Annotated in this window: 43 protein-coding genes (1 of these 43 running past the window's edge); 28 read left to right on the top strand and 15 right to left on the bottom strand. The window is 56.0% G+C overall.

The features are described from left to right. The first annotated feature begins 322 nt into the window (after window positions 1-322). Window positions 323-1,702: a dicarboxylate/amino acid:cation symporter gene (locus tag SV7mr_RS10215; protein WP_145271653.1), complete on the top strand. Its 1,380-nt coding sequence runs from the start codon at window positions 323-325 to the stop codon at window positions 1,700-1,702. Between the two features lie 83 nt (window positions 1,703-1,785). Here the strand turns inward: SV7mr_RS10215 and SV7mr_RS10210 are convergent, their stop codons facing one another. Both SV7mr_RS10210 and SV7mr_RS10205 read right to left on the bottom strand, forming a co-directional pair. Next, the gene (locus SV7mr_RS10210) at window positions 1,786-2,394 is read right to left on the bottom strand and encodes a trimeric intracellular cation channel family protein (protein WP_145271651.1); all 609 of its coding nucleotides are present in this window, start codon (window positions 2,392-2,394) and stop codon (window positions 1,786-1,788) included. A 229-nt stretch (window positions 2,395-2,623) separates the two neighbouring features. Further along, window positions 2,624-3,100 (bottom strand): DUF1579 family protein, encoded by a 477-nt coding sequence (locus SV7mr_RS10205; RefSeq protein ID WP_145271648.1) that lies wholly within the window; start codon window positions 3,098-3,100, stop codon window positions 2,624-2,626. A 618-nt stretch (window positions 3,101-3,718) separates the two neighbouring features. On the opposite strand from SV7mr_RS10205, the gene SV7mr_RS25280 reads away from it, so the two are divergent. Then, the gene (locus SV7mr_RS25280) at window positions 3,719-3,958 is read left to right on the top strand and encodes a FeoA family protein (RefSeq protein WP_419188357.1); all 240 of its coding nucleotides are present in this window, start codon (window positions 3,719-3,721) and stop codon (window positions 3,956-3,958) included. Window positions 3,959-4,021: 63 nt separating this feature from the next. Continuing rightward, complete coding sequence (gene feoB / locus SV7mr_RS10195) at window positions 4,022-6,166, top strand: ferrous iron transporter B (RefSeq protein ID WP_419188356.1); 2,145 nt, start codon at window positions 4,022-4,024, stop codon at window positions 6,164-6,166. Window positions 6,167-6,258: 92 nt separating this feature from the next. Here feoB and SV7mr_RS10190 read toward each other — a convergent pair whose 3' ends face one another. The 3 genes from SV7mr_RS10190 to SV7mr_RS10180 all read right to left on the bottom strand — a co-directional run bounded on the left by SV7mr_RS10190 (window position 6,259) and on the right by SV7mr_RS10180 (window position 9,213). Further along, window positions 6,259-6,513, bottom strand: coding sequence for a hypothetical protein (locus SV7mr_RS10190; RefSeq protein ID WP_145271642.1), 255 nt, complete (start codon window positions 6,511-6,513; stop codon window positions 6,259-6,261). A 319-nt stretch (window positions 6,514-6,832) separates the two neighbouring features. Next, complete coding sequence (locus SV7mr_RS10185; protein WP_419188355.1) at window positions 6,833-7,861, bottom strand: endonuclease/exonuclease/phosphatase family protein; 1,029 nt, start codon at window positions 7,859-7,861, stop codon at window positions 6,833-6,835. Window positions 7,862-8,250: 389 nt separating this feature from the next. After that, on the bottom strand, window positions 8,251-9,213 hold the full coding sequence (locus SV7mr_RS10180) for a hypothetical protein (protein WP_419188354.1): 963 nt from the start codon (window positions 9,211-9,213) through the stop codon (window positions 8,251-8,253). 679 nt (window positions 9,214-9,892) lie between these two features. On the opposite strand from SV7mr_RS10180, the gene SV7mr_RS10175 reads away from it, so the two are divergent. Beyond that, window positions 9,893-10,279, top strand: a complete 387-nt coding sequence (locus SV7mr_RS10175) for a hypothetical protein (RefSeq protein ID WP_145271636.1) — start codon at window positions 9,893-9,895, stop codon at window positions 10,277-10,279. A 133-nt stretch (window positions 10,280-10,412) separates the two neighbouring features. Here the strand turns inward: SV7mr_RS10175 and SV7mr_RS10170 are convergent, their stop codons facing one another. Further along, window positions 10,413-10,592: a DUF6800 family protein gene (locus SV7mr_RS10170; protein ID WP_145271634.1), complete on the bottom strand. Its 180-nt coding sequence runs from the start codon at window positions 10,590-10,592 to the stop codon at window positions 10,413-10,415. Between the two features lie 200 nt (window positions 10,593-10,792). After that, window positions 10,793-12,124, bottom strand: a complete 1,332-nt coding sequence (locus SV7mr_RS10165) for an aminotransferase class I/II-fold pyridoxal phosphate-dependent enzyme (protein WP_145271632.1) — start codon at window positions 12,122-12,124, stop codon at window positions 10,793-10,795. Window positions 12,125-12,665: 541 nt separating this feature from the next. On the opposite strand from SV7mr_RS10165, the gene SV7mr_RS10160 reads away from it, so the two are divergent. The 3 genes from SV7mr_RS10160 (at window position 12,666) to SV7mr_RS10150 (ending at window position 15,544) form a co-directional block, all read left to right on the top strand. Next, a complete protein-coding gene (locus SV7mr_RS10160; protein ID WP_145271630.1) occupies window positions 12,666-13,421 on the top strand; it encodes a (Fe-S)-binding protein in 756 nt (251 codons plus the stop codon). Between the two features lie 90 nt (window positions 13,422-13,511). Further along, window positions 13,512-14,897, top strand: coding sequence for a lactate utilization protein B (locus SV7mr_RS10155; protein WP_145271628.1), 1,386 nt, complete (start codon window positions 13,512-13,514; stop codon window positions 14,895-14,897). A 20-nt stretch (window positions 14,898-14,917) separates the two neighbouring features. Then, complete coding sequence (locus SV7mr_RS10150; RefSeq protein ID WP_145271626.1) at window positions 14,918-15,544, top strand: LutC/YkgG family protein; 627 nt, start codon at window positions 14,918-14,920, stop codon at window positions 15,542-15,544. A 135-nt stretch (window positions 15,545-15,679) separates the two neighbouring features. Here the strand turns inward: SV7mr_RS10150 and SV7mr_RS10145 are convergent, their stop codons facing one another. Further along, complete coding sequence (locus SV7mr_RS10145) at window positions 15,680-16,114, bottom strand: hypothetical protein (protein ID WP_419188353.1); 435 nt, start codon at window positions 16,112-16,114, stop codon at window positions 15,680-15,682. Between the two features lie 80 nt (window positions 16,115-16,194). Next, window positions 16,195-16,374 (bottom strand): hypothetical protein, encoded by a 180-nt coding sequence (locus tag SV7mr_RS10140; RefSeq protein WP_145271622.1) that lies wholly within the window; start codon window positions 16,372-16,374, stop codon window positions 16,195-16,197. A gap of 294 nt (window positions 16,375-16,668) precedes the next feature. On the opposite strand from SV7mr_RS10140, the gene SV7mr_RS10135 reads away from it, so the two are divergent. Further along, window positions 16,669-18,183 (top strand): sulfatase family protein, encoded by a 1,515-nt coding sequence (locus tag SV7mr_RS10135; protein WP_145271620.1) that lies wholly within the window; start codon window positions 16,669-16,671, stop codon window positions 18,181-18,183. A gap of 489 nt (window positions 18,184-18,672) precedes the next feature. Here SV7mr_RS10135 and SV7mr_RS10130 read toward each other — a convergent pair whose 3' ends face one another. From SV7mr_RS10130 to SV7mr_RS10115, 4 genes are all read right to left on the bottom strand, one after another. Continuing rightward, window positions 18,673-19,542, bottom strand: a complete 870-nt coding sequence (locus tag SV7mr_RS10130) for an Rpn family recombination-promoting nuclease/putative transposase (RefSeq protein WP_145271618.1) — start codon at window positions 19,540-19,542, stop codon at window positions 18,673-18,675. A 464-nt stretch (window positions 19,543-20,006) separates the two neighbouring features. Then, on the bottom strand, window positions 20,007-21,167 hold the full coding sequence (locus SV7mr_RS25275; protein WP_419188352.1) for a hypothetical protein: 1,161 nt from the start codon (window positions 21,165-21,167) through the stop codon (window positions 20,007-20,009). A gap of 95 nt (window positions 21,168-21,262) precedes the next feature. Then, window positions 21,263-24,799: an efflux RND transporter permease subunit gene (locus SV7mr_RS10120; RefSeq protein WP_145271616.1), complete on the bottom strand. Its 3,537-nt coding sequence runs from the start codon at window positions 24,797-24,799 to the stop codon at window positions 21,263-21,265. After that, complete coding sequence (locus tag SV7mr_RS10115; protein WP_145271614.1) at window positions 24,799-26,985, bottom strand: heavy metal-binding domain-containing protein; 2,187 nt, start codon at window positions 26,983-26,985, stop codon at window positions 24,799-24,801. The genes SV7mr_RS10120 and SV7mr_RS10115 overlap by 1 nt, the downstream gene beginning before the upstream one ends. Window positions 26,986-28,037: 1,052 nt before the next feature. Between SV7mr_RS10115 and SV7mr_RS10110 the strand changes: the two genes are divergently transcribed. The 5 genes from SV7mr_RS10110 (at window position 28,038) to SV7mr_RS10090 (ending at window position 35,749) form a co-directional block, all read left to right on the top strand. Further along, window positions 28,038-29,462, top strand: coding sequence for a TolC family protein (locus SV7mr_RS10110; RefSeq protein ID WP_419188351.1), 1,425 nt, complete (start codon window positions 28,038-28,040; stop codon window positions 29,460-29,462). Between the two features lie 47 nt (window positions 29,463-29,509). Next, the gene (locus SV7mr_RS10105; protein WP_145271610.1) at window positions 29,510-29,989 is read left to right on the top strand and encodes a hypothetical protein; all 480 of its coding nucleotides are present in this window, start codon (window positions 29,510-29,512) and stop codon (window positions 29,987-29,989) included. A 164-nt stretch (window positions 29,990-30,153) separates the two neighbouring features. Beyond that, a complete protein-coding gene (locus SV7mr_RS10100) occupies window positions 30,154-31,611 on the top strand; it encodes an efflux RND transporter periplasmic adaptor subunit (protein ID WP_145271608.1) in 1,458 nt (485 codons plus the stop codon). Window positions 31,612-31,622: 11 nt separating this feature from the next. Further along, the gene (locus tag SV7mr_RS10095) at window positions 31,623-35,102 is read left to right on the top strand and encodes an efflux RND transporter permease subunit (protein WP_145271606.1); all 3,480 of its coding nucleotides are present in this window, start codon (window positions 31,623-31,625) and stop codon (window positions 35,100-35,102) included. A 65-nt stretch (window positions 35,103-35,167) separates the two neighbouring features. Beyond that, window positions 35,168-35,749, top strand: coding sequence for a hypothetical protein (locus SV7mr_RS10090; RefSeq protein ID WP_419188350.1), 582 nt, complete (start codon window positions 35,168-35,170; stop codon window positions 35,747-35,749). Between the two features lie 119 nt (window positions 35,750-35,868). Here the strand turns inward: SV7mr_RS10090 and cysN are convergent, their stop codons facing one another. Both cysN and cysD read right to left on the bottom strand, forming a co-directional pair. After that, window positions 35,869-37,809 carry a sulfate adenylyltransferase subunit CysN gene (gene cysN / locus SV7mr_RS10085; protein ID WP_145271604.1) on the bottom strand — a complete coding sequence of 647 codons (1,941 nt, stop codon included), beginning with the start codon at window positions 37,807-37,809 and terminating at the stop codon, window positions 35,869-35,871. Between the two features lie 160 nt (window positions 37,810-37,969). Next, the gene (gene cysD / locus SV7mr_RS10080) at window positions 37,970-38,881 is read right to left on the bottom strand and encodes a sulfate adenylyltransferase subunit CysD (RefSeq protein WP_145271602.1); all 912 of its coding nucleotides are present in this window, start codon (window positions 38,879-38,881) and stop codon (window positions 37,970-37,972) included. 556 nt (window positions 38,882-39,437) lie between these two features. On the opposite strand from cysD, the gene SV7mr_RS10075 reads away from it, so the two are divergent. From SV7mr_RS10075 to SV7mr_RS10000, 15 genes are all read left to right on the top strand, one after another. Next, window positions 39,438-40,766 (top strand): adenylosuccinate synthase, encoded by a 1,329-nt coding sequence (locus tag SV7mr_RS10075; RefSeq protein WP_419188349.1) that lies wholly within the window; start codon window positions 39,438-39,440, stop codon window positions 40,764-40,766. Window positions 40,767-40,804: 38 nt separating this feature from the next. Next, the gene (locus tag SV7mr_RS10070; RefSeq protein ID WP_145271600.1) at window positions 40,805-41,569 is read left to right on the top strand and encodes an isoprenyl transferase; all 765 of its coding nucleotides are present in this window, start codon (window positions 40,805-40,807) and stop codon (window positions 41,567-41,569) included. Window positions 41,570-41,681: 112 nt separating this feature from the next. Next, entirely contained in the window at window positions 41,682-42,653 is a 972-nt protein-coding gene (locus SV7mr_RS10065) for a phosphatidate cytidylyltransferase (protein ID WP_145271598.1), read from the top strand. A gap of 518 nt (window positions 42,654-43,171) precedes the next feature. Continuing rightward, window positions 43,172-44,314 (top strand): PhoH family protein, encoded by a 1,143-nt coding sequence (locus SV7mr_RS10060; RefSeq protein WP_145271596.1) that lies wholly within the window; start codon window positions 43,172-43,174, stop codon window positions 44,312-44,314. Between the two features lie 30 nt (window positions 44,315-44,344). Further along, window positions 44,345-46,735 carry an HD family phosphohydrolase gene (locus SV7mr_RS10055; protein ID WP_145271594.1) on the top strand — a complete coding sequence of 797 codons (2,391 nt, stop codon included), beginning with the start codon at window positions 44,345-44,347 and terminating at the stop codon, window positions 46,733-46,735. Next, window positions 46,704-47,300 carry an rRNA maturation RNase YbeY gene (ybeY, locus tag SV7mr_RS10050; protein ID WP_419188348.1) on the top strand — a complete coding sequence of 199 codons (597 nt, stop codon included), beginning with the start codon at window positions 46,704-46,706 and terminating at the stop codon, window positions 47,298-47,300. Before SV7mr_RS10055 ends, ybeY begins: the two co-directional genes overlap by 32 nt. Then, window positions 47,297-48,622, top strand: a complete 1,326-nt coding sequence (locus tag SV7mr_RS10045) for a hemolysin family protein (RefSeq protein WP_419188347.1) — start codon at window positions 47,297-47,299, stop codon at window positions 48,620-48,622. The genes ybeY and SV7mr_RS10045 overlap by 4 nt, the downstream gene beginning before the upstream one ends. Window positions 48,623-49,232: 610 nt before the next feature. Continuing rightward, on the top strand, window positions 49,233-51,095 hold the full coding sequence (locus SV7mr_RS10035; RefSeq protein WP_145271590.1) for a 2-oxoacid:acceptor oxidoreductase subunit alpha: 1,863 nt from the start codon (window positions 49,233-49,235) through the stop codon (window positions 51,093-51,095). A 58-nt stretch (window positions 51,096-51,153) separates the two neighbouring features. Further along, window positions 51,154-52,164 (top strand): 2-oxoacid:ferredoxin oxidoreductase subunit beta, encoded by a 1,011-nt coding sequence (locus tag SV7mr_RS10030; protein WP_145271588.1) that lies wholly within the window; start codon window positions 51,154-51,156, stop codon window positions 52,162-52,164. Window positions 52,165-52,371: 207 nt separating this feature from the next. Beyond that, entirely contained in the window at window positions 52,372-53,313 is a 942-nt protein-coding gene (cysK, locus tag SV7mr_RS10025) for a cysteine synthase A (RefSeq protein ID WP_145271586.1), read from the top strand. Between the two features lie 483 nt (window positions 53,314-53,796). Continuing rightward, the gene (locus SV7mr_RS10020) at window positions 53,797-54,276 is read left to right on the top strand and encodes a CBS domain-containing protein (protein WP_145271584.1); all 480 of its coding nucleotides are present in this window, start codon (window positions 53,797-53,799) and stop codon (window positions 54,274-54,276) included. Between the two features lie 118 nt (window positions 54,277-54,394). Beyond that, the gene (locus SV7mr_RS10015) at window positions 54,395-54,652 is read left to right on the top strand and encodes a DUF4404 family protein (RefSeq protein ID WP_145271582.1); all 258 of its coding nucleotides are present in this window, start codon (window positions 54,395-54,397) and stop codon (window positions 54,650-54,652) included. A gap of 188 nt (window positions 54,653-54,840) precedes the next feature. Next, window positions 54,841-55,314, top strand: a complete 474-nt coding sequence (locus SV7mr_RS10010; RefSeq protein WP_419188346.1) for a hypothetical protein — start codon at window positions 54,841-54,843, stop codon at window positions 55,312-55,314. A gap of 246 nt (window positions 55,315-55,560) precedes the next feature. Next, entirely contained in the window at window positions 55,561-57,081 is a 1,521-nt protein-coding gene (locus SV7mr_RS10005) for a sulfatase family protein (RefSeq protein ID WP_419188345.1), read from the top strand. A gap of 287 nt (window positions 57,082-57,368) precedes the next feature. Next, a protein-coding gene (locus SV7mr_RS10000) for a XylR family transcriptional regulator (RefSeq protein ID WP_145271578.1) crosses the window boundary here: on the top strand, window positions 57,369-57,671 show its 5' end (the start). The gene runs 909 nt beyond the window's last position; only the first 303 of its 1,212 coding nucleotides appear in the window; its start codon is at window positions 57,369-57,371; its stop codon lies beyond the right edge, outside the window.

Here is a 57,671-nt window from a genome sequence, read left to right as displayed (position 1 = left end):
TCAATACGAACGACCCTTTCGAGCCATTCAACGTTCAGTCTGCGGGAATCGAGGCGCGGCGAAATCTCTTGCATAGAAACTCACCCGCTTAATCAAATGTTCTCGCCGTCGCATCATCATACCTCGAACCCTGATTCAGTGGTTCCAATGGCGGCGCAAAACATGCTAAGATGAGACGAACGATTTTGGCTGAGCCAAGTCGTGAGGATCATTCGTCTCTCCGCTGAGCCGCGCTCTGCTTGCAAGGGGAACGACGACTGAGACAATCCCTACGGGCACACAACCAATCAGCAGAGCGTCATCACATGGAAGGAAGGAACGCATGAACGCAGCTCCAAATCAAGCAGCAAGCGGTAGTTCAGGTGGCGACAATCACGCAAAATGGCTGACCCCGGCGATCTTTGGCTCGATCGTTCTGGCGTTTCTCTGCGCCTTTTTGGCCCCTGATTTTGCCGCTAGCCTGCATCTTGGCGGTGAATTGTTTTTGCGAATGCTGAAGATGCTTGTGGTGCCACTGGTGTTCACTTCGGTGATGTGTGGCGTGCTTGGCATGGGAGACGTCCGCAAGCTGGGACGCCCCGGTGCAGCTGCGGTGGGCTACTACTTGATGACGACAGTGATCGCAGTCATTCTGGGCTTGTTGGTTGTAAACGTTTTTCAGCCTGGCAAAATGACGCTGACCGCTGATCAAGAAGAAAAGTTGGTCAGTGCAGCCGAAAAGAACTCTCGTGGCAAGATTGGCAAGTACCTCTCTGAAGAAACGGGACTGAGTGCCTCGGAAGTTCAACGCGTGTTGGCGCCGCTTCCTGAAGGCCAACCAGAATCACCACCGTCGGTCACGATGATCGTGGAGAACTTGGTGCTCATGTTAGTCAGCGACAACTTATTGGCAGCCGCTGCCGATCAACAGTTGCTGCCGATGATTGTCTTTGCCATTGCCTTTGCAGCGATGCTGACCACGATGCGCGAAGACGTCAGCAGTTTGACCAACTTGGTGACCCAGTCCAATGCGGCGCTGATGAAATTTGTCATGCTGCTGATGTACCTCGCTCCCATCGGGATCTTCTGTTTGGTTGCCTCCAGGTTTGGAGAAGCGATGTCCAATGGGAGTGAAGCCTTTTGGGCCGAGCTGCGGCAGATCGGTGGTTACTTCATGACGATCATTGCCGGCCTAGGCATTCACGCATTAGTCGTCTTGCCACTGATTTATTACATCGTGCTGCGCAAGAATCCGTTCCGTTACTTGCTGGCGATGGCCAAAGCACTGCTCACAGCGTTCTCCACTGCCAGCTCATCGGCCACGCTGCCGATCACTCTGGAGTGCGCCGAAGAAGCGGGCGTTTCTAAACGTTCGACTGAATTCGTCGTCCCGCTGGGCGCCACCATCAACATGGACGGCACGGCGTTGTATGAAGCCGGTGCCGCACTGTTCATCGCTCAGGTCAGCGGTGCTGATCTATCCCTGTTCCAGCAGCTGATCATTGCGGTCACGGCAACGCTGGCTGCGATCGGAGCAGCAGGCATTCCCGAAGCAGGCTTGATCACGATGCTGATTGTCCTGAACGCAGTTGGACTGCCACTGGAATACATGGGCTTGATCTTATCGGTCGACTGGTTGCTGGATCGCTTCCGAACAACCGTCAATGTGTTCGGCGACAGCGTGGGAGCTGCGGTGGTCGAAAAAGCGATGCCAGCATCCTAGCGGCCCAGCGAAGCGTCTCATCCTAGCAGCCCAGCGAAGCACGGCACCCTGGCTCAAGCAGGCCAGGGGCAATAACAAGCGGGCTATTCCTGAAATTCGCGATGCGGCAGTCGCCAATCGTACCTTAACGCTGCGATGCGAAAGACAACGATGAAGGCTGTCGCAATCACGACCGCATAACGCTGCAACCCTGGCATGGCTTGAAGCAGCAAATACAGCCACGCACCGCTAAAGGCACAGGTCGCAAACATTGGCGCCGGGCGAAACAAACTCGGCACTCGATTGCAAATGATGTCGCCGATCACACCGCCAAAGGTTCCCGTGATCACGCCGAACAAGGCGGCAATGAAATAGCTGGTTTCGGCTGCTAATGCTGATTCAACGCCGGCGATCGTAAACAGCCCCAACCCCAACGCATCGGGAATGCGCAGCCAAGGTTCGGTCTTATGTGTGATGCGCGGAAACATCGATCCAGCGACCGCAATCGCAAACACCACGATCGGATAGTTGTAATGGTGGATCCAAAACAGCGGGGTGCGATCAAGACATAAGTCGCGGATCGTGCCACCACCAAACGAGACCACTAAGGCCAAGCTATAGGCGCCGACAAGGTCCATCTGGTGGCGGTGCGCTAACAGCACACCATACACGGCGCTGGCGATCACAGCGGCAAGTTCAAGTCCCTGGAACATCTGGCAACTTCAAACCATCTGATTGAAAAACACGGCCGATGCGGCTTCGCATTGACAACATGCGGCGGATTGATAAATGATCATCCCCAAAGCGACAAGCCGACCTTAACAAGTTTGAAGCCCTGGCAGCATCAGCGGGGCAGGGGATCGCACAACGAGCAGCGATCGGCGGAAAGCGGCGTCTTGACCGTCACCCCAGTGAATCAATCGCGGCGAAAAAAACGGCGAATCAACCGACGCTCTTTGCGACGCGACGATAGACCGTTTCAACCGCTTTGGCTTCTTCACCCTGTGGAGAAACGTTGTACGCAATCACCGTCAATTCCTGGGACGACACGAGCGAATACACCGTGCGCCATCCCCATTGCGGCAGCCCTGATCCCACATCGTAATGACCAAGCACGTCCATCCCTTGGGCTGTGGGATCGCCCTGGGAGCTCATCAAGGCATAATTCATGTGGAAGCTATCGAACCAGCACACTTGATACTGCTTGCTGACCGTATTGAAGGTCATAAGCTCTTCTCCATGTCGCGGCTTGGCCTGGATTTCCGATTCATAACTGTGACGAAGGAAACGCTCGTTTAGCAAGGCATCGAACTGGCCATGGATCGCCGATTCGTCCGCCAGCTTGCCTGGCTCCAGCCACGTCCGACAAGTTCCCTGCCAGGGACCGCACAACGCACGTAAAAACTCTTCGGGAACCATCGACTTCTCACGACCAAAAGGTTGGGAACAATCGAAACAGGAACGACGGCAAGCAAGTCTTCTGCGGCACGCGCAGCGGAGGCTCGATCACCCCTGCATTGTATCACTCACCTGGACCGGCAATCACCATCATCCGCTCAGTGTCCGAGCATTTCGCGATCGCCGGGCGAACGTTTCCCCCTAGCGTCAAACTGGCAGCAATCCGCCCAGCCTGTGAAACGCGGCGACGACGGCCAAAGAGAAGCGAGCAACAACCGGACGGGTCCATACGCGACACTGTTCCATACGCGACACTGTTCCATACACCTGACTGGCCCCAGCAAGCGCCCCTCTGCCGGTTTGGAACCCGACACTGCTCGCCGGGCAGATGCTCCACTGCTTGACAGAATCTGCACCAGCGACCATTCTATTTGAGACTGATTCTCAACTTGTCAGTCCGACACAATGCGCGACGGGGGCTGGTCAAAACAGCCGGTCTTTTGCAGTGTTTTCTGCCATCGCTGCATCATTGAGTTGCCCCAATCACCTCGCTTCGAACCGAAAACGCTCGTGTCAGTAGACGATCAGCAGCCAGATCCCTCACTGGGCCATTCACCGGACCACTCCTCAGGTCGCCCGATGACCTCTTTTCGGCCCGGGACGATGCAATGCCTGGAACTTCATGCCGAGGGCTTGGATGCCGTTCGCTTGAAACGTCTGGGGATCTGCCAAGGTCGTTTGCTGGAACTCATTGGGCCCGGAGATCCGATGATCTTGCGTATCGGCACGTCGCAAATCGGCCTCTCACGGCGACTCGCATCGTTGGTGCTTGTGCAGCCAGTCGAACCAAACCGCCAAGACGCTGCCAGCCAAGACTAAGCCAGCCAAGACGCTGCCCACTGATCCGATTGCCCCGCTGATCCCACGAACTTGAGTGCCCCTGTGACCACAGTAGACGACGTCCCGGCGACTGAACCGTCAACCGGCAACGAGCAGCAATCCAAGACGGTCCTGCTGGTTGGTAACCCGAACGTTGGCAAGACGTCGTTATTTAATGCCTTGGCGGGCCTGAGAGCCAAGACCGCCAACTACCCCGGCGTCACCGTGGACCTGCGTGTCGCAGCGATTCAGGTTCGTTCGGTCGATAGCGATCCGCATTGCCAAGCCAGCGCGGACCTTGATTTGGTTGACCTGCCTGGCTTGTACAGCATGCAACCGGCCAGCCCGGAAGAAGAAGTGGCGGCCAAGTGTTTGCGCGGCGAGTTCCAAGGCCGCATGGATCATTCGCCGGACGCGGTGGTGGTGGTCGTCGACGCGACGAATCTCTCGCGAACCTTGGTGGTCGCCAGCGAAATTCTAGAACTGAACCTGCCGACGATTGTTGCCGTCAATTTGATCGATGCGGCGCAAGCGGCGGGCACTGAAATCAACATTCAGGAACTTAGCAACCAGCTTGGCTGTCCGGTTGTCCCAGTGAGCGCCCGCAAGGGCAACGGCTTGGACACATTGCGTGAGACGATCTACGACACCGTCAAACCGGACGAGGTCGCACTGCCGATCGCTCGTGCGTCCTGTGTCGCGGGCTGCACCGGTTGTCCGTTCGCGGCCCGATTCGACTGGGCCGATCAGGTCGCTGGATGCTCGACGGAGAGTCGCAAAACGGTCTCACGAGACCTGACCTGGATTGACAAAACACTGACCTCGCCGCTGCTCGGTCTCGCCGCTTTGCTGACGGTCATGCTGAGCGTGTTTTTCATGATCTTCTGGGTCGCGAACTACCCGATGCAGTGGATTGAGATGGCCTTTGGATACATTAGCGAGACGGTGGCGGCGCTGATTCCCAGCGGCCCAGTGGCCCTTTGGCTGTGGTTCCCCTTGGCAACATTGCTTTCACTGGCGGTGTTTGCGGGCGCCTATCGGCTAAATGAAATGAAGTGGACACGCTGGTCAACCGGGACCGCCGTTGCTGTGTCCCTTTTGATCGGAATGCTCCCGCAGGCTGACTTTCACTCATTGGCGGTCGATGGCGTCATCGCAGGAATTGCTGGCGTGGTTGTTTTCTTGCCCCAGATCTGCATCCTGTTTTTCTTCATCACCTTGCTGGAAGATTCAGGTTACATGGCCCGTGGTGCGTTCGTCATGGAACGCCTGATGCGCAGAGTTGGCTTGCCCGGCAAGGCCTTTGTGCCAATGTTGTCAGCTCATGCCTGTGCGATTCCCGGAATCATGTCCACGCGCACGATTGAAAGTTGGCGAGACCGGTTGGTGACGATTCTGGTGCTGCCGCTGCTGACCTGTTCGGCTCGCTTACCCGTTTACGTCATGGTTGCAGCGTTATTATTTGGTGACAGCCCCGGCAAAGCGGCAATCATGTTCGCCGGTGCGTACTTACTGGGGCTAATCGCGGCCTTTGGCACAGCGTTCTTGCTAAAGAAAACCGTTGTCCCCGGAGAAGCGGCGCCACTGGTCATGGAACTTCCCAGTTACCGGCTTCCCAGTTTGCGCAACGCCTTGTTAACGATGCTGGATCGCGGCACGATTTTTCTGCGTCAAGCCGGAACAACGATCCTGTTGATCTCGGTGGTGCTGTGGGCGTTGGCAACGTATCCCAAGATTCCAGAGGCACAGTTGCCGGTAGACGAACGCCAGCAAGCTCAAGCAGCGCTAGAGTATTCGGCTGTCGGGCGGATTGGCCAGACGATCGAACCGGTGTTTGAGCCGCTTGGATTTGATTGGAAAATCGACATCGGCATCATGACTTCGTTCGCCGCTCGAGAGGTCCTGGTCTCCTCGCTCTCGATCGTCTATGGACTGGGAGAGGACGCGGCCGAAGACACTGACTTGCTGGTGGAGACATTGGCTCGACAGACCAAGCCCGATGGATCGCCGGTCTTCACCACTGCCACGGGATTAAGCTTACTGGTGTTCTTTGTCTTGGCCATGCAGTGCTTGCCAACACAGGCTGTCACAAAACGAGAAACTGGCAGCTTGAAATGGGCCATCGTCCAATTCTGTTACATGACAGGACTGGCTTATGTCGCCGCCCTGATGACCTACCAGACGCTGGCAGCGTTGGGGTTCGCTTAGTCGTTGGCGGCGCGCCACTTCAGCGAGGCGTGGAGCTTAAAGACAAGTCTGCCAGCTGTCCTTGCTGGCGACTTTCGAACGTTCAGCGTCCGCTACGACGCTTTGAAGCGTTTGGGTAGTGAGAACGTGTAGATCACTGTGATTGCACCCGTGCTCAAGACCATCCACGGAAACCATTCCGGTGGCTCAAAGGTGATCGTACTTTGCCCGTCAACGGTCGACGGATCGAGAAACTCTCGTGCCGTTGACCCTCGACTGGTGTAAATATCAGCGCTCTCGATGACCAAGGTTTCAATCCCAATGATCATCGCCATCACGCCGGCTGCGATAAAAATGGCTCGCCACATTGTTCCGTACCTGGGAGGTTGCGTTTTGTGAATTCCATCAATCCACTACGGTAAATGGGTTCATCGGCCTGCAGTTTAGCTCTTGATTAGCAGACAGTCCGTAGCCGGCATAGCCGCTAGCGTTGGGATAACCCGCATCTGATGGACAATGGACAGCGCAGCAACGATCCGGGCAATGTGTTGAGCCAATTCCCCCACGGCAATCACGGTCATGCACGTCTCTGCTAGCCAGCACCAATTCAGCGGGGTGCTGTTTTGATTGACATTGCAGGGCCACCCAAAGAGAAGCTTGGTGGCGGGGCAGCATGCCTGAAAGGAATCAGCGTGAAGCATCCGACGAGGCGGGAAGCGTTGCCACTCGTCCACCGCTGGCACCGCCGCCGAGTCCAGATTCCCAGACACTGAACTCTGCCCAAACCGGCAAGTGATCGGAAACTTCCAAGGCTTGTTCCAACTTCATGCCGTGACGGTCCTGAATCGAATAGACACCAGAGCTCCCCGTGAACTCGTTGACGGTGGCTTGATCAAAGAGCAGGTTGTCATAGCTCTTTGTCAGCCGAGTGTTGGTCGGCTGGTTGGCGATCACCGTTTGCAAGCCTGGAACTTGCCCAAGCGGCAGCATCTCGCTGGCGGCAGCATTGAAGTCGCCAAGCAGAATCACATCGTCTTCGGCAAACCGAGTGTTTTTCATGATCGAGTACACCTGCGCTAGGGCGGCCAACTCCTGCGGCACCTCATCGGGATCGGTATGGATATTGACCAACCAAAACGAAAACGCTTTCTCCGGCTGATCGGTCCGAGCCAAGAACTGCACAAAGAAGGGTTCGCGGTGCAGCACATCACTTGGATCGAGCACCGTGCCGACCGAATCCGGGTTGTACAACACACGATTGGCATCGAAGACATAGGCGTACTGTTCCTTGCTGACGGTGCGGCCCAAACGAGGACCAATCACAAACTTGTAATTGCCTCCCTCTGCATTGACCTGCTTGACCAGACGCGGAATGATCTCGGGATCTTTGGAACGAATCTCTTGAATCGCCACGACATCAAACTGACGAATGATCTCGGAAAGGGTTGCCACCACTTCAGGCTTCCCCATCTTGGACGTTCCCAAAACCTGAATGTTAAAACTGGCGATCCGTAGCGTTTCACCTGCAGCACCGCCCGCTGACGCACTGGCCGTTCTGGGACTGGTGGAATCGGGCCCCGAACCTCCAAACAGCATCCGCACGATCGAACCGGCGATCGGTAGATCTGGCTTGAGCCATCCACCCAGCCCGCCACCGCCTAATAAAAAGGCGGCAATGAGAATTGCAAACGCGTACTTGGTTGGCTTAAAAAACACTGCGAGCCTCCTTGCTCGTCGCGACATGACTCGCTGTACACCGATCCTTCGGTGCGTCTATGGGCGGCTGTTCGCCACTGAGATAGGCCTGCTAAATGGGCATGCGGAGCGCCCGACGTCAAAGAAATAGCGGTACCGAATTCACTCGGTGATCGCAAGATGAGTTCGCCAGTGGCCGGCTAGATGCAGGTGATGCGACCGGGACACCAGGGACCGGGACGACAGGGACCGGGACGACAGGGACCGGCTCCTGACGCTAGGGGTGGCGACAATCAAACGAGAGAGACATTGTCTGCCATGATTGCACCACTCGATAGAAGGCTGCAGCAGAGCGAACGCGCCGGCAAAAAAGCTAATTTGGCAACGAGTGAAACTGAGGAAACGACTGCCTAGCGGTATTCACCGTGGCAATCATCGCAGGACGTCGTGATCACTCCCACTCCATCGCCAACTGTTTTGTAGTCATTGGCGTCTAAGCCACGACGGACGGTCAAGGCTCCATTGGTCATCTGCACGCAGTACGCTTTGTAGTCTTCGTCGTCCGCGTCATCCATGCCTTCCTGATGCAAGATGTAACCGATGATGGCTAACAACTCGGCAGGACGACGAACCTCGTTGGGCTCTGCTTTGACGGCGGCTTCGCTGTTGGAAGCCGTTTTGAGCTGATCTTTGAGCTCTTCCATGTACTCCATCAGTGGGCTGCGATCGAGAATCGCCGACCAGTCGTTGCCTTCCTCAGTGCGGCGTTCACCGAGTCCAGAGCCGGACATCAGGCTTTGCAAGTCCTCTTTTCGTGCGTTGGCTTCGTTGAACACCTGAGACGTTCCACTATTGCAGCGGAAGGCGGTTCGGGCCAGCAAATCGCGTGCAGCAGCAGCATCTTTTTTGAACCGCACTTCACCTTTGTATTCAGAGATGACCGCAAACAAACTGGCCATCACCATCAGGTCCAAACGAGCATCCTGGTAGCCACCACTTTTAAACGGGCCGGGCAGCGTCACAACGGAGTCGTAATGCAGCTTGCGCTTCTTGACTTCATCTTCGATCGATCCGGCCGTGATCATGTTGTCCCACGTCCCGTCCACCTTGGGAGCACCTCCAGTTGCTCCGCCACCTGTGGCAGCCGGCGCAGCGGCGGCGGCTGTCTGCTGACGCAACGTATCAATCGTCGGTCGTTGACCACGGATCGCACTGGAAACCGAGTCAAAGAAAATCGCTTTGGTGGTCGACTGATTGAAGGCGGGCTTTGCGGCGCGTTTCTCGTCCGCTGCGACAACCAACCAACAGGCCGTCGCAACCAAAAAACATGCCGCGACAGCGACTCGGTTCTTAGACAAGGTTTGGGCTCGCATCACGCAACTCGGTTCAAATTGAGGGAAGATGGTCTTCATCCAGTTTAGCAGCGCCGGAAAGACGAGGGCAAATGCAAGAACAGAAACCGAGCCGAAACCCGAACCACCCCGCCCAGGAGAGCGGTCTATACGGTTAAAACGTGCTACCAACTCTACCTCACGGCCGGCATTCACTCCGCTGCCTCCATCGTCGGGGGGGATTCAACCTACAACAGGCGATTACGAGCCAGAAGGCATTCCTACGAAACGCTAGAAACTTTGCGTCACATCGATGGTTTCACTAAGAGACACGATTATCATTCGTTGTTGCTGTTGAGCCCTGATACTTTGCCTCGCTCCAATGCGTCCCGCCTGCAAAGTCCACAGCAAGGAGTATTTTTATGTGCTTGGCACTTGCCAAAGACGGTAACGTGCACTGACTGAACATTGTTTGATGAGACGTCCCATGCGATGCCCCGATCGCGATGTATCACCGATAAGCTCCGCTGCATAGAGTTCAGCCTCCCCCATGCCAAGTGGTGTTCGGTGGCTTCCTCAATCACAGCCCTACCGATCGCTCAACTGATTGCCCCCAGGCACAACTAAGCTCCCCGAGACGCCTGAAACGTTGCCCCAAAAAGAAACGAAGAACGGACACTGAAACGCTAAGCAAGGATGCGATTTCGCAAGGAATAGAAAAATGAACGACAACAGCGACCGCATGGTCAAGATGAACGAATCCAAAACTCCCGAGCAGAAGATCACCTGCGCCTGCCCGCGCGGGCACAAACTACGCGGCGGCCCGGAGTTGATTGGACGGCAGGTTCGCTGCCCACGTTGCCGCGACGTGTTTTCGTTTGGCTACGCCATCCGTGAATCGGTCAGCGACACAGCCGTCCTGCGATTGCTTGGTGATGCACCCGCACCACCTCCAGAACCCAAGTCTGCGGTGCGAGCTCGACCCTGCAATAAATGCGGCCACGCGATTTCGCCTGAAGCCACCGTCTGTCAGCACTGCAATTGCTACGTCGGTCAACTCGATACATTTTTCCAGCAGCTGCATCGCAGCAAACCGAATCCCAATTGAGCTGACAAAAGCCATTTCCGCCGCAGCCGAGCGCGGCAAGACAGGGCGTTAAAAGCCCAGCAAGGTGCTGGCCTGCACGGCACCCTACGGCGATTTTTGAGCAATGGTGCGTGCTGAAAAGCCAGATCGCGACTTAGGCCAAGCCTTCGCGTTTGATGATCACGTCAGCGCCAGGAGTCAGTCGGCGAAGCTTACGAACGACTTCTGCTTTGTCCATGGTGCCAGCCTTAGCGCGACCCAATAACTTGGCAACTTTCTTACGGCGGGTTCGCAGGCGTTTGATTTCACGGACGCGTTCGATGCCACTAGGCATATGCTTTCTCCAAAACGTTTCAGGTGGTTCGAATCGAATCGATCAGTTGGCAAAAATGAAGGAGCGTCAGTGTAGCGGGGCAGCGAGAAAATGAGTAGCCCTGATTAAGCGAGCATACAAAATCCCGCCCGCCAGCCTTTAGAAGGCGGACTGCCGGGCTCTCTGACCCGCACAGCTTGCTAAAAACGACGCCATTTCAACTACTTCTCGGCCAGGCACTTGCTGATCTGGCGGACGGCTTGGCGCAGTCGATGCTCGTTCTCCACCAGGGACATTCGCAGGAAGCCTTCGCCGGCGGCTCCAAAGCCAGTTCCCGGGCTGACAGCCACGTTGCCTTCTTCGAGCAACTTGAGCGCGAAGTCCATTGTGCTCATGCGGCTTTTCCAGGGCTCTGGCACCTCGGCCCATAAGAACATTCCCGCTTTGGGTGGATCAACCTTCCATCCCAAGCGGCGCAAGCCGTTGACCAACACGTCCCGTCGTCCTTGGTAGACCAGTGACTGCTTCTCGACGGCGGCTTCGGTCTCACGCAATGCCACAATCGCGGCGATCTGGATGGCCTGAAACATGCCGTAATCGTAATAGCCTTTGATGGTTCCTAAGCCTCGAACCATGTCAGCGTTACCGGCACAGAAACCGACGCGCCAACCGGCCATGTTATAGCCTTTGCTCATCGTGGTGAATTCAACACCAACATCCTTGGCTCCCGGTGCTGCCAAAAAACTGGGCGGCACGTAACCATCAAACGCCACGTCAGCGTAGGCAAAGTCGTGGATCACAAGGAATCCGTACTTTTTCGCAAGCCGAACCACTTCGACGAAAAAGTCCAGCTCGATCACCGCCGAACTTGGATTGTGCGGGTAGTTGACGATCAACAACTTGGGAACGGGCGTCAAATTTTCGCAGGTGTAAGCAACGTTGCGCAAGAACTTATCGGGGTCAGCAACGTCCAACGAGACCACGTTGCCGCTGGCTAGGATGACGCCATACATATGCACCGGGAAATATGGCGAAGGAATGATCGCCGTATCCCCTGGCCCCATCAGCGCCAAACACATGTGCGAGAAACCTTCCTTGCTGCCCAGGCAAGAGATGATCTCATGATCGGGATCCAGATTGACACCGTACTTGCGATAATACTTGCTGGCCACTTCACGGCGCAGGTTCGCAATGCCGTTTGACTTGCTGTAACCGTGATTGTTGGGATCACTCGACGCAGCCTGCAACTTTTCCACCACCGCTGGCTCGGGCGCATCGCTTGGATTGCCCATGCCCAGATCAATCACATCGTCACCGGCACGACGCTTTTGGTACAGCGAGCTATTGATGCGACCAAACATGTAGGGCGGCAAGCGGTCGACGCGGGAGGCAAACTTGACCTCAAACGGAGCCGGCACAGGATCCGTCTCCGGCGGGTCGATCGCGGGGGCATCAATGTTTGGCGAATCCTCCTCAGACGCGACCGCCGCATCAACCGCTTCGATGTCATCGCGGGTGCCAGCAGGGTCGTTGGAGGGGTGTGTATCGCTCATGATGACAACTGTTTGAAAGTGAAGTGGCAAACGTGGCAGACCCATGCAACAGGTTGACAACTCTCGATCACCTGCTGTTCGCATCCGGCCGGATGCTCTTATTGTCCAGTAGAACGCCTTCCTATCCCAGGGGGAACCAAGAGGATTTTTTCAGACTTCTTGGCCGTGGAATCTGTTCTGGGCGTCTGGGGCAGAGCACTTGCGGGCGAAATCGGTCAGCGACAGACGAATCAGTTGGCGAGCTCCTGCAGCGGTCTGGGGGGCGGTCGATGTGTCCGCCAGTCATTGCTTTTCCATCGACTCAGGTGGGCTCGCTGAACCCGCAAAATCACTGCGAATCTTTGATTCGGCGATGAATCCTCGGCGATGCAGCGATTGTCGCACCGATTCCACCAGGGATGCTCAGCAAATCTGTCTTCGCTTGCTATAGTGTGCAGAGCGAGTCACGCTGACGTCTCCCAATGCGCTTCATCGCGTCATGTGATCGACGTCTACTCGCCAAATTCTCCAGCCTTCCGCTTCTTTCTTGCTCACAGCCGCCATGTCTGTTGCCCTGTTTGTGCCTTGTTATATCGATCAGCTGTACCCAGATGTGGCGATCGCGACACTTGAAATCCTGGAACGCTTGGGGATTGATGTGGACTATCCTGGGGGGCAAACCTGTTGTGGTCAGCCAATGGCCAACACCGGCTGCCAGGACGATACCGCCCCGGTGGCCAAACGGTTTGTCGATTTGTTCGCTGATTACGAAGCCATCGTCTGCCCCTCGGGCTCATGCGTGTCGATGGTTCGCAATCACTACAGTGAATTTTTCGATGCCAACGACAAAGACTTTCAAAATGTCACCACTCGCACCTATGAACTTTGCGAATACCTGCACGATGTAGTGAAACTGGATCACCTAGACGTCACCTTTCCGCACACAGTTTCCCTGCACCAGAGCTGCCATGGGTTGCGCGAACTTCGGCTCGGCCAATCCAGCGAATCGATGGAGCCGCGTGAAAACAAAGTGCGCAAAATTCTGGAACTGGTCAACGGCATTCAATGGGTCGAACCCGATCGCCGCGATGACTGCTGTGGCTTTGGAGGCACGTTTGCGGTCAATGAGGCAGATGTCTCTGCCGAGATGGGTCGCGCCCGCATCGCCGACCACTGCGACAAAGGGAGCCAAGTGCTGGCATCGGCCGACATGAGCTGCCTGATGCACCTCCAAGGTTTGATCCGTCGTGAGCAAAGCCCGATCACGGTCATGCACGTCGCCCAGATCCTTACCGGCCGCCCACTTGATGCTCACTGAACGCTTGTTGCTGTTGAACCGAACTTGCCAGGCCCTCAGTCGGCCACGCCTTCTTTCCTGTCCCACTAATTGCTGACCGCAATTCCAATCATGAAGTTGCCCGTCGTCGAACATCCCGCTGCAGCCAAAGACTTTGTCACAGACCCTGATCGCAGCCGCTGGCACGATCAAGCCCTGTGGTTTGTCCGCAGTAAACGGGACAAGCAAGCCGCATCGCTGCCGGAATGGGAATACTTGCGAGAAACCGCATCAGCGATCAAGACGCATACGATCGCGAACTTGCCCGATTATTTGGAACAGTTTGAACGCAACGCGACCGCACACGGCGCCATCGTGCACTGGGCTCGCGATGCCGAACATCACAATGAAATCGTCTTGCGAATCCTGCAGCAACACGACACCCTGCGGATTGTGAAAAGCAAGTCGATGCTGACCGAAGAATGCGGCTTGAACCCTTATCTGGAAGCCCAAGGCATCGAAGTCGTTGACACCGACCTGGGCGAACGCATCGTGCAGCTACGCGAAGAACCGCCCAGCCATATCGTGCTACCTGCGATTCACATTAAAAAGGAAGAAGTCGGCCAGACGTTCCACGAAAACCTTGGGACCGCTGAAGGTGCCTCGGATCCGCAATACCTGACCGAAGCCGCTCGTGGCCACTTGCGAAACAAGTTCCTGCTGGGTGAAGTCGGCATCACGGGCGTCAACTTTGCTGTCGCTGAAACCGGTGGCTTTGTCGTTTGCACCAATGAAGGCAACGCTGACCTGGGTGTCTCGCTGCCTCGCGTGCACATTGCCTGTATGGGGATCGAGAAACTGGTGCCCCGGCAGAAAGACCTGAGCGTGTTCACTCGTTTGCTGGCTCGTTCTGCCACCGGCCAACCCATCACGACCTACACCTCTCACTTCTTTGGTCCCAGAGACCCGGGCAGTGAACTACACATCGTGTTGGTCGATAACGGGCGTTCCAACCTGCGTGATAAAGAAAAGTTCCGTGCGGCGATGCACTGCATTCGCTGTGGCTCCTGCATGAACACCTGCCCCGTTTATCGGCGCAGCGGTGGTCACAGCTACCGCGCCACGGTCCCTGGCCCCATTGGCAGCGTGTTGTCACCCACACGCGATGAAAACTCTTACAAGAGCCTGCCTTATGCCTGCAGTTTATGTGGTTCTTGCAGTGATGTTTGCCCGGTCAAAATCCCGCTGCACCATCAACTGTTAGCTTGGCGTGGTGAACTGGTCGGCAAGAAACTGCTGCCGCGTAGCAAGCGGTATTCCATGAAGGCCGTCAGTTTGCTGTTTCAATCCCCACTCCTATTTAAACTTGCCGGCAGCATCGGCCGCACGGCGCTGCGTCTCTCGCCACGCTGGCTGACGCACAATCGACTGAATAAGTGGACCATTGCACGCGAGTTGCCTGAGCCACCGAAAGAAAGCTTTCGCCAATGGTATCGGCGTCATCGCAACGAGAAGTGAAGCAGAGGTCAATGAACAAGATGAACACAAACAATCAAGCCGAAGTGACTGCTGACACCTCCGCCAAACGCGCCGTGATGGACCGATTGCGGACCACACCGATCGACGTTCCGGCACTGCCAGAGATTGACCTTGATCGGGTCATCGAATTCGAGGATCCGATCGCCAAATTTTCGGAAATGCTCGCGCTGGTGGGTGGTCAAGCTCATGTCGTGGATGACATTGCCGAAGTCAAAACGATCCTGGATCAGATCGATGTCTATCGCGATGCGCGTCGAGTGGTTTCCAATATGCCTGAGATTGTTGAAGGCAACCTTGACGCCCAGATGATTGACGACCCACACGCCCTGGCCACGCTGGACTGGACGATTGCCAAAGGAGAATTCATGGTCGCCGAAAACGGTGCGATCTGGATCGACGGCAACACCTTGCCTCATCGCGTGCTGTTATTCATCGCGCAGTACTTGGCGATTGTGGTCGATCGCTCAGCCATCGTCAGCAATATGCATCAGGCTTATGATCGAATTGATCGCTTCGACGGTCGCTTTGGCGTCTTCGTTTCGGGCCCCAGTAAAACTGCCGACATCGAGCAAAGCCTCGTCTTGGGTGCCCACGGTTGTCGCAAACTGCAAGTGTTTATCATTTGACCAACGGATCTGCGCTGCGGCAATCTTCTGAGTTGTCCAGAGATTGACGTTCCAAACGCAGATCCCGACGGAAAGATTGCAGTCTGAACGCAGAAGCCACCATGACTTCCACCATGGAGCGGCATCACGAACGCCTTAACAACGTCGACGCCGAACGAATAAGCCCAACGACAGTGCGGCATACACCGCTACACTGGATGGCTCGGGGACGGCCAGAGCCTGCACCTGTGCTCCCAGGACTCCATTGAATGTTGTCACTCGGATGTTGACACCCTCTTCGGCAGGAGCGCCAAAGACCGTAAACTTGCTGAGGTGCTCTAACAAAAAGTCATCGGGAGTCTCGTTGTTAAACAGCACCACTGCGTCGAATGAGCGGAGATCAATTGTGGACTCCACTACTGGTTGATCTCCACCGTAGAAACGCAAGGTCGATTCATCACTCAGCGAGACAGTCGAGTCGGTAATGAATCGAGTCAAGAGCGCGGCATGATTGGAAAGATCAATCACACCTTCCACCCCATGGATGCCTGCCCCATTGCTCATCCGCGTCGTCCCACCCCGCAGCGTCATGATACGACCGCCCAAGTTCAGGCTGAGACCAGCACCACCAAGGCCTCCAACGCTCCCGGACTCAACCAACACATCAACCGTCAGCGGGGGATTTCCATTGACGGTGGATCCGTCCCAGCAACACCATCAATCGCGGTCCAATTCGCTTCTTGGTAGAGGCTAACACCATCACCACCGGCGTCCCAGGTGATCAGCCCAGCTTTTGCCACATCGCCTAGTAGGAAAATACCAACAATGGTTAATAGAACGGTGATTCTCATGACAGGCGGGAGCAAGCAAAGTGGGATTCAATTCAAGTGACTTTATCCGGCAGTGAAACATCGTGTCATCGTGTGACCTGCGTCACTGGCTGCCCCCAACTGACACGACTTCGACTTGCTGAGACCGGTTTTATAATCGACAGAATCCCTCTATCAATGAACCGCGGCAACGAACCGCGAAAAACAGGGCTCCCTCGGTTAGAATTCTCTCGAGGCGAGAAATTCGGGAAACACATCGCCTCATCGGCAGCCAACACCGACGGCACAACGAAACATTCAAGCCAGCGAAACATCATGAAAATCATCACGTCACTCATCGCGTTCATTCTGGCAGTTGTGTGCCTGAGTGCAAGCGGAGCTTTGGCGGCTGAACGCCCAAACATTCTCTGGTTTGTCGTTGACGATATGTCGGCCAACTTCTCCTGTTACGGCGAACAAACCATCCAAACGCCGCACGTCGATCAACTGGCAAAGGAAGGCCTACGATTCACACGAGCTTATGCGACATCGCCGGTCTGCTCGACATTCCGATCGGCTCTGATCACCGGCATGTATCAAACCACCATCGGATCGCACCATCACCGTAGCGGACGCGGCGAACACCGCATCACGTTGCCTGATGGAGTCCGCCCGGTCCCTTCGCTGTTCAAAGAAGCTGGCTACTACACCTGCATCGGAAGCGGCCTAGAAGAGCTTGATTATCGCAGTCAACCTGTCACTTCACGCACACGCAATCGGCTGGGAAAAACGGACTACAACTTTAATTGGGACGCATCGATCTACGACAGTCACGATTGGTCCGGAAGAGAGGAGCAACAGCCGTTTTTCATGCAAGTGCAGTTACACGGCGGCAAACTCCGCGGCGCGTCGGAGACGCAGTACGAGTCGTTCGACAAGCAAGTGGAAAGCGTCTTTGGTAACATCACTGACCCTCAAAGTGTGACGCTTCCACCGTACTATCCCCGAGACCCGGTCTTACTAAAAGATTGGTCAACCTACTTGGACAGCGTCCGCATCACCGACCACCACGTCGGACAGGTCATGAAGCGTCTGAAGGAAGAAAAGATCCTTGAAAACACGCTGATTGTCTTCTTTACCGACCATGGGATCAGCCATGCTCGCGGCAAGCAGTTCCTCTACGACGAAGGAACGCATATTCCTCTGGTCATTCGCGGCCCGGGAATCCAAAGCAATGCGACTCGCACCGATCTGGTCGAACACATCGACATCGCAGCGCTGTCTCTAGCCGCTGCAGGCATTGAAATCCCGCCGGCCATGCAAGGGCAGGAAATTCTCGCAAGTGACTTTCAACCGAAGCAGTCCATCTATGCGGCGCGTGACCGTTGCGGAGAGGCCGCTGACCGCATCCGATCGGTACGTACCGACCGTTACCTCTACATCAAGAATTTCTACCCCGAGCGCCCGCATATGATGCCCAGCAATTACAAGGACAGCAAGCTCATCATCAAACGCATGCGAGATCTCCACCAACGTGATGCGTTGGGAGCACTTACGACGGAGCTTCTCTTCTCTGCAACCCGCCCAGCCGAAGAACTCTATCTCTACGGGCAGGATCGCTGGCAGACGGAAAACCTTGCTTCCAACCCTGACTATCAGCAGGAACTTTTGAAACACCGTCAAGAGCTAGACAAGTGGATTGAGGAAACCGGCGACCCTGGCCCCGAATCGCAAGCAGTCTACGACTTAGAAACCCAAGACCAAATCAACTCAACCCGAAGTAAAGTCTCCCGCGAAATTTACCGTAAAAACGCAGAGCTCTACAAACGCTGGGTGAGCGAAGGGAAATAGACACTCCCCTCAGAATGTTCTCTCGAGACAATCAGCCAGGGACAGTGCCCGGGGGTGGAGAAGATGAAATGTCACCAGCGATCGTGTCGCGACTGATCGGGTACGGGCCCAAGCGATGTCCTCTTTCTGGCCGCGTGATCAGATGGGAACAGCCCCTACTGATGACTGTGACGTGATCCTTCGTGGTTCCGTCCCGCTGCACGGCGATTGCCGACGGAGGCAAATTCAAAGGCCGAAAGAGCCGGCAGCATCAACGGAAGTAGCGATGTCCGTTGGTGGCCGAACCAAGATGAAGCAGTTCGCTTTGCATTTATGCGATCGATGACGAACCTGACCAGCGGCGGTCTGGCGGTGCAACGTCAATGGTCAGTGCTGCAAAGAAGATTGAAACACAGAGGTGCAAAGAGCACGGAGTGTTCCTTCCAGCACCGCTTAGGGGCCGTGCCCACATCAGAAGTCGGTTCAGGATTTATTGGCTGGACGAGGTTGCTAAATGCCTCGTTCACGAAACTGGTTCTGCAGTTCTTTTTCGATCACCGTCAGTTGCTCCAGGGACAAGCTATCAAGCGACTCAGGTTCGCCGCCAAGGATCTTTCGTAGAATCGAAATCCGTCCAAGTGCTTCGCCCTCAAGGCGTGCCTGATCAACGGCGTATTGCATTCTCGCCCTCTCATCGCGCTGGGCTTTGAGACGCTGTTCGTATTGGCTTCGATGTTGCTGGGGGCGTTGGGTCATGTCAAGTACCTGAGCGGCCTCGGTGAACGCGGGGCAGTTGAACCGTTGCTGGATTTCGTCGGTGGTCATTGCGTCGGCTTGACGGAAAAAGTACGCCCACGCCTCGACCGGATCAGCGATCACTTTATGATCGCTTGGTAGGGTGTATTTTGGCAACTCAAGAAGGTGGATTTGCAGGCCATTGGTCAGATTCAGGTTGCCCTCGCGACTGCGAAGCCGAAAATCACTGTGAATGGGCTGCGATTCGCGAAACATGATCGCGTCGAGCACGCAGATACTGATTGCGGGCCGCAGTCGCGTGTAGGCGTCTCCTTCGCCAATCTGGCCGACATAAAGCGATGCCGTGTAGTAGGCCAAACGCTCAGCCAATCCCGCCGGAAGGCTGGTCTGCATCTCGATATCATACACGCGCCCCGATGAATCTCGAGCGGCGATATCCAGGATCGACACTTTGTCCGTGTCATCGCCCTTGCCCAGAATCGGGTTCAGGATCTCGACTTCGGTGATCTGAATTTCATCCCCCAGGATGGCATTCAGAAAGTGCAGTGTAATCGCCGGATGCTCGGGGCTTCCTAAAAGCAACTTGAACGCGTAATCAACAGTGGGGTCAATCCCAATCGCCATGAGTGGTTCCGCATTTTGGAGGCTGACTTTGTTGCCAAAGTCTATCCGATTGAGAGGCAGTTCGCCATCAAAACCGTGCTCATTGGCCCAAGGCAGGACTCCATCAGGACCGCCAGCGTCGCGACTGATTCGGGTACGGGCCGAATCGATCTCCTCTTTTGGGCCCCGTGATCAGATGTGGGCCCAGTGATCAGACGGGGAAAAGCTTCTGCTGATGACTGTGACTGGATCCTTCGTGGTTCATTCCCGCTACACGGCAGTTGCAGGCGACCCTGGAAAGACGCGACCTTCCTAAACGATTCGTTGGCGACGGTTTCACACGACAACGGGATCCAACCTCATTGCTGTTGTTCACCCCTTCAGGGTAAATGGGGCGTTTTCCAGCGCACCCAGGGTGCGCTGCGCGCCCCTGCCTGGGTTGGGCTGTAAAACACCTTCGGCGTTCGGAGATCGTGGCATGCGACTTAACGAAGCAAAGGTGCAGTCACTCCCTGTTTGGTGAGAATGTCCAAGTACTTCTTGGGATCCGCTGCGATCTTCTTGGCACATCCGGGACAGCAAATGTAAATGGCTTTGCCCGATGCGTTGACTTTGTATGGCCCACCCATCGCGTCAAGTGGCTCATCCATGACGGGACAACGTTTTTGTGCGGCAATGAAGGGCGCGTCGGCAGTGGAGACTTTGAACACGCCATCGCGTACCTTTTCGCTACCTGCCGGCACGAACGCGGCAGATTTTGCAGACGCTTGCCCTGGCGGCGTTTTGTCAGAAACCATCGCCAAATATTTCGCCGGCTCAGCTTTGATTTTTTTGATACAGCCTTTGCAGCACAAGAAGATCGGCTTGTCACCAACCATGACTTTGATCGGTTGGCCCATGCTGCCCAGTGACTCATCCATGACCGGACACTTCGCTTGCTTTTTGATCAGTGCTGTGTCGGCTTCGGTAAGGGGAGTAACCGTGATCTTTGCGCGACCGCCAGCGTACTTTGCTGGATCGGCTTTCACAGCATCGGCACAACCAGCGCAGCACACATAAACTTGTCCCCCGTCCACATCGACGACAACGGGCTGCCCCATGCTGCCAAGTGGCTTGCCACTGACAGGGCAGATCTTCTGCCTGGCAATCGCTACCTCGGCGAGTTGCATCTCGCTAAGTGGGACACTCGCGACTTCTTGAAGGGCAATGCGCCCGTTGGCGGCGGATATGCCGATCAATTGAATCTCCAGTTCGATTTGTCGACCCGCTATTTTGGCGAGGTTGACCGGAGCGGTCAGGGCGCCCTTTCCATCGGGCAATAAGTCGTAACGGTAGCGTTTGGCGTTCCCTGTGACTCGAAGTGAAGCGACTCCGCGGCCTTGATTCACCGCCATCGGTTTGTCGGCACGGTCGTAGAGGAACAACTGAATGCCACCTTGATTCACGACGGTCTCGATTTGAACGCCATTGGCTTGCCGCACTGAACCTCCGTGCGGACCAGCAGTTTCCGAGAGCCCGACGTGGCTCTGTCCCTGATGCAGTGCTTCGCTCGGCCCCTTGTCGGCTGTTTGAGCCACGGCGTTGCACGAAGCAATGGCTGCAATCAGTAGCGCAACACCGGTCAGTCTCGTAAATGTTTGATTCATCCTTGTTCTCTCATGATTAGGGATTATTTCCCAAGAAGCCTGCGAGCCTCTTGGATGGACGACGAATGTCTATCTTCACAACGGATCAAAAAACGTTAGGCCGCTTTCATCAGTTCCTCCTCCGGCATCTGTTCAGTTCCCTCCCACAGCCCGTCGTTGAATCCAAATCGCATTTTGAATTCCAAGTAGGCGCTGTACAGGGTGGGAACGATGAATGAAGTGAACGGTTCGGCCAGCATGCCACCGAAGACGGGAATCGCCATCGCGCGGGCGACGTCGGCGCCTCGACCGGTGGCCAACAATACCGGAAGCAGCGCGGCCAACGTCGTGATCGTTGTCATCATGCAGGGGCGAATTCGTTTCAATCCCGCTTCGTAAACCGTATTGCGGATGTCTTGGACACTGGACACCTTGCGGCGTTGCATCAGTTGATGAATGTAAGTCGCCATGACCACACCGTCGTCCACAGCAAGCCCAAAGAGCGCGATGAACCCGACCCAAACAGCGGTGTTCAGTTCAACGTCCATCCAGCCGACGAAAACCATTCCACCGGCAAACGCGACCGGAATCCCAGAGAACACGGCCAATGAAATAGCAAGGTTTCGAAATTCGAGATAGATTAGCAGCAGGTTGATGAAGATCACCAACGGGATGATCCACATCAAGCGACGGTTGGCTTCAATCTGATTGCGGAAGCTTCCGACAGCCTCCAATGAGTAGCCCGGCGGTAGCGCAAGATGCTTGGGACTCGAAGGTGGCAAGTCCTGAGCTTCTCGAAGCTGTTCTTCAACGGCCGCGACCGATTCCAAATCACCTGCAGCGCCACTGGTCATGAAAGAGACGTGAGCAACCAGTCGAGCGTTTTCGCTATTAATCGCCCCCGGTCCCCATGTCGTTTCGAGCGATGCCAGTTCGCCCAGTGGCACGACCGCTCCGCTGTCAGTGACCACCGGAAGCCGACTAAGTTCATCAACCTGTTCGCGCAGATCCCGGTGGTAACGTAAACGCACGGGATATCGTTCGCGGCCCTCGACGGTGCGAATCAAATTCATGCCACCGAGTGCCGTTTCAATGACTTGGTTCACGGTGGCTGCATTCATTCCATAGCGTGAAGCGGCTTCACGGTCGACCGTGAACTCCAAATAAGGTTTGCCAAGTACGATGTCGGGATTCACGGTGCCGGCATTCACAAACGGAGACTCCTTCAATTGACCGGCCACTGCCATCGCGGCGTCAGCAAGCGTCTTGAGGTTGTCACCATAAACGCGAATCGCCATGGGCGCCTTGATGCCGCTTTGCAGCATGACAACGCGGCCTTCAATCGGCTGCAGCGCCGATGCAGGAGTGACTCCCGGCAAGGTGGCGACTTGGTTGATTTCATCCCAGACATCGCGAGCCGTCACGCCCTCGCGCCACTCGTTTTTGGGGCGGAGCATCACGTACGTTTCAATCATCGCCGCCGGTGCGGGATCAAGTGCCGATTCGACGCGTCCAATTTTGCCGAGCACGTCTTTGACTTCTGGAATCTGACCGATCAAAACGTCTTGTGTCTGCAACACCTGCATCGCCTGAGAAAAGCTTGCCGCGGGATAAAGCGTCGGCATGTAGAACCAACTGCCTTCGTCCAAGGCAATCCAATCGTCACTGCGCAAGCCAGTGAATGTGTGCTTCGCGTCGACGTAGCCAGGGAGCTCGTTCAAGTCGGCCTTGAAAACACTTGCCACCTGTTCCAACGGCCGCAACACCGTCGGCAGGCCAATCCAAGCGCCGCCCCCTAGCACCAGCAAGATCATTGGAAACGCCAACGCAAAGACCTTGTGATTCAGCGCCCAACGTAATCGAGCACCATAGATCCAACGAACCAAGCGGCTTGACGGTATCTCTTCGATCGGGCGAATGCGTTCTCGCAGAACCAGCCAGCCAACAATGAAAGCAAGCATGCCAACAACCGCGGTGACGACCCAATGGGTCATTCCAAAGTGACTGGCAATGCGATCACCCCACAAAAAGTGTGCCGCGGTGGACAAGAGTACGGCAAAGCTGAATCCTGTGACCGATGAGGCCAGTTTCGAGTGCCGCGAACTGCGGAGCAGCAGGCGACTGAGCGCCGGGACGATCGTCACCGCGGCAATCATCGCAGCGGCAATCGCGAATGTCTTGGTATAAGCCAAGGGTGAGAAGAGCCGATAGTCGCGGCCGGTAAGAAAGAAAACCGGCAGGAAACTGACGATGGTCGTCATCACCGCTGTGAAGACCGCCGGTGCGACTTCGATCGCAGCGTCTGAAATGACTTGCGCGCGATCCTTCGAACGTTGTTCCATCAGCCCGCCGTCTTCCCGTCCCCGTTCCTTCGATTCCCACTCCGCCAAGTGTCCGTAGATATTCTCAGAAACAATGATCGCCATATCCACCATTGTTCCAATGGCAATCGCGATACCTGCTAGCGACATGATGTTGGCGCCAACCCCCACCACCTGCATTGCAATGAACGACATCAAGACAGCCGCCGGCAGGCAGATGGCGACAACAAAGCTACTTCGGACATGCAACAGAAAAAGCACAATGATCACGGCCGTGATCAAAATTTCGTCGCGAAGTGCTGTCGTCAGAGTCGCGACTGTCTCGTCAATCAAACCGCTGCGATCGTAGACGCCATGAATGGTGACACCTTGAAGCGCAGGCTGAATCTGGGCGATTTTCGCCTTCACGCGGTCGATGACGACACGTGGGTTTTCGCCGTACCGCATGACGACGACACCGCCAACCGCTTCGCTACCGTTGTAATCGAGTGCACCGCGGCGGAAGTCGGGGCCAAGTTGCACCTTGGCAACGTCCGTAACGCGAACCGGAACCCCGTCGCGTTGCATGATGACGGTTTCTTCAATGTCGGAGATCGCCTGTGCGGTGTCGCCGTCGCTTCCCAATGCGCCTTTACTGCGAACAATGTACTCCATCCCGGTCGTTTCCACGGTCTTCGCTCCGACATCCAGGTTGGAACCCTGGATCGATTGCACCAGGGACTGGAGCGAAAGGTTGTGGTAGCGCAGCTTGTCGGGGTCAACTTCGATCTGATACTGACGCACGTATCCACCAATCGAGGCAACTTCACTCACGCCTGGAACGGCTTGCAGTTCGTACTTGACGACGAAGTCTTGCATGCTTCGCAGTTCCGCTAACCCCATGCCTTCGGCCGGCGGTTGGAGCGTGTAGTAGTAGATCTGGCCAAGTCCGGTGGCGTCAGGCCCTAGCTGCGGTATGACTCCATCAGGCAGCTGCGACGCCGCTGCGCCAAGCTGCTCGGAAACACGACTGCGAGCCCAGTAGAAGTCGATCTGATCCTTAAAAGTGACCTGAACAAAGCTGTATCCAAACATGCTTTTGCCGCGCACCGATTCTGCACCGGGCACGGCAAGCAGTGAGACGCTTAATGGATACGTCACCTGGTCCTCGATGTCTTTCGGAGACCGGCCCGGCCAAGGTGTCAGTACAATGACTTGGTTTTCACCCACATTTGGAATCGCGTCGATGGGAATGGCTTGGTAACTGAACCACCCCGCGACACTGACCCCAATCGCCAACAGCACAACCAGCCACGGCTCTTTGACGCAAAAGTGAATGATGATCCGCAGCATTACAGGCCCTCCTGCTGCGAAGCCACAGGCAGGGACGGAACCTCTGCGTTGATGGTCAAGTCACGAACGACCTGACCGCAGGTCAGCATTTCTGCGCCCCAGTAAGGATTGGCCAAATCGCCGCCGGGCTGCATCCAGTCGCCGCCGTTACCGGGAACCATCGGACAGTAATACTGTGTTAACGCCTCGGCAGTTTTGGGACCACGGGCGACAACAGCGGCACGAAGCATCGCGTGACTGACAGCGCGAAACGCCGCACGAGCAGCATCCAGCGGACCATCCATGCCAGCAGCAGCCCGTCGGGCACGTCCAAATTGGGTCTGAGCTTCGTCCGGGACGTTACCGAAGCTTTCCAAGCGAGCCAGCCCATCGACCAGCGTGTTCAATGCGACTGGTGGCGGCGGCGAATCCGATGCCATCGCCGTTTGAATATCGAAGTAAGCTTGGTACGCACGATCGAACTGCGCACCGGCCAGACCGGACAACACCACCGGTTCGTTCTCGGTTAGCTCAAGCGGTCCCGGAGGGAAATTCGGCGCCCGGCTTGGATCCATCAACGAGGGATTGCCAGCCAGTTGCATTTGCGAATCGATCAGGAAGTTACCGCCCGTTGCAACCGTCTCGCCCGCTGCCAAACCTTCGACGATGACGGCTTCTTTCTCTGTCATCGGTCCAACCGAAACCCGTCGAATCTCGAACCGACCAGGCTCGGTTTCAATGTAAATCACACCGTTGTCGCCAGCCATCAACACCGCATCACGAGGAACGGTCACAACGCGCTGTTCAGGCAAGGGATCTGGTGAGAAGCCGAGCTGTGACGTTGGCACGAGATCCATCCCGCACAGTGGACAAGGTCCTGGCTGCTCACGAATCACTTGCGGGTGCATCGGGCTGATGTACTTTCCAGCCAGTGCCGGATCGTAGACCGAGTCGGCGGGAATCGCAGGGACGGTGATTCGTGCGGTCGCAAAGTCACCCGGACGCAGCTTTCCGTCAAAATTCATGACCTCAACGCGAACTTGCACCGTCCGCGTTTTCGGATTCACGGTTGGCGCGATGAAGGCGACGCGGCCCGTGAACACTTCGCCCTGCATGGACTGGACCTCGGCCTCAACCTCCTGGCCGAATCGTACGGCAGAGGCATCATCCGGAAAGAGATCCAGCATGAGCCAGACCGACGTCAGATCGGCAATCCGGTAAAGCTTTTGTCCTGTTTTCACGTAATCGCCTTCAACCGCCGAGGCTTCGATTACTGTCCCACTTTGAGGCAATTTGATCCGGATTCGAGATTGCGGCTTGCGTGTCTTGCGAAGCTGCTCGATCTGCTCGTTCGTCATCCCCAGCTCACTCAGATTCTCTTGAGCCATCGCACCGAGGTCGTTTTGCCCGATGTCGAATCGGCCAACACTTCCTCCATCCAAGCTGGTGATAAATTCAGTCTGCGCGGAATACAGTTGTGGACTGTAGATCAGGGCGAGGTCGTCGCCTTTGGAAACACGAACACCGACATAGTCGGCATACATTTCTTCGAGACGACCATCGATGTATGCAGAGATCGTCGACAGTCGGCTTTCGTCGAACTCAATTGATCCAATCGTGCGTATCGTCCGACTTACATGGCTCATCTTCGACATTGCCGTTTGAATGCCGACCAATCGTCTTGCCACGGCTTCGATGTTGACGGACTTGCCGTCACCTAATCCGCTGTTCGTCGATTCGACCAATTCCATCGCACAGACCGGACAACGACCGGGCTGGCTGGACGGAGGAGTACAGATCATCGGACAGATGTATCGTTTGGGTTGGCCGGACGCGGCCTCATCGCCGGCTGGTTCCTGGCCGCCAAAACCATCTGCAGTCACCCATCCGGTTCGTTGAGCGACACCGATCAGGAACAGGATCAAGGCTGCCGTGGCAACGGTTGCAGCGGTGTTGACACCGACTCGGACAAGCCAATCTAATCCGCCGAGCTTGGAAACGGACGCGTTCACCGTCGTGGCCGATTGCGGCACGACCTGACTGGAACCGACAGCGTTGAGGGGTGCCGCATTGCTCACGTCGTCGGCCAGCGCTGTCTTGTCTTCCGCGTTCGATCTCTCGTTTGCGTTTGCACTGTTGTGACTAAAGTCCGTATCAGCGTTCGGCACAACATGCTCTGCCCGTTGGGGCTTTTCTTCCGATGTCATTGCGGCCTCATCAAGGGCTCAGCACAGGGATCGTCGCGCAGCGGAAGCGCGCTCGACGACATGAAACAGCATCACGATTGAACGGAGAGAGCTAGCGAGTTTCGTACGTCACAACCGGCGATGCAGGAGGAATCCCGGTCATCGCAGGCGTGACAAATGGCACAATGCGCGCGCAGCTCCAGACAAGAAGGCGTTAGAGACGCCAGATGCAAAGCATGACTTGGGCGAAATCGGACGACACCGCCGTCGCCAACTCAGTCGGTCCGATGGGCATCAAGCCATCAGCGTCCCACTGTGATTCATCGATAACGGTCGAATCGCATACAACGGGACCCCGGTTCTCACTGGTCGGGCAACGCGGCGACGAATCACTGAGCGGTTGAGACCGTTGCCCACACAAGCAAATCGATCGCACTGCAGCATCGACGGAAGCGGGAGTAGATGCAGATTGCTGCTCTGGCGATGAACTGCGAGTTTCAGCAGGAGCGTGTTCTTCGCTACAGCAACTTGTTCCGACCTCTTCTTTGGCGGCGGACTCCGGTTCAGAGTTGCAGCAACAGCAACGTTCGGCAGGACGCTCAACGTTACAGCGTCCGCACCCTTGGCACGTGGCTGAACCGGATTCTGCTGAACTGGATTCTGCTGAGTTGGATTCTGCTGAGTTGGCTTTTACTGAGCTGGTGACTTTCAAGCAAGCGGCTTGAGCCCCCCTATCAGCAAGACACAGCGTCACCGGCTGAATCGCCAAGGCGACGATCAGTAAAGGAATGACGGCTGATCGAGTTATGCGGAAGAGTTGCATCGGGTTGTGCCGAAAAGGTTACTCTGCAACAGAAAGTTAATCATAACAGCATTTGCTAAGAATCGTTCAACCCGAATATTTTAACATGCAAAGTTTGCGAGCGAATTTTGCCCGAAGCTGTGGCGATGCGATGCCATCAAGGCGATTCAAAACGCTCATCAATGCTAGCAAATGCAAGTTTTCTGTTGCCTCCTTGATGGCAATTTCGGTGGTGGGGTGCGCCTCCTCCAGGACGCCACCTTCGAGCGTCATGCAGAGTGCCGCTCCTCAAAAGGTGGGCGAGCGCCCGATCGAGATGGTCCCCCGCGAGCACGATTCGGCCGAATCACGCTCGATCCCCACCGAGATTCAGTCCGTGGGATTTAGCGAACTGATTCGAAATTCTGCCGAGACACCGGAATTTGTCCCTGCCCCGAGCGACGCTTCGGAGACCGATCGTGCCTCTGGCGTAGAAACCGTGCGTCAAGAGCCAGTCGACACGTCCGACTCGGTCGAGACCTTTATCGCGCTGGCGCTGGCCAATCACCCCAGCATTCAAGCCGCTCGTCAGCGTGTCTCGGCGGAGTTCCACCGGATACCACAAGTCCGCTCGTTGCCCGATCCCCAGTTCAAGAACACGTTCTGGCCGATCCACGATCAGTCACTGCAAACAGCCGCAGGCCGGCTTGGCAATCAGATGTCTGTATCGCAGGTCGTCCCCTGGCCGGAAAAGCTGCGAACTAAGGCGGCGATCGTTAGCCAAGAGGTGCGTGTGGCCCAGGCGGAAGTCCAACGCATCGAGCGGGAGATCACCGAGTCGGTTCGCCTGGCCTATTACGAAGTCTGGTTTGCAACGCGTGCCATCGAGATCAACAAAGAGACCCAGGAACTGATCAACGACCTGGCGAAGGTCGCCGAGGCTCGCTATCGAAGCGGCGGCACGCAGCAAGATGTCTTGCGTGCTCGACTGGAGTCTGATCGCCTGGCCAATCAACTTGTCAGTTTGGAAAAGCAAAAGCAAGTCGCCCAAGCAGACCTGGCAACGCTAGTCCAGCAACCTGTGATGCTGGTCATGGAATCGAGCGACAAACTGAGCCTTGCCAACGTCCCGCAGCAGCTTGATGAACTGATTGCGTTGGCCGAACAGTGCAATCCCAAGTTAGCCGGTTTGGCGTCGGAGATCCAGCGGGACCGCCAAAAGCAGCGACTGGCCTGCTTGCAAAAATACCCCAACCTTCAGTTTGGCTTGAACTGGGGATTGGTCAGCGACGACAGCAACGTCATCAGCCCGGTTGCCAACGGACACGACCAAATCAACTTCAACGTCGGAACGACACTTCCAATCTGGCGTGACAAGATCAACGCCGGTGTTCGCGAGGCCGCCAATCGCACCAGCAGCACCGCCAAACGACTGGATGCTGAGCGCGATGCCTTATATGGCAAGCTAAGGCGATTGCTGGTTCAAGCGGATGCCCTCGTCGAACAACGTGACATCTACGCACAGCGGATCATCCCGCGAACCGAAGACACCCTAACCTTGGCGATCGCCGACTATCGTGGCAAACGAACCGACTTTTTCAGCCTGATCGAAACGTATCGCGAACTGCTGATGTTCGAGACTCAACTGGCCAGGATCGAAGCATCGCTGGCCGGGACGCTGGCTCAGGTGGAGCGAACCGTCGGCTGTCCTCAGTGATCGCCAATGCTCTAGCGAACAGGTGGCAGACAAGTTACCATGGGGTCATGAATCGACTTGTGACATTGATGATGGTCCCTTTCTTCGTGTTGGGGCAAGCCTTGCCGCACTCACACGCGGGGACTGGCGTCGTGGTGCCTGACGGGCATTTGGCTCGCGCACATTTTCATCTGTTCGGCGATCATCACCACGATCACAATCACGGCCACCATCACGATCACGATGGTGACAAGCATCAGCATCACAAGTCCGTCGAACAAGCTGATGCAACAGACGCAAATCCGGCGACCTCCGCCACAATTTCGCTTCCAACTGACCACGATTCGGATGCGATCTACCTGATCGATGCTGATGGATCGGCAAACCGAATCGCTACCGCGCCACAAGGCGATTCAACGGCGACGGGTTGGACAACGTTTCCTTTGTCGAATGGACGTGATCGTCACGTTGCCCATCGACTGGGCCATCCGCCAGACCTCGGTACTGGGCGACCGGTCTATCTACTCATCGCCTCGCTACGGCTATAGCAGAGGCCTCTCACCCGATGCGCCAGTGCATTCAGCCCTGGCCATGCTTGGTGAGCTCTTTTCGTGCTTGAAGCGACCTATTTATTCCTGATGTTGGGAATGATGTGCATGCCTTCGTGGGCATTCCAGGTCGACGGCCCCTGACGTGGAAAGATGAGATGGAAATGAATCGAACGCTACCGTTCCTGAAAACACTAACCGGTCCCGTCGTCGTGATCGGTGTTACCGCCGCGTTATGGATTTTCCGTGATCGGTTGTTCAGTTTAAGCGAACCTAGGTTAGCAGAGACAGCGGCAACAGCGACCGACCAGACTGGCGAGAAGCAAACGGTCTTGGAGATCAGCTCGCAAGCGAGAAAGAACCTGGGGCTCGTTTCCAAGCGAGCCAAGCCGCAAGAATACTGGCGATCCATCCTGATTCCAGGCGAGATTGCCGATCGACCCGGCGTCTCAGATCGTGGCGTGACGTCACCTGCGGTCGGAGTGGTGACCGAGATCCATGCGTTTCCCGGTGACATGATCCGTCCCGGTGAACCGCTGTTCACTCTGCGTTTGTTCAGCGAATACCTGCAGGCCACTCAAACTCAACTGTTCAAAGCGCGTCAAGAGACCGCGATCGTCCAAGCCGAGATCGATCGGCTTTCCGAATTGGCGTTGGTAGGCGCGGTGTCAAAGAGCACGCTGATCGACTTGAGGAACGACATCACTCGCCAAAGCACGCTGATTCAGGCCGCTCGACAAGAGTTACTGACTCGCGGACTGAAGCCCCAGCAAGTGGATCAAATCGAGGCCGGCACCTTCATTTCGACCGTCAATGTTGTCGCGCCTCCAGTGAACTCAACGGCAGTGAACTCAACGGCAGTGAACTCAACGGCAGTCGCACCGAACGCTGGCCTGACGAAAGCCCTGCAACAGGCGAGCTTCCTTAGCGATCAATCATCGGCAAACGGTTTTCGATACGAAGTCCAGGAACTTTCGGTCGAGCTTGGCCAGCAAGTTCAAGCGGGTCAATTGCTTGCCGAACTGTCCAACCATCAATCGCTGTATATCATCGGTCATGCGTTCAAGCGTGAGGCCCCGTTCTTGGAACAAGCGACACAAGAGCGTCGGCGGATCCACATCGAGTTTGCGGAGGACGTGGTCGGTCGATGGCCGGAATTGCAGCAGAGTTTTGAGATTCGCCATCTCTCAAACTCGATGGACCGGGAGAGTCGCACGTTTGATTTCTTCATCCCACTGACCAATCAATCACGAGCATACGAGAAGCAGGGCAAGTCCTTTTTGGTTTGGCGATTTCGCCCCGGCCAGCGGGCACGGTTGCATGTGCCGGTAGAGAAGTATGAAAACGTGTTTGTGGTTCCCTCGGCGGCAGTCGTTCGCGAAGGGCCGGAGGCGTATGTGTTTCGGCAGAACGGTGATCTGTTCAAACAATTCTCAGTGCATGTCTTGCACGAAGATCGCCAGTCGGTCGTGATCGCAAACGATGGGAGCATTCCAGCGGGTAGTTACTTGGCCCAAAGTGCAGCGGCTTCGTTGAACCGCGTGCTCAAAGCACAGACCGCCAGCGGCGAGCAACCCGGTTTACACGTCCATGCTGACGGCTCTGTTCACGCCGCACACTGAGAGATCCGATCATGCTTGATTCAATCATTCGTCTTTCCCTTCGCTATCGGATGCTGATCGTTTTCAGCAGCCTCGCGGTGCTGGTTTACGGTTCGTATCTGGCAACGCAAATGTCGATCGACGTCTTTCCCGACCTCGATCGTCCGCGCGTCGTGATCATCACAGAAGCGCCCGGGCTGGCGACCGAGGAAGTGGAAACGCTTGTCACCCAACCAATCGAAATCGCCTTGATGGGTGCCAATGGAGTGCAGGCGGTCCGGAGCCAATCGACCGCTGGGCTCAATGTGATCTACATCGAGTTCGACTGGTCAACGGAAATCCGAGCGGCTAGGCAAACCGTGCAAGAGCGTTTGACCACGCTGGAAGGCGTTTTGCCCGCTGGCATTCGCCCGCAGATGACGCCGCCTTCTTCGATCATGGGCCAGATTGTCGTCGCGGGCATCTATCGACAAGACGGCCCCGGCGGCGGAAGCCTGGCACAGGTTGGCAACACAAACATGATGGCAGAGCTGGTTGTCGGCGATGACAACCGTCCTAACATTCGCGTCTGGCAACCTGGAGACCGGCACGACTTTTCGACCTGGAAGCAACTTGAGACGCAACAGATTGACTGGGCGAATGATCCTGACGCCAATGCCGATCCATCAGCAACTCCGGTGGGCACGGCAACCCTTCACGTTAAAGACAAAACATACGAAGCGCACTTCTTTTCCGATGCAAAGCTGCAACTGGAGCTTCGCACACTTGCTGACTGGGTGATCCGACCTCGATTGCTAAAGACCACCGGCGTCGCCGAAGTCTTCATGCAGGGCGGCGATCGAAAGCAGTATCAAATTCTGATCGACCCGACGGCCTTGTTGGAGTACGACGTGACGGTGCAGGATGTCGCCCAGGCGCTTCGCGCCAGCAACATCAATACGAGCGGCGGTTTTGCTGTCACCGGCGAAACCGAACGACCGATCCGTGTCCTGGGACGGCTGGGACCATCATCACGCGTCGTGATCGAGGACTTGAAAAAGATCCCTGTCGGCAATCATCCGAAACGCGCCGTGCTGCTTGACCAAGTGGCCCGTGTCACCGAAGGCCCTCAGTTCAAACGCGGCGATGGCAGCGTCGATGGTCGGCCGGGAATCGTTTTCACCACGGTCAAGCAACCGCACATTGACACTCGACAGTTGACCAACGATGTGGCGGCAGCGTTTGCCGAAGTCGAAGCATCGCTGCCAGCCGATATCATCGTTAACTCGGAACTGTTCCGATTAAAGAACTTTATCGACCGAGGAATCTTTAACGTCGCAGAAGCGTTGGTCATTGGTGCGACGCTTGTCATCATCGTCCTGTTTCTGTTTCTACTCAATTTCCGCACGACGTTCATCACGTTGACTGCGATTCCGCTGTCGCTGGTGTTGACCACGCTGATTTTCCGATTGATTGGCATTCTGAGCGGCAAAGAACTCTCGATCAACGTCATGACACTCGGCGGGATCGCAGTCGCGATGGGCGAACTGGTCGATGATGCGATCGTGGATGTCGAAAACATTTTTCGCCGTCTCAAAGGAAACAACAAGCTGCCAACCGCCGAGCAACAATCCGCCCTCCGCGTCGTCTTTCAAGCCAGCAAAGAGATTCGCAGCTCGATCGTCTTTGGCACCGCCGTGGTGATCCTTTCGTTCTTGCCACTGTTTGCATTGTCAGGCGTTGAAGGTCGATTGTTCACACCATTGGGCGTGGCGTACATCGTTTCGATCTTGGCGTCGTTTATCGTCTCGATGACCGTCACACCGGTGCTGTCGTATTATTTGTTGCCGCAGTCACCTGCCACTCATCGCCAACGCGACGGATTTCTGCTGCAGGGGTTGAAGACGCTGGCGACGCCATTGATTCGACTGAGCATGGCGCTCCCCCGGACGCTATTGATTTTGACCTGGCTGGTCGTTGGCATCGCGGCCTGGCAATTATCACAGCTCGGCAGAAACTTCTTGCCGCCTTTCGACGAAGGCAGCATTCAAGTCAACGTCACATTGCCGCCGGGATCATCGCTGGATGCGTCCAACCAGATCTCCGGATCCATTGACGCGGTGTTCCAGTCGATGCAGAAAAGTGCCGAAACACCCGACGGCGAGATCCTGCACTTCGTACGGAGAACGGGGCGGGCGGAGATGGACGAACACGCCTCACCGGTCAACGTCGGTGAATACATCCTGAGCATGAATCCGGAATCCCAAACGCCACGTGATGAGATTCTTGCCGAAGTTCGCCGGCGGATCAGTGACGAGGCACCTGGGATCGATATCGAAGTAGAACAGCCGCTCGCTCATTTGATTAGCCATATGGTCTCAGGCGTCTATGCGCAGATCGCGATCAAAATTCATGGCGATGATCTGGACACATTGCAACGAGTCGCTGAGCAAATGAAGACGACGATTCAAGCGGTGCCCGGCATCACGCCTCCGATTGTCGAACCCATCCGACAGACGCCTGAGTTGCACATCAACCTGCGCGCCGACGACTTGGCGTTCTATGGACTCACACGCGAGTACGTCGCGAATGTTTTGCAGACCGCACTGCAGGGCGAAGTCGTTTCACAAGTTCTGGAGGGGCAACGCAGGTTCGACTTGCTTGTGCGTTTGGAAGAAGAGCACCGTACCGACTACGCCAATCTTGGTCGCCTTCGTATCGACCTGCCGCATCGCGAGGACGAAGCCGAACGGGGTCAGGTCGAACTTCGTGAACTGGCCGACGTTGGCGAAGGCACCGGCCCAAACTCCGTCAATCGCGAAAACGCAAGGCGGCGGATTGTGATTCGTTGCAATACCGAAGGTCGTGATTTGGCCGGAGCGGTTGGGGAAATCAAGCAGCGCATCAGCGATGAAGTCAACCTGCCGCTTGGATACTTCATCGAATATGGCGGTCAGTTTGAAAGTCAACAGCGAGCCACACAGCTGATCGTCGTCCTCGCTGGTCTCTCGGTGATCGGAATGTTCGTTGTCCTGCTGCTGTTGTTCCCGTCCGTACGAGTCGTTCTGCAGATCCTTAATGCATTGCCCACTGCGTTTATCGGCGGCGTGATGGCGTTGCTAATCACCGAGCAGACGCTAACCGTCGCGAGCCTCGTCGGATTCATTTCGCTCGGCGGCATCGCGGTTCGCAATGGCATCCTGCTTGTGACGCACTACTTCCACTTGATGAAAGAAGAAGGCGAGGCGTTTTCGCAAACGATGATCCTGCGAGGCAGTCTTGAACGACTGGCCCCGGTACTGATGACAGCGCTGACGGCGGGGATCGGGCTAATCCCCTTGGTCTTGGGCGGACTGGAGCCGGGACGAGAAATCCTGTATCCCGTTGCCACCGTCATCCTGGGTGGTTTAATCACATCAACGTTTTGCGAGTTCTTGATTCACCCCGGATTGTTCTGGAAGTTCAGCGGCAGGGATGCGGCGAGGTTAGCGACCAACAAAGACCTCGCCGAAGACCAATTGCTAGATGTTTGAGTTCATTCAATGGATGCAAGCCACCGTGGCACGCGTCCTCAACACGTTTCTTATGGAGAAGTTAGATGAAAATGTTCCATCCGCTACTGGCGCTGTCCGCAGCAATCGGTTTGTTCGTTGTTGCCGGATGCAATCAGCAGTCCGCAACGCCGACGCCCGACTCAACCACGCCCGACTCAACCACGCCCGACTCAACCACGCCCGACTCAACCCCGCCCGCAGAAACGTCGACCGACCAAGCAAGCGGCGATGTTGAAGAAGGCCAAGACCATAGCGTCGTAGGTCACACCCACGGTGCTGGACCGCACGACGGCACGATCGCGGACTGGGGTGGCGGCAAGTATCACGCGGAGTTCACCGTCGATCATGACAAACAAGAAGCAACGGTGTACATCCTTGGCCCTGATGAAAAAACCGCCACGCCAATCAAGGCCGAAGAGATTCTGCTGATCATCAAGGACCCGGCGATGGAAGTCACTTTAAAGGCGACTCCACAAGACGATGATCCCGCAGATGCGGCCTCACGCTACGTCGGCAATCACGAAAAACTTGCTGTGGTTCAGGAATACGCAGGAACGATCACCGGTGTGATCGATGGCACACCATACTCTGGTGACTTTGCCGAAGTGGCCCACGATCACGAATGAGTCGCACGCCATGTTCACTGAGTGCTGACGCGGGTCTGGCCATGTTGACGCGGGTCTGGCAGGGCAACTTTGTTTGCCCTTCGGTCGTCGCGTCTGCAAGCTTCAGCGGTGTTGGCTGCTTACTTAATGACCTGTTTGGCTTTCAGTTGGTCAATGATCGCATCCACACATTGGTCGATGGTCATGGTTGATGTATCAACGGTGACCGCAGGTGCCTCGGGGGACTCGTAAGTGGCCGTGACACCGGGGAAGTTCAGCAATTCGCCTGAATCGGCTTGTGCGTACTGGCCCTTGCTATCTCGTTCGCGGCACACTTCGATGGGCGTGGCCACGTGAACCACAACGAATTGGTCCTCACCAATCACACGGGCAACTTTCTGACGCACCTCTTCATTGGGTGCAACAAAGCTTGCCACGCAAATCACCCCAGCATCGTTCAAGGCCTGAGCCAGGTAAGCACTGCGTCGCAGATTTTCGCTGCGATCGTTGGCACTGTATCCGAGATCGCTGGACAGTCCACGGCGGACTTGTTCGCCATCGATCATCGACACGGCACGACCGGCGTCGAAGAGGCGACGTTCTAATGCTTGACCAACGGCCGTCTTGCCACTGCCGGTCAGTCCGGTCAGCAATACCGTCGCGGGCTTCTGACCGAAACGAGCCTGACGTTCGTCAACCGTTACCGCGGAAACGTCGCCGGTAGCCTCATCGCCAGCGGCCGCTTCATCATCCCAGATCGAACGAGACGCTTCACCACCGGCCTGATCCAGCAACATGCCAGCGGCCACTGTGGCGTTGGTGATTCGATCGATGACGATGAACGCACCTGTGCTGCGATTGCGACGGTAGGCATCGAAGTGGATCGCCGAGGAAAGCGAGATTCCCACGCGTCCGATTTCGTTCAGTTCCAATTCAGGAGCCGGACTGCGGTGCAGCGTGTTCACATCGACTTTGTAGTTCAAGGTATCGATGGAACCTGGCACCGTTTGCGAGGTGTGTTTGAACAGATATGTCTTCCCCGGCACCATCGCTTCTTCACCCATCCAAACCAACATCGCTTGGACGGAGTCACTGGATTTCGGAGTGTTACCGGGACGCACGATCATGTCGCCGCGCGAGGCGTCGATTTCGTCTTCCAACGTCAGTGTGACCGACTCCGGCGCAAAGGCTTCGTCCAGGTCGCCATCATAGGTCACAATCGACTTGACCTTAGACTTTCTGCCACTGGGCATGACCATGATTTCTTCACCGGGGCGGATGATGCCCGAGGCAATGGTTCCGCAGAACCCACGGAAGTCCAAGTTCGGTCGGTTGACCCATTGGACTGGAAAACGAAAATCCTGCAGGTTTCGATCACTGCCGATGTAAACCGTTTCCAGAAAGTTCATCAGCGTGCTGCCTGAATACCATTGCATCTGCTCGCTGCGATCAACAACGTTGTCGCCGTTGAGAGCACTGATGGGAATGAAGTGCAAATCGGGCAGATCAAGCCGTGTCGCAAAGGAGCGATACTCGTCGCAGATCTCATCAAAACGCTCTTGCGAGAAATCCACCAAGTCCATTTTGTTGATCGCAACAACAACGTGACGGATCCCTAGCAGTGAGACGATGAACGAGTGACGCTTGGTTTGCGTGAGCACACCGTGCCGAGCATCAATCATCAAAATCGCCAAGTCCGCCGTCGAGGCTCCGGTGGCCATGTTGCGAGTGTACTGCTCGTGGCCGGGCGTGTCGGCGATGATGAACTTTCGCTTGGCCGTGCTGAAATAGCGATAGGCGACATCAATGGTGATGCCTTGCTCGCGCTCTTCCTTCAAGCCATCCATGAACAGGGAGGGGTCAAAGTTGCCGCCGGTGGAACCTTGCCGCGCCGAATCCGTTTGGACTTTGGCAAGCTCGTCTTCGTACACTAACTTGGAATCGTACAGCAGACGACCGATCAAGGTGCTCTTTCCATCATCAACGCTACCGCAGGTGATGAATCGCAACAATTGCTTGTTTTCGTGCTGTTTCAAGTAGGCATGAATGTCGGAAGCGATCAGGTCGGACTGATGAGACATGGCCTTAAATTTCTTGTATCGATAGTCGAATGAATGGGTGGAGAATGCTCTGCTTTAATTCCAATGCAGAGGCTTGATGCCGAGAGCAGACGATGCCGAGCCTGAACCCTCAAACCGTCTCCGCAATGACGCGGCGACGGTGCAAACGCAATGCCAGCAGTTAGAAGTAGCCGCGTTCCTTTTTCTTCTGCATCCCAACGCCGCCTTCGTCCTGGTCGATCACGCGACCTTGGCGTTCGCTGGTCGTGGTCAACAGCATTTCCTGAATGACGTCAACCAAGTCGGTGGCTTCTGATTCCACCGCTCCAGAGAGCGGGTAGCAACCCAGGGTGCGGAACCGGACCATCTTTTCCTCTTCGACTTCCCCATCGAGCAGAGGCATGCGATCATCATTGCGCAGCAACAGGATGCCGTCGCGATTGACGACACGGCGCTTGGCCGACAAGTACAACGGCACAATCGGAATGTTTTCCAAGTAGATGTATTGCCAAACATCCAGCTCCGTCCAGTTGCTCATCGGGAACACGCGAATGCTTTCACCCTTGTTGACGCGAGCGTTATAAAGGTTCCACAGCTCAGGCCGCTGATTCTTCGGGTCCCAGCGGTGCCCTTTATCACGGAAACTGAACACGCGTTCTTTGGCGCGAGACTTTTCTTCATCTCGGCGAGCACCACCGAAGGCGGCATCGAAGCCATGCTTGTCCAAAGCAGCCTTCAACGCATCGGTTTTCATGATTTCCGTGTGGCGTTCGCTGTCTTCCCAAGGCTTGATGTCGTGCTTCAGGCCTTCGTGATTGATGTGCACAATCAAATCCAAGCCCAGTTCCTTGGCGACGTAATTGTCGCGGAACTCGTACATTTCCTTGAACTTGTAGGTCGTATCGACATGCAGCAACGGAAACGGTGGCTTCGCCGGTGCGAAGGCTTTCAGAGCCAGGTGCAGCAAAACGGCCGAGTCCTTCCCGATGCTGTAGAGCATCACGGGATTTTGGAACTCCGAAGCCACTTCGCGGAAAATATGGATGCTTTCGGCCTCAAGTTGCTTGAGGTGCGTCAAGTTGTAGTCCGACATCACGCCACTATCGCGAGGGGTACGGTCAAGTTAAAAATCCTCTCAGACGGAGGAGTGGTCGGAATTATAGAGCAAGGGCCACATTTAACGGAGTGCAGTGAAACGATTTGCTGAGAATTCAACCTCAGTGCGTCCGACGACGGTTGATGCCCGTTGCCATTCCCAGGCTTGACGCTTAACCTCTCTGGTTCTGCGCCAGCGGCAATCAGCCTGAAAACGGTCCGACGAATTGCAAGTCGGGCGTTTGCAGGTCCACCCTGACGGCTCAGAGACAGTGAATTCCAGTTCCCACGAATTGGAGTTCGAATTTGGCTGGACGTTGTTTTTGTTGTCCCCATCCTGTGGTGGGCTGACGCGTTGCGAAGCGATCCAACGATCGCACTGCGACAGCATGTCGCTGCTTGGTGCTCGGTGCGCCGGCAGAGCAGGTTGGTACAACAAGCGTCCGCAAGGGTTGGCTGCAACGGCCGATTCCATCAATTAAAAGACGATTTTTCGTGCACAGCTGCTCGGATGCTATCCGAGTCAGCACGGTTCTAACTTCGGAGTGTTCCTGGTGTCAGGTACTTGCGTAATTGGTTTGCAGTGGGGAGACGAAGCAAAAGGAAAATTAGTTGACCTTTTAGCTTCGCAATTCGATTGGGTCGTTCGTTACCAAGGTGGTGCCAACGCTGGGCACACCGTGGTCAATGGAGATCAAGTTTACAAACTGCACCACATTCCCAGCGGCATTTTGAATCCGGACGTTCAGAACGTGATCACGCCCGGGGTGGTCATCAATCCGGAAACCATGATCCAAGAGATGGACGGATTGCTCGCACGCGGCGTTGACTGCACCAAGAACATGCGTGTCAGCGAGCGAGCTCACTTGGTGATGCCATGGCACATTGCCGAAGATCGCCGCATCAACGCCACCGCTGTGCGTGGCGAATCGATTGGCACAACCAATCGCGGCATTGGCCCCTGTTATCGGGACAAGGTCGGGCGAACTCACGCGATTCGGATGACGGACTTGATTCAGCCATCGCGAGACGAACGCATCGCACTGGTGGCTGAACAGAAGATCGCCATGCTTCGCGCTCTGGGTGCGGACGAAGAAGAGCTCAAAGCACTTGCTCCTGAAGTGGTGGTTGCACAAGCCACACGCTGGGCAGAACGCCTTGAAGGGATCATCAGCGACACCACTCATTCGCTGCTGGACGCCTGTGAAGACGGTGCTCGACTCCTGTTTGAAGGTGCCCAAGGGGCGTTGCTGGATCTCGATCACGGCACGTACCCCTTTGTCACCAGCAGCAACAGTAGCGGAGTGGGCGTCTGTGCCGGCGCTGGCGTTCCGCCGCGCTGGATCAACCAAGTGCTCGGCGTCTGCAAAGCCTACAGCACACGCGTGGGCGGCGGTCCGTTCGTGACCGAACTAGAAGACGAAACCGGCGAGCGGATTCGAAAACTTGGCAACGAGTTTGGTACGACCACAGGACGGCCGCGACGATGTGGTTGGTTTGATGCCGTTGCAGTCCGCTACACGGCCCGGCTCAGCGGCGTGACTCGCATCGCGTTGATGATGATGGATGTCCTCGCACACCTGGATGAACTGAAAGTCTGCGTTGCCTATGAATTAGACGGTGAACGCATCGAACGTTTCCCCAGTCACCCAGAACAACTCCGTCGCTGCAAACCGATCTACGAAACCATTCCGGGCTGGAAAGAACCCGTCGATGAGGTGCGCCGCGAAGAAGACTTTCCAGCTGGCGCATTGGCCTATGTTCGTCGCATCGAAGAACTGATTGGGATCCCCGTCGCAGTGCTCTCCGTTGGCCCGGACCGAGCACAAACGATCTTCACCAAGCAAGCCAGTGAATTGCAGCTTGAAACAGCCAACGTGTAGGCAAGCGAATCAATCAACCTTCAGCTTGATAGACTGAAATGAACGATTCACCGGTGAACGAATCTTCGTCCCCCGCAACAGCGCCGATGCCTCGTCATGTTGCCATCATCATGGATGGCAACGGACGCTGGGCGCAGCTGCGTGGCATGCCGCGCATTGAAGGCCATCGCCGCGGTGTGGATACCGTCAGAATGGTCTGCGAAGCCTGTACCGAGCTGAAGATCAAGGTCCTGACCCTGTACTGCTTGTCCAGTGAAAACTGGAAGCGTCCGCAACAGGAAATCGACTTCCTGATGGAACTGTTCAAACAGTACCTGATCGAAGAACGAGACCTGATCATGAAACAGGACCTCAAGCTTCAAGTCATCGGCCGCAAGCACCGACTGCCTGCAGACGTCCTGTCTGAGATGCAGACGACATTGCAACTGTCGGCCAACAATCAAGGCACCAAGTTACAGTTAGCGGTCGACTACGGCGGACGCGATGAGATCGCTCAGGCCGCACAAGCGATCGCGCAAGGCGTCCAAGACGGCCGTTTGCAGATCGATGCCATCGACGAGCAATGCGTCAGCGATCATCTGTTCACCGCCGGTCAACCCGATGTGGACTTGATGATTCGCACTGGCGGTGAAATGCGAGTGAGCAACTTTTTGCTGTGGCAACTCAGTTACGCTGAACTCTGGGTGACCGAGACCTGCTGGCCGGAGTTTTCCCGCGAAGACTTTGATGCAGCGTTAAATGGCTTCGCCGCTCGTGACCGCCGTTTCGGTGGCATCAAAACGTCCAACCTGGGCGACGTTTGATGGTGGTTTGCCAAAACGGCTCGGCTGCATCGTATGGCTTGGCAATGACTCTTAGCGGACGCCTTGTGAATCCAATCTCCCAGACCGCACGCCTACTTTAAGTGGCAAGTTTATGTTGCGTGACCGAATCCGATCCAGCACGATCATCATCAGCATTCTGGCTGTGCTGCTGTGGCTTGACGCGAGCTTTCCGCTCGACGGCGCTGCGGGCTTATGGCTGCTGCCCATGATGGGACTATTTGCTGGCGGCACCGCGTTCGAACTGGCCAGCATGATGAAATCCAGTGGCCATCCAATTCACCGCCGCGTCGCAGTCACCGGCGGCGTCGTGATCGCGCTCTCGGCGGCGATCCCAATGCTGTGGGCTCGTCGTGGTTATCCAGACGACTGCCCCGTCGGCCAACTCGGCTGGATCATGCTGATGACCATGGCCACCGTGTTCGCCGTGCTGCTGACTGAGATGCGCGCCTACTGTGAAAATCCCAATCAGCCACAAGGTGTAACGATTCGGCGAACCTGTGCATCCGTGTTTGCCTCTGTTTATGTGGGCCTGCCGTTTGCGATGATGGTTGCATTGCGTGGGCTGCATCAAGACACACTGGGTCAAACGTATGGTTTGGCAGCCTTGCTGACCAGTCTCTTTGTCATCAAAGCATCCGACATGGGCGCTTACTTTACTGGCCGTGCGCTGGGTCGCAACAAACTGATTCCAAAACTCTCGCCAGGGAAAACCATCGAAGGTGCAATCGGTGGCGTGCTGGCTTCAACTCTGGCGGCGTTCCTGTGTTTAAAGTTTATCTTTCCCAAGGTGATCGCGGCTGCCTCTCAATCGGTTGACACAGCCAGCAGCGATCCCTCTTTGTTGGCCGACCCGATGGTTGGCGCCCTGGTCCTGGGCCCTGTGCTGGCGATCAGTGGCATGATTGGCGATCTGGCTGAATCCATGTTCAAACGCGACTGCGGCGTCAAAGACAGCGGCGGACTACTGCCCGGCCTCGGTGGCGTGTGGGACGTGACCGATTCACTGATTGCCGGCAGCGTGCCAGCCTTTTTCTGCTTCGCCGCCGGTGTCGGTGGTGGCTGATGCAATCCTGCAGAGCCTCCCCAAAAGACACTAAGGGAAGATGAACCCCCAAACAAAGCCCGACAAGGAGCGGTTTTTCCGGTGACAATGAAGATGCACCGCAATTTGTGATTGGATCCCCTGAGATCGAATCTCGACCGTCACGGATTGCCTGCTACGATTTATACTTGTTCGCGAGTGTTGCTGAAAAAAACGCAAGCATGCGTTCCTTCGAGAAGACTGGCCTACAGCCCCAAACGGAGCTGGACCGCCATTTCCCAACCAAGGGACGCCCGCCCTTCGGGAAGCAGACTGCGTGAAAAAGCCAAGTCAGCCGATTGCTCTGTCAAAGACCGATCGCGACGAAGGCTGATCCAAACTCCGAACATCGCCCCATCCGCTCGTCAACGAATAGGACCCAAGACAGCACTGCCAGTTTGCAAACCGATTTAATCGCCGAATGCATTGGCTGAGAAGCCGGAAGGCGCTTGCAAACACCGCTGCCAAATGTCGCCATTCGTTGGCTGCACTAGAATGTCATGACAGAAGCAACATTAACGATTAACACGCCCGAAGAGTTGCTGCAACTGTTTGGTCCTCGGGATCAGCATTTGCGACGGTTGCGTCAGTCTTTTGACGTCACGATCACGCATCGCAACGGTCGCATCCGCATCGCCGGTCTGGCGGACAACGTCCAGGCGACGCTAAAAGCCTTTGAGGCCTTGCGCGGCTTGATCCGCAAGCAAGGCGGGATCGCAGCGGACGACGTTGAGTCAATTGCCCAAGGTCGCGATCCGGTGTCATCCGGCGGGCCCACAAGCCATGGCCCGACCAAGGCAGACCCTGGCAAACTCAGTCGCGAGCCTTCCGCCGAAAGAAAGCGTGGAAGCGGTTCGGATTCAGCCAAGTCAAGTGCGTCCAAGACCGGTGAAGAGGTGGCCATTGGTCATGCTGGCCGGCGCATTCGCCCTCGGACCGAAGGCCAACGAGCTTATGTGGATGCCATTCGCGAGTTTGACCTGACGTTCGCAACCGGACCAGCGGGTTGTGGCAAAACCTACTTGGCGGTGGCAACGGCCGTTGAAGCCTTCAAAGCGGACCTGGTTCGCAAGATTGTGCTGGTTCGCCCCGCGGTCGAAGCCGGTGAGAGCTTAGGCTATTTACCGGGTGACTTGCGAGCCAAACTGAATCCTTATTTGCGGCCCCTGCTGGATGCTCTGGGCGACATGGTTGACTTTGACCGCGTGCAACAATTGATGGAACAAGACGTTATCGAAGTGATCCCATTGGCCTACATGCGTGGCCGAACACTCAGTGACGCATTCGTGATTTTGGACGAAGCACAGAACACCACCATCGCGCAAATGAAAATGTTTCTCACGCGAATGGGAGAGCGCAGCAAGATGGTTGTCAGTGGCGATGTCACTCAACTGGACCTGCCGCGTGGTGTGACCAGCGGTCTGCAGGATGCACTGCGCCGGCTGAATCGAATTTCTGCCATTGGCGTCGTGCGTTTAACGGGCGAAGACATCGTGCGACACCGCTTGGTGCAGCGCATCGTCGATGCTTATGAAGATAGCGAACCCAAAGGCGGCGCCGCGCGGGCCCGCCAAACAAAGGTTCGCGTGATTGAAAATGATCGGCAGCCGCGCACTCGTGGTGAGGGCCCCTTGGATCGGTAGCTTGGCTAGCCGCCAAGTCGTTCCAACGTGATGAACGGTCAAGGTAAAACGCGTGCCAACCAGCAGCGCATTGATTCACTGGGAATCCCCAAACCACGGCTCATTCAGTGGTGGCTCGATAGCGATAAGCAAGATTGGGCCATCCGAGTCACGATGGTCCTGATCGCTGCGTTGGCTTTACTGGTCGTCTGCCAAGCTTGGCGGCCGCGATTCTCTTACCACGTTGGCGACATGCCGGCACGGGACATTATCGCGCGGGTCAGCTTCGAAATCGAGAACGAAGCCGAAACCGAACAGGCCCAACTGGAAAAGCTGCGTGAACTCCCTGTGTTCTATCGCAATCTGCCGAACCAGCTCACACAGCTACGCGCCATTTTGAAAAGCCAGCTACTGGTTGTCGGCGATAGTTCGTCGCTGCAATCAATGAGCGACGATCAATCGGACGCGTTCGACGCTTTTGCAGGGACGACCATCGTCACGCCCGAATCGGCCACCGAAGATACGGCGACGCCTGAGCAAAAGTACCAAGCCCTCAAAGCAGTGCTCGCCGAAGACACCGAAGCTGAAAACCTGGACAATGCGTTTCGCATGATGGTTCAGGAAGTGTTTGAGAACGGCTTGTTAGAAACCTTAAAGCACGATCCCGAACGCGGGAGCCAACGCTTCATCCGAGTCTATACCGCTGACCCTGAAGACTCCATCGAAGTCAGCGTCGAAGACGTGCAAGTGGCGCGGATGCTGCCACGCATCAAGACCATGCTGTCGGAAGAGTTCCGCTCCCTGTTCGGTGACAGCGTTCCCGACCAGCAGCGTGCCATCGTTGTCGACATGGTGTCTCAGTGGATCGACGAACGGCTGCCGCAATACCAGACGCTTTCGTATGACGAACCGACCAGCGAAGAGGCGCGCGCCAAGTTAGCCAAGAACGTTCCACCATCGATGAAGCGATTGTTTGCCGGCCAAACCGAGCTTGCCAACGCCGGTGATACCATTGACCCCGCCGAGCTCGCCCTGCTGCGACATGAACATCAGCGCTGGCAAGACCTTCGTGGGCCGGTCGATGAAGCGGCACGATTCTTGGCCTACGCAGGCATGCTGGCGGCGCTCTCGCTGCTGTGTGGCTGCTATATTTTCTTCGTCGATGATCGTGCAATCCTGCGAGACAAAGTCAAACTTGGCAAGTTGCTGTGCTTGATCGTCCTGACCGTCGGCGGCAGCTACTGGGCGACGACGGATCATTATCACAGCGAACTTGCACCACTTGTCGTCGGCACCGTCATTGCCGCGATCGTGTACGGACGGGACTTGGCACTGCTGTTGATGTCGGCCTGTTGCATTAGCGTGACACTCTTTTTGAATGAAGACTTGGCCCAAATGGTGACACTGGCTGCTGCGGCAACCACCGTCGCCTTGGTCACCGGGAGGGTGAGATCCAATAGCCACCTGCTGTTTGTGGGCATCATCTCCGCCGCCATCACCGCCCTGACATTCATTGGCGTGGGCTTGGTCACAGGCGACACGATGGCGATTGCAGCTGCCCCGGGCAGCCTGGACCTAGAAGATCAAGTCGGCACCACGCACTTCTTTGACATCCTGCTGATGCTCAGCCGGGAAGGCCTAGTCGCTGGCTTATTCATTGTGGTTCCAACCACCCTGATCACGCCATTACTGCCATTGATCGAAAAGGTTTTTCGGGTCCATACCGACCTCAGCCTGATGAGCCTCAGTGACGTCAGCCACCCCTTGCTGCGACGTTTGGCTCAGCGCGCTCCGGGAACGTACAACCACAGCATCAATGTCGCTTCGATCGGTGAAGCAGCAGCCGATTCCATTGGCGCCAATGGCTTGCTGGTGCGTGTTGGGGCTTACTTCCACGACATCGGCAAGATGTTCAAACCGGAGTACTTCATCGAAAACCAAAGTGGTGTCAATCAGCACGACTCGCTACAACCTGCGATGAGCACCTTGGTGATCATTGCACACGTCAAAGACGGTGCCGACCTGGCGCGAAATCACCATTTGCCGCAACCGATCATCGACTTGATCATGCAGCACCATGGAACAACCCTGGTCGAATACTTCTTTAATGAAGCCGCCAAACGTAGCGAAGAAGACCCCAATCACGAACAGGTCAGTGACAAAGACTTCCGCTATCCTGGGCCCAAACCACAGACGTTAGAAGCCGCCGTGATGATGCTGGCCGATGCTGTAGAAAGCGCCAGCCGCACCTTGGTTGACCCAACGCCCGCGAGAATTCAAAGTCTGGTTGACAAAATTGCACAAAAGAAAATGACTGACGGACAGTTCGACGAATGTGGACTGACCTTTCGACAACTTCGCTTGGTTCGCGAAAGCTTAGCCAAGTCCTTAACTTCAATTTTCCACGCGCGTGTCAAATACCCAAGCCAACAACCCGCCTGATTCATCGGCGCCTTCTGATTGTGACCCATCGTCACAAGACGCAGACGTTCCTGAACCGACGCCCGACGACTACCCAGACCTATCAGACTGGCAGGTCGATGTGCTGTGGGATGAATCGCTTGAACAACGCCGCCAGACACTCGGCTTAACCGACCAAGCCGTGACACGAGCGGTGGAGGCCGCAGCGGAACACCTGCAGTTTGCATCGGGCGTTATCGGAGTCCGATTTTGCGACGACGCAACGATCCATCAAATCAATGTCACGCATCTTCAGCATGACTACCCCACCGATGTGATCAGTTTCCCCTACAGCGATCAGAACGGTTTTCTGGAAGGAGAACTGGTTGCCAGTCTCGAGACCGCCCAAGCCAACGCCGTCGACGCTGGCTGGTCCACAGCGGATGAACTGTTGCTATACGTGATCCATGGCGTACTGCACATCGGCGGGATGGATGACCAAACCGAATCACAGAAACAGGCAATGCGACTCGCTGAGCAAGCCGTCTTGGAACAATTGCGGCCGAGCGACCTCGCTCTGGAACCTGTGGAGGTGAACAAGCCTTGACCGGTTTTATTCTCTTTATCAGCATCTCGATCGTCGGCTTTGTGCTTAGCAGCGTCGGCGGCCTGGGAGCCGAACTGTTGGATTCGTTTGCCGGCCGCTCTTTCGAAGCTTACTGCAGGCTGCGCAAGAACCGCGAGCGTTTTCGATCCGTTCTGACCTGGCAAGACGCAGCGATTCGCGGCAGTGAGTACCTGCGGATGATTGGGACCGTGTTGTTCCTGATCGCTGGGACCGCAGCCTTCATGGTGCTGAACCTGGAAGCGATTGCAGCGGGCGCCGATCGCGGACTCGGCCTGGCATGGCTGCTCGATGGTTGGCAATGGTTCGTTGGCTGGATCACCTTTGCCGCGCTGATGATGCTGTTCGTCCATTCATGGATCCCAGAAGTTGTCACGCGGTTTGCCTCCACAACGCTGCTGTACCACACCTGGCCCTTTTGGCAGACGCTGGCCTTGACGATGAACCCACTGTCGACCCCGCGTCGTATGCTGGAGTCATTGACACTTCGCCTGAGCGGCAAAAAGGAAACCGAAGACGAAGAGGAAGAATCACTCGAAGACGAAATCCGCACCATCGTCGCAGCGGGAACCAACGCCGGTTTCTTTGGCCCCGGCGTGCGCGAGATGATTCAAAACGTCATGGAACTGGACAACGATGTCGTCAAGGGCATCATGACTGTCCGCACCGACATCGACGCTTTGGAACGTCAATCCAGCTGGCCAGAAGTCATGCAACAAGTCATCGCGTCCGGCCGAACGCGATTACCCGTTTACGATGGCACGCTGGATAACGTCATTGGTGTGCTGTACGTCAAGGACTTGTTACCCGAGCTGGCAGGAGGCCGCACGCCCGGGCGACCGCTGGAAGAACTTGTCCGACGTTGCTGGACCGTGCCAGCGGACAGAACGGTCAGTGCTCTGCTACGCGAGTTCCTGCACAGTCGATCGCACATGGCGATCGTCCTTGACGAGTTTCAACACACCGTTGGCGTCGTCACCATTGAAGACGCCTTGGAAGAAATCGTCGGTGAAATCGTCGACGAATCGGACGAGGAAGAAGAAATCCAATTCAAAGTCGTCGACGAATTCACCGCGATCCTCAGCGGCAGGGTGATGATCGATGACATCAACGAACGTCTGAACTGGCAGTTGCCCGAAAGCGATGACTACCAAACCATCGCCGGGATGGTGCTAAGCCACCTGGGGGAGATTCCGGAGAACGACGCCAAATTCACCATCGGCGACATTCAGTTCCATGTGCTCCAAGCCAGCCGCCAGACCATCACCATGGTCCAAGTGCACTACGAACCGGCGGAAGTTTAGCGCACCGCACGACCGGCCGGCGGTAAGGCCACTGACGATGACCTCCCAACCGGGGGGACTGTCCATCTGCCCGGGAGTGAGCAGGGGGCGAGTGTCGGTTTAACCGCGAAAATTCGCCCAATTTGCAAATCGGGGGCTAACCAGGGCAGACGTTTCTGGCTCAAAATCAATCTCGCCGACGACTCTGCCCATGACCTTTTGTGGACGGATTTCTAGAATTTCGGAAAGTTTCCGAATCGGAACACTCGATACAACCCTAAAACTCCATGCCCTTGGTGTTTTCAATTTGTGTGCGACGCGTTCTGCATCTGGTAAAGGTTGCGGCTTAACCGCTGTGGTTTGAGACTGTAGCCTGCACTCGGACGGAGATTTGAGACACTGCCAGGATTTGGAGGCCGCGGCGCGACCTGCCGTGATAGGACTGATTTCGCGTGATGGGCTGTCCAACCAGGGCGGATCCATGACGCCCCGAAACGGCTGCGGCGAAGAGCAGGGCAAAGCAATCGAAAACGGCGTTTTTACCAAGTAAGACGTTGCCGAAGGATCGGCCAGATTGTTTGCCACCAGAAAACACGACCAACCGCTTGATCGATTTAACGCAAGATAGTTCATGACAACGACTTCCAAAGATGTCAAACCAGTCGCTGGAATCACCGTTCGCCTCGCAGGTGACTCGGGCGACGGCATGCAGTTGCTGGGCACTCAGTTGACCAACACCAGCGCCCTGGCTGGCAATGATGTGGCCACCTTCCCTGATTTCCCTGCTGAAATCCGCGCACCGCGTGGCACCCGCGCCGGAGTCAGTGGATTCCAGGTCCAGTTTGCCAAGCAAGAGATCTTCACCCCTGGCGATACGCTTGACGCGCTGGTCGTGATGAACCCCGCCGCCTTGGTGACCAACATTCAGGACCTTCGCAAAGGCGGCATTCTGATCGCCAACGAAGATGGCTTTACGGCGAAGGATTTTAAACTTGCCAAAGTTGACGCGAACCCGCTTGATGCGACCGTGATCAACGAAGAGTATCGCTTGTTCAAAGTCCCGATGACCAAGCTGACTCGAACAGCCGTTTCCGAGCACGGCCTGAGCCCCAAGATTGCCGACCGCTGCAAAAACTTCTTTGCGATGGGTTTGGTGTACTGGCTGTTTGGTCGTTCGCTCGAACCAACGCTGCGATTCATTGAAGCCAAGTTCGGCAAGAAACCCGAAGTCGCCGCCGCCAACATCGCAGCCTTGCGAGCTGGCTGGGCCTATGGTGAAACCACCGAAGCGTTTGGCGAAAGCTATCAAGTCGAAGCCGCTGAGCTAAAGCCCGGCACGTATCGCAACGTGATGGGCAACCAAGCTCTAGCCTGGGGACTGGTTGCCGCCAGCAAGCTGAGCAACAAAGACTTGTTCTACGGCACCTATCCGATCACGCCAGCGAGTGACATTCTGCATGAACTGACCAAGCACAAAGCGTTTGGCGTCCGAACCTTCCAAGCGGAAGACGAGATCGCTGCGGTGTGTGCCACGATCGGAGCGGCCTTTGGTGGCACGATGGCAGTGACCGCCAGTAGCGGCCCTGGGATCGCGCTCAAAGCCGAAGCGATGGGCCTGGGAATGATTCTTGAACTCCCAATGATCGTCGTCAACGTCCAACGTGGTGGCCCCAGCACGGGGCTCCCAACCAAGACGGAACAAAGTGACTTGCTGCAAGCCATGTTTGGCCGAAACGGTGAATCCCCGCTGCCGGTGATCGCGCCACAATCGCCCGCAGATTGTTTCTCCGTGGCCATCGAAGCCTGGCGACTGGCCGTTGAGTGCATGGTCCCAGTCATGTTGCTTAGCGATGGCTATATCGCCAACGGCAGTGAACCCTGGCGGATTCCCGAGATGTCTAGCCTGCCCAAAATTGACGTTCAACACCCCGAAGGCAAGACAGACGACGAACCGTTCCTGCCTTACAAACGCGATGCAAACCACGCTCGCCCCTGGGCCATCCCTGGTGCCGAAGGCTTGATGCACCGCTTAGGTGGCTTGGAAAAAGAGAACGAAACCGGGAACGTCAGCTACGATCCCGACAATCACCAATTGATGACCAACCTTCGTGCTGAAAAAGTCGCCAAGATCGCCGAGCGAATCCCAGCCCAAGAGGTCTTTGGCGAGGAAAGTGGTGACCTGCTGGTGGTCTCTTGGGGCGGCACTTACGGAGCCTGCCACACCGCTGTTCAGCAATGTCAACAAGCGGGACATCGCGTCAGCCACGCTCACGTCCGTTACTTGAATCCATTGCCCGCCAACCTGGGCGACCTGTTGCGTCGCTTTGACCGCGTCCTGGTCCCCGAGCTAAACATGGGCCAGCTTCGCATGTTGCTGCGATCGGAATACCTCGTCGACTGCATTGGCTTTAACAAAGTCCAAGGCAAACCCTTCGCCGTCAGTGAACTGATTCAACAAATCGAAACCCACTTGCCACAACCCGTCGGCGCCTAATCGCTAGCTCGCTTGTTGATCAACCGAACAGACAACTCTTTTTGATTCACATCACAATATGAACCTTCCCGTTCTAAAACCAACTGACTTTGCGTCCGATCAAGACATTCGCTGGTGCCCCGGCTGTGGTGACTATTCGATTCTTGCTCAAATGAAAAAGGTCTTGCCAGACCTGGGCGTGCCGCGCGAGAAGACCGTGTTCATCAGTGGGATTGGCTGCAGCAGCCGCTTTCCCTACTACATGAACACCTACGGCATGCACAGCATTCACGGCCGTGCTCCCGCGTTCGCAACGGGACTCAAGTCGACGCGCCCCGACCTGATGGTTTGGGTCATCACCGGTGACGGCGATGCGTTGTCCATTGGCGGCAACCATTTCATTCACGTGCTGCGACGGAACCTGGACATCAACATCGTCCTGTTCAACAACCGCATTTACGGCTTGACCAAAGGGCAGTACAGCCCGACCAGCACCGAAGGTCAAGTCACCAAAAGCACGCCGATGGGCTCCATCGACCATCCACTGAGCCCGCTGTCGGTAGCCTTGGCAGCCGAAGCGACCTTCGTGGCTCGCAGCATGGACGCCAACGTCAAACACCTCGGCATGGTGCTAAAACGTGCCGCACAGCACAAAGGCACATCGCTGGTCGAAGTCTACCAAAACTGCAACGTGTTCAACGACGGGGCAATGGCATACGCTCAAGAGAAGGCACAGCGCCCGGAAAACACGATCGAACTTGAGCACGGCAAGCCCTTGATCTTTGGCAAAGAATCCGACAAAGGCATCCGACTGGTTGGCACTCGCCTGGAAGTTGTCAACCGGAGCGACGTCGCTGATGATGATCTACTGATCCACGACGAACGCGAACAAAATCCATCCATTCAAATGATGCTCGCCCGGATGCGTTACCCTGAAATGCCCGAACCCATGGGCGTCCTGCGAGACGTTGAAGGCGTTCCCACCTACAACGACCAAATCAACCAGCAAGTCACCAGCGCCAAAGAACGCTTTGGAGAAGGTGACCTGGAAAAACTGTTCAGCGCTGGCGACACCTGGGTCGTCGACTGAATCCGTTAAAGCGACTGTTGCAACGATGCCAGTGGCGTCCGTTGCCGCGCCCGTTGGCTGTGATCATCAAGGAAGAACTGATCCGGCAAACCGAGCAGCCATTGTGCTGCTGACTAATCTGACACAACGAATCACACCAAAATGACCGGCCGCATCGTTCGCGACCATCAAGTTGGTTCACCTATCCAATCATGGAGGATTGAACTTATGCCACGCGGAAAATCTTATTCGGACGTCACCAAAGCCTTTGGTGATACCCCAATGATCCAAATCAATCGTCTGGGCCCTGAAGGTGGCGCGACGATCTTCGCTAAGTGCGAGTTCTTTCAACCGCTGAACAGCGTCAAAGACCGTATCGGCGTGGCCATGATCGAGGCGGGTGAACGAGACGGCAAAATCAACGCCGACACTCATATCATCGAACCAACTAGCGGTAACACGGGGATCGCGTTGGCGTTTGTTTGTGCAGCCAAAGGCTACAAACTGACATTGACCATGCCGGAATCCATGTCCGTCGAACGTCGCGCTCTGCTGCGTGCCATGGGCGCCAACTTGGTGCTCACACCTGCTGGCGACGGCATGAAAGGTGCGATCAACACCGCCGCCGATCTGGCTGCAGGTGATCCAAACGGCTTCATGCCGCAACAATTTGAAAACCCAGCTAACCCAGCGATTCACGAAGCCACCACTGGCCCTGAAATCTGGGAAGACAGCGGACAAAGCATCGACGCCATCGTTGCTGGCGTCGGTACCGGAGGCACCATCACCGGTGCGTCACGTTTTCTGAAAAGCCAAAATCCGGACTTCAAGACCTTCGCCGTTGAACCGGTCAATTCACCGGTGATCAGCGGCGGGTCCCCCGGCAAGCACCGCATTCAAGGCATCGGGGCTGGCTTCATCCCCGGTAACTTGGACACCGGAATCATTGACGATGTGGTCAAAGTCGATGACGAAGACGCCTTTACCTGGGGCCGACGTTTGGCAAAGGAAGAAGGCATCGTGGCCGGCATCAGCAGTGGAGCCAACCTCTATGCGGCTGCCCAAGTGGCCGCCCGTCCAGAAATGAAAGGCAAACGCATTGTGACCATCATGTGCAGCCTTGGCGAACGCTACCTCAGCACCCCTTTGTTCGGCGATCTGGGCCTGTAATCGCCGGTTCGCGTGCAAGAGAAGCAAGCACGGAGGGCGCCGTGCTTGCACGCATCAATGATCTCACGGAGTCCAATCCGGATGAGATTACGTCCCTTTTTGGGAACCGCTACGCGCTAACAAGCTTCTAGCTAGGCCCCATGGTGTGTGCAAGCACGGACCCTACGAAAGAGGCAAGCACGCCGGGGCTGCACTCTCGCGGCACGCTGTCTGTCGGCCGTCAAGCGAGCGGCTTTGACTCACTTTGGCACACCTGAATTGTGTTGAATTGGCGCGCCGCAACGTCGTTGCCCGTTTGCGGGCCTACTGAAATCGCGTCCCTTCCACGCTTTCGCGGTCTTTGCTTGATCGCAACCAACTTGGCACGAACATTGCTTGTCGTACTCCATTGAGATGCCTCGAAGCTTTCTTGAGCGCAGCACGCTCACCTTCAAGGTGCGTCGCCGATGCAGATCGCAGTCTTAATTCGAACAGGAGTGAACGATGATGATTTCGAAGACAGTTTACGAAATGCCAGTGAAGGAATTCATGAACCGCGACTTGGTCACCATCGACGCATCGGGGACAGTTCACGAAGCCCTGACACTGATGGAAGAGAACCGAGTTTCAACCTTGCCCGTGATCGATAACGGGCACGTTTGTGTCGGCATCCTCTCGACATCGGACTTGGTGGACATGGCGCGTGATGTCGACGATGATCTTTGGGACCTCGATCAGCTGGATGTGGCTGGGCAGCGTTTCTTGGTTGATAAACTGATTCACAGCATGGGACAAGAATCGGTTCAGTCGTTCATGAGTGAAAAGGTGGCAACGGTGCCGCAGGATTCCTCGACTCTGAGCGCGATCCGCAAGATGCTTAAAGAACGTGTCCACCATCTACCGGTGACCGGCCCATCCGATCAGCTCGTTGGGATCATCTCGACAATGGATGTCTTAGGGCAGATTTCAGATTCGATCGACTGACCTGTTTTCGCCCACGAAAGTCGGGAAAACATGGTAAGCTGAAGCAAACATCGCCGACGCTGCCGGGATTCGGCGGCCTTGGCGTGTGACCGATGAAAACACTCTAGGCCTGAAAACGATGCGAACTGAACTGGATGCCGCGCTCAAACAACTGCAAGAAGCTCTTGAAAACATTGACCAGCTCGACGGTCAGCAGGCGGATCAGTTGCGTGGAGCGGCCAAGCAGATCACCGAAACGCTCGACCATTCGGATGTCGATTCTGCCTCGCTGGCCAAACGCTTGCAAGAACAGACCGATGCATTTCAAGAGTCCCATCCCACACTGACTGACACAGTCGGTCGGATCGCAGACATTCTGCAACAGATGGGCATCTAATGGCCTGACGCCAGACGCGCCAGGCAGCACGTTGCCCGTCGGTCCGTTGTCGCTTTAGACCTGTCCTCCCAGCTTCACTTGGTCAGCTTCACTTGGTCAGCTTCACTTGGTCAGCTTCACTTGGTCAGCTTCACTTGGTCAGCTTCACTTGGTCAGCTTCACTTGGTCAGCCAGAGAGGCAAACCCCGATGCCAGCACGCTGGACGACCTTCGCTGGGCTGCTGGTGGTCTCGTACTGCGTGATGACGTTCACACACGAACTGGGACACTTGATCGGCGGTTGCTGCGGCGGAGGCAAACTGCTGAGCGCAGACCTCGCCCCCTGGAGGCTACCGTACAGTCTCTTTCGCCCCGATCCCTTTCCCAAACTGACTCTTTGGTCGGGACCGATCTTGGGTGTGCTGATTCCGCTGTTGATTGCCTGGCCTCTTGGGAAACCATGGGCATGGCTGATCGCTCACTTCTGTGTCCTAGCCAACGGTTGCTACCTTGCGATCGCAGCGTTCACCGGGGACCCACTGCTGGACACCGCTCGGCTACTGAACAGCGGCGTGCATCCATTGCTGATCGCGGCCTTCTGTGTGATCACGATCCCCTGCGGTTACCTAGGCTTTCGTCGATCTTGCATCGAATGGTTGAGCCCGCCCACGCCAGAGCGTTAACCTGAACCGCCAGAGCGTTAACCTGAACCGCCAGAGCGTTCATCCGCCCACGCCAGAGCGTACAGTTCCCACACTCGCTGCAGTGGTAGCGGCCTGGCGTGAAGGCACCTCGAAACCCCGGACGCTGCTGAATCAGGTGGGATAGAAAAGTCGACAGGCGTCACTGCTGCTGGTCACCGCCAACTATACTGTGGGCTCCCGTTCCCCCTTTGTTTTTGAATGCTCTCCTGCTTTTGGATGCTGTTCATGTTGATTCGATCGTTGCTTTGTTTGGCAGCTTTGTTGGCTGCCGTTGGACTCTCAGACGCCGCCGAGCGGAATGTGATTTTCATCATCACCGACGATGAAAGCCCCACGTTAGGTTGCTATGGCGATCAAGCAGCGAAGACGCCCGCCATTGATGCGATTGCTGCCGACGGTTTGGTCTTTCGCAATGCCTTTGCCACGACTGCTTCTTGCAGCGCCAGTCGCAGCGTGGTGATGAGTGGTCTGCACAACCATCGCAACGGACAATTCGGCCATCAACATCATTATCACAAATTTGCCTCCTTTCATGATGTGGTTTCCTTGGCCATGCCTCGGGTGATGCAACGAGCCGGCTATCGCACGGGACAGATTGGCAAGTATCACGTGGCTCCCGAGACGGTGTTTCAGTTTGAAACCTATCTCAAAGGCAATGGTCGCAATGCGGTCGCGATGGCTGAAGCCAGCAAAGCGTTTATCACCGACGACAGCGACCAGCGCCCGTTCTTTCTGTACTTTGCCACGTCCGACCCACACCGTGGTGGCGGCAAAGATCAAACCAGCAAGCAAACGCTGAAACCAGACCTGTTTGGAAACAAACCCAACGGACAAAGCCATCCCGGTGTCGACGAGGTTTTCTTTGATCCCGCCGATGTCATCGTCCCTCCGTTTCTGCCCGATACCGTGGAAACCCGCGAGGAACTGGCGCAGTACTATCAGTCCTGTGCGCGAATCGATGCTGGTGTGGCCAAGTTGGTCGAGATTCTAAAAGCAGCCAATCTGTATGACAAAACCATGATTGTTTTCACCAGCGACCATGGAATGGCATTCGCTGGCGGCAAGACAACGGTTTACGAAGGCGGCTTGCGAGTCCCGTTTGTGGTCCGCGATCCCTACCAGACCCAACGCGGCGTGGTCAGCGACGCCTTGATCAGTCACATTGATATCACTCCCAGCCTGTTGGACTTCGCCAATGGCTTGGACCAAGATCTCAACCGCCCCAAGTCAATGCTTAACGCAGCCAAATTCTGGAAGGACCGTGGCGAGGCTCTCAAGGAAAACCGCAACGGTAATCAACCGTTTGCCCAATACCATGGTCAGTCGTGGATGCCTGTACTGGCTGATCCAACCATCGAGCATCACGAAACCATCATGGCGTCACACACGTTTCATGAGATTCAGATGTACTATCCGATGCGAGTCGTTCGCGACAAAAAGTACAAACTGATTTGGAACATCGCCCATCCCTTGCCGTTCCCGTTTGCCTCTGACCTGTGGGCGGCCAGTAGCTGGCAAGCACAACTGGCCAAGGGTGACGATGCGAACTACGGGCAAATGACTGTGGGTCGCTACGTGCAACGCCCCGAATTCGAACTCTATGACATGCAGAGTGATCCCTACGAGTCAACCAATCTTGCCGACAGCGACGGCCATCAACAGATCCTGAAACAATACCAGGCCAAGCTCAAAGCGTTCCAAAAGACCTACCATGATCCCTGGATCATGAAATGGCGTTACGAGTAAACAACGCCAGCTATCCAACAGTCCACTAGCGGTTTCAACGACAGGCCACCGGTCTGTCGCGCGACAAGATCCAACGCCCGGCCACCCACCGCTGGCGCGTTATCACTGGCCGCGGCCTGGTAGACGAACGCGGGCGATTGAGATAGATTCCACGCTGCCCTGGGGAATTGGAACTGGAAAACCCCACGCGTTTTGAACGCCAACGGATTCCGATCACAGGGCCATTGAGAAAATGGCTTCCCCATTTTACGCTGTACCATCCTTCGCGCTGCTCGCCCGTTGCCACGATGTCGCCCACCAAGTCTCGCCCGAAAGTTCTGCTGTTGGTTGAAACCACCATGGCGTTTGGTCGCGGCGTTTTGGAGGGGATCAGTCGTTTTCGGATTGAGAAACAACCCTGGTCGGTGCAGCTGGATTTGCGTGACTTGATGGCAGGTCCGCCGGCTTGGTTCCGTGGCTGGGACGGCGACGGCATCATCACCCGCGACACGACGCCGGAGATGCTGGCGATCATTCGGGAGACAGGGATTCCGACGGTCAACTTGGGTGACATTCATGACGAGCAGTCGCTGCCAACGGTCTTCAACGAC

It is taken from the genome of Stieleria bergensis (assembly GCA_007745635.1).
GTDB lineage: Bacteria > Planctomycetota > Planctomycetia > Pirellulales > Pirellulaceae > Stieleria > Stieleria bergensis.
The sequence above is the reverse complement of the archived record's forward strand: the minus strand, read 5'-3'. Positions and strand labels throughout refer to the sequence as shown.

What these genes read in the sequence shown, in the direction of transcription:
- SV7mr_RS10105 (WP_145271610.1), top strand. Translation starts at nt 29,510, where the DNA reads ATGAATCGACTTGTGACATTGATGATGGTCCCTTTCTTCGTGTTGGGG.
- SV7mr_RS10020 (WP_145271584.1), top strand. Translation starts at nt 53,797, where the DNA reads ATGATGATTTCGAAGACAGTTTACGAAATGCCAGTGAAGGAATTCATG.
- SV7mr_RS10135 (WP_145271620.1), top strand. Translation starts at nt 16,669, where the DNA reads ATGAAAATCATCACGTCACTCATCGCGTTCATTCTGGCAGTTGTGTGC.
- cysK (WP_145271586.1), top strand. Translation starts at nt 52,372, where the DNA reads ATGCCACGCGGAAAATCTTATTCGGACGTCACCAAAGCCTTTGGTGAT.
- SV7mr_RS10035 (WP_145271590.1), top strand. Translation starts at nt 49,233, where the DNA reads ATGACAACGACTTCCAAAGATGTCAAACCAGTCGCTGGAATCACCGTT.
- SV7mr_RS10090 (WP_419188350.1), top strand. Translation starts at nt 35,168, where the DNA reads ATGAAAATGTTCCATCCGCTACTGGCGCTGTCCGCAGCAATCGGTTTG.
- SV7mr_RS10155 (WP_145271628.1), top strand. Translation starts at nt 13,512, where the DNA reads ATGAAGTTGCCCGTCGTCGAACATCCCGCTGCAGCCAAAGACTTTGTC.
- SV7mr_RS10115 (WP_145271614.1), bottom strand. Translation starts at nt 26,985, where the DNA reads ATGACATCGGAAGAAAAGCCCCAACGGGCAGAGCATGTTGTGCCGAAC.
- SV7mr_RS10205 (WP_145271648.1), bottom strand. Translation starts at nt 3,100, where the DNA reads ATGGTTCCCGAAGAGTTTTTACGTGCGTTGTGCGGTCCCTGGCAGGGA.
- cysD (WP_145271602.1), bottom strand. Translation starts at nt 38,881, where the DNA reads ATGTCGGACTACAACTTGACGCACCTCAAGCAACTTGAGGCCGAAAGC.
- SV7mr_RS10180 (WP_419188354.1), bottom strand. Translation starts at nt 9,213, where the DNA reads ATGCGAGCCCAAACCTTGTCTAAGAACCGAGTCGCTGTCGCGGCATGT.
- SV7mr_RS25280 (WP_419188357.1), top strand. Translation starts at nt 3,719, where the DNA reads ATGACCTCTTTTCGGCCCGGGACGATGCAATGCCTGGAACTTCATGCC.
- SV7mr_RS10005 (WP_419188345.1), top strand. Translation starts at nt 55,561, where the DNA reads ATGTTGATTCGATCGTTGCTTTGTTTGGCAGCTTTGTTGGCTGCCGTT.
- SV7mr_RS10065 (WP_145271598.1), top strand. Translation starts at nt 41,682, where the DNA reads ATGTTGCGTGACCGAATCCGATCCAGCACGATCATCATCAGCATTCTG.
- SV7mr_RS10120 (WP_145271616.1), bottom strand. Translation starts at nt 24,799, where the DNA reads ATGCTGCGGATCATCATTCACTTTTGCGTCAAAGAGCCGTGGCTGGTT.
- SV7mr_RS10165 (WP_145271632.1), bottom strand. Translation starts at nt 12,124, where the DNA reads ATGAGCGATACACACCCCTCCAACGACCCTGCTGGCACCCGCGATGAC.
- SV7mr_RS10160 (WP_145271630.1), top strand. Translation starts at nt 12,666, where the DNA reads ATGTCTGTTGCCCTGTTTGTGCCTTGTTATATCGATCAGCTGTACCCA.
- SV7mr_RS10140 (WP_145271622.1), bottom strand. Translation starts at nt 16,374, where the DNA reads ATGAGAATCACCGTTCTATTAACCATTGTTGGTATTTTCCTACTAGGC.
- SV7mr_RS10060 (WP_145271596.1), top strand. Translation starts at nt 43,172, where the DNA reads ATGACAGAAGCAACATTAACGATTAACACGCCCGAAGAGTTGCTGCAA.
- SV7mr_RS10110 (WP_419188351.1), top strand. Translation starts at nt 28,038, where the DNA reads ATGCAGAGTGCCGCTCCTCAAAAGGTGGGCGAGCGCCCGATCGAGATG.
- SV7mr_RS10170 (WP_145271634.1), bottom strand. Translation starts at nt 10,592, where the DNA reads ATGCCTAGTGGCATCGAACGCGTCCGTGAAATCAAACGCCTGCGAACC.
- SV7mr_RS10190 (WP_145271642.1), bottom strand. Translation starts at nt 6,513, where the DNA reads ATGTGGCGAGCCATTTTTATCGCAGCCGGCGTGATGGCGATGATCATT.
- cysN (WP_145271604.1), bottom strand. Translation starts at nt 37,809, where the DNA reads ATGTCTCATCAGTCCGACCTGATCGCTTCCGACATTCATGCCTACTTG.
- SV7mr_RS10055 (WP_145271594.1), top strand. Translation starts at nt 44,345, where the DNA reads ATGAACGGTCAAGGTAAAACGCGTGCCAACCAGCAGCGCATTGATTCA.
- SV7mr_RS10010 (WP_419188346.1), top strand. Translation starts at nt 54,841, where the DNA reads ATGCCAGCACGCTGGACGACCTTCGCTGGGCTGCTGGTGGTCTCGTAC.
- SV7mr_RS10070 (WP_145271600.1), top strand. Translation starts at nt 40,805, where the DNA reads ATGAACGATTCACCGGTGAACGAATCTTCGTCCCCCGCAACAGCGCCG.
- SV7mr_RS25275 (WP_419188352.1), bottom strand. Translation starts at nt 21,167, where the DNA reads ATGAATCAAACATTTACGAGACTGACCGGTGTTGCGCTACTGATTGCA.
- SV7mr_RS10215 (WP_145271653.1), top strand. Translation starts at nt 323, where the DNA reads ATGAACGCAGCTCCAAATCAAGCAGCAAGCGGTAGTTCAGGTGGCGAC.
- SV7mr_RS10145 (WP_419188353.1), bottom strand. Translation starts at nt 16,114, where the DNA reads ATGACGCTGCGGGGTGGGACGACGCGGATGAGCAATGGGGCAGGCATC.
- SV7mr_RS10150 (WP_145271626.1), top strand. Translation starts at nt 14,918, where the DNA reads ATGAACACAAACAATCAAGCCGAAGTGACTGCTGACACCTCCGCCAAA.
- SV7mr_RS10130 (WP_145271618.1), bottom strand. Translation starts at nt 19,542, where the DNA reads ATGGCGATTGGGATTGACCCCACTGTTGATTACGCGTTCAAGTTGCTT.
- SV7mr_RS10100 (WP_145271608.1), top strand. Translation starts at nt 30,154, where the DNA reads ATGAATCGAACGCTACCGTTCCTGAAAACACTAACCGGTCCCGTCGTC.
- SV7mr_RS10030 (WP_145271588.1), top strand. Translation starts at nt 51,154, where the DNA reads ATGAACCTTCCCGTTCTAAAACCAACTGACTTTGCGTCCGATCAAGAC.
- SV7mr_RS10015 (WP_145271582.1), top strand. Translation starts at nt 54,395, where the DNA reads ATGCGAACTGAACTGGATGCCGCGCTCAAACAACTGCAAGAAGCTCTT.
- SV7mr_RS10095 (WP_145271606.1), top strand. Translation starts at nt 31,623, where the DNA reads ATGCTTGATTCAATCATTCGTCTTTCCCTTCGCTATCGGATGCTGATC.
- SV7mr_RS10210 (WP_145271651.1), bottom strand. Translation starts at nt 2,394, where the DNA reads ATGTTCCAGGGACTTGAACTTGCCGCTGTGATCGCCAGCGCCGTGTAT.
- SV7mr_RS10175 (WP_145271636.1), top strand. Translation starts at nt 9,893, where the DNA reads ATGAACGACAACAGCGACCGCATGGTCAAGATGAACGAATCCAAAACT.